The organism is Rhodococcus sp. NPDC060090 (assembly GCF_042729855.1).
In the GTDB taxonomy this organism is placed as follows: domain Bacteria; phylum Actinomycetota; class Actinomycetes; order Mycobacteriales; family Mycobacteriaceae; genus Rhodococcus.
In genome coordinates this window covers 49,794-107,464 of record NZ_JBHWXB010000016.1, presented here as the reverse complement: position 1 = coordinate 107,464, position 57,671 = coordinate 49,794, and the positions used below count along the sequence as shown (strand labels likewise).

General features: G+C 64.9%; 53 protein-coding genes (1 of these 53 only partly in view). 38 read left to right on the top strand and 15 right to left on the bottom strand.

Features of this window, described 5'->3' with window-relative positions; all coding sequences use genetic code 11:
• A protein-coding gene (locus ACFWCF_RS21240; RefSeq protein WP_378565606.1) for a hypothetical protein crosses the window boundary here: on the bottom strand, positions 1-574 show its 5' portion. It extends 347 nt beyond the left edge of the window; only the first 574 of its 921 coding nucleotides appear in the window; the start codon lies at positions 572-574; its stop codon lies off the left edge, out of view.
• Between the two features lie 311 nt (positions 575-885).
• Here ACFWCF_RS21240 and ACFWCF_RS21235 point away from each other — a divergent pair, with 311 nt between their 5' ends.
• Together ACFWCF_RS21235 and ACFWCF_RS21230 are read left to right on the top strand one after the other, a co-directional pair.
• Entirely contained in the window at positions 886-2,100 is a 1,215-nt protein-coding gene (locus ACFWCF_RS21235) for an acetyl-CoA C-acetyltransferase (RefSeq protein ID WP_378491613.1), read from the top strand.
• 34 nt (positions 2,101-2,134) lie between these two features.
• Positions 2,135-4,270: a 3-hydroxyacyl-CoA dehydrogenase NAD-binding domain-containing protein gene (locus ACFWCF_RS21230; protein ID WP_378565676.1), complete on the top strand. Its 2,136-nt coding sequence runs from the start codon at positions 2,135-2,137 to the stop codon at positions 4,268-4,270.
• 82 nt (positions 4,271-4,352) lie between these two features.
• Here ACFWCF_RS21230 and ACFWCF_RS21225 read toward each other — a convergent pair whose 3' ends face one another.
• Positions 4,353-5,660, bottom strand: a complete 1,308-nt coding sequence (locus ACFWCF_RS21225; protein ID WP_378565603.1) for a class I SAM-dependent methyltransferase — start codon at positions 5,658-5,660, stop codon at positions 4,353-4,355.
• Positions 5,657-7,087, bottom strand: a complete 1,431-nt coding sequence (locus ACFWCF_RS21220) for an FAD-binding oxidoreductase (protein WP_378565601.1) — start codon at positions 7,085-7,087, stop codon at positions 5,657-5,659. Before ACFWCF_RS21220 ends, ACFWCF_RS21225 begins: the two co-directional genes overlap by 4 nt.
• Before the next feature lie 151 nt (positions 7,088-7,238).
• Between ACFWCF_RS21220 and ACFWCF_RS21215 the strand changes: the two genes are divergently transcribed.
• The 5 genes from ACFWCF_RS21215 (at position 7,239) to ACFWCF_RS21195 (ending at position 10,875) form a co-directional block, all read left to right on the top strand.
• Positions 7,239-7,673, top strand: a complete 435-nt coding sequence (locus ACFWCF_RS21215) for an SRPBCC family protein (protein WP_378565599.1) — start codon at positions 7,239-7,241, stop codon at positions 7,671-7,673.
• Between the two features lie 110 nt (positions 7,674-7,783).
• Positions 7,784-8,107: a YbaB/EbfC family nucleoid-associated protein gene (locus ACFWCF_RS21210; protein ID WP_378491647.1), complete on the top strand. Its 324-nt coding sequence runs from the start codon at positions 7,784-7,786 to the stop codon at positions 8,105-8,107.
• Between the two features lie 8 nt (positions 8,108-8,115).
• Complete coding sequence (gene recR, locus ACFWCF_RS21205) at positions 8,116-8,724, top strand: recombination mediator RecR (protein ID WP_378565597.1); 609 nt, start codon at positions 8,116-8,118, stop codon at positions 8,722-8,724.
• Entirely contained in the window at positions 8,721-9,317 is a 597-nt protein-coding gene (locus tag ACFWCF_RS21200; RefSeq protein ID WP_054809587.1) for a TetR family transcriptional regulator, read from the top strand. Before recR ends, ACFWCF_RS21200 begins: the two co-directional genes overlap by 4 nt.
• Before the next feature lie 133 nt (positions 9,318-9,450).
• Positions 9,451-10,875 (top strand): MFS transporter, encoded by a 1,425-nt coding sequence (locus ACFWCF_RS21195; protein ID WP_054809594.1) that lies wholly within the window; start codon positions 9,451-9,453, stop codon positions 10,873-10,875.
• 48 nt (positions 10,876-10,923) lie between these two features.
• Here the strand turns inward: ACFWCF_RS21195 and ACFWCF_RS21190 are convergent, their stop codons facing one another.
• Both ACFWCF_RS21190 and ACFWCF_RS21185 read right to left on the bottom strand, forming a co-directional pair.
• Positions 10,924-11,886 carry an oxygenase MpaB family protein gene (locus tag ACFWCF_RS21190; RefSeq protein ID WP_378565595.1) on the bottom strand — a complete coding sequence of 321 codons (963 nt, stop codon included), beginning with the start codon at positions 11,884-11,886 and terminating at the stop codon, positions 10,924-10,926.
• A 3-nt stretch (positions 11,887-11,889) separates the two neighbouring features.
• Positions 11,890-13,407: an aldehyde dehydrogenase family protein gene (locus ACFWCF_RS21185; protein WP_378565593.1), complete on the bottom strand. Its 1,518-nt coding sequence runs from the start codon at positions 13,405-13,407 to the stop codon at positions 11,890-11,892.
• Positions 13,408-13,538: 131 nt separating this feature from the next.
• Between ACFWCF_RS21185 and ACFWCF_RS21180 the strand changes: the two genes are divergently transcribed.
• Both ACFWCF_RS21180 and ACFWCF_RS21175 read left to right on the top strand, forming a co-directional pair.
• Positions 13,539-14,303: a GntR family transcriptional regulator gene (locus ACFWCF_RS21180; protein WP_378565591.1), complete on the top strand. Its 765-nt coding sequence runs from the start codon at positions 13,539-13,541 to the stop codon at positions 14,301-14,303.
• Positions 14,304-14,392: 89 nt separating this feature from the next.
• Positions 14,393-15,280 (top strand): oxygenase MpaB family protein, encoded by an 888-nt coding sequence (locus ACFWCF_RS21175; protein WP_378565589.1) that lies wholly within the window; start codon positions 14,393-14,395, stop codon positions 15,278-15,280.
• Positions 15,281-15,289: 9 nt separating this feature from the next.
• On the opposite strand, the gene ACFWCF_RS21170 is transcribed toward ACFWCF_RS21175, so the two are convergent.
• The 3 genes from ACFWCF_RS21170 to ACFWCF_RS21160 are packed head-to-tail and all read right to left on the bottom strand — an operon-like array spanning position 15,290 to position 18,152.
• Entirely contained in the window at positions 15,290-15,769 is a 480-nt protein-coding gene (locus ACFWCF_RS21170) for a DUF4334 domain-containing protein (RefSeq protein ID WP_378565587.1), read from the bottom strand.
• A gap of 11 nt (positions 15,770-15,780) precedes the next feature.
• On the bottom strand, positions 15,781-16,890 hold the full coding sequence (locus ACFWCF_RS21165; RefSeq protein ID WP_378565584.1) for an NAD(P)-dependent alcohol dehydrogenase: 1,110 nt from the start codon (positions 16,888-16,890) through the stop codon (positions 15,781-15,783).
• Positions 16,887-18,152, bottom strand: a complete 1,266-nt coding sequence (locus ACFWCF_RS21160; RefSeq protein ID WP_378565672.1) for a TetR/AcrR family transcriptional regulator — start codon at positions 18,150-18,152, stop codon at positions 16,887-16,889. Before ACFWCF_RS21160 ends, ACFWCF_RS21165 begins: the two co-directional genes overlap by 4 nt.
• A 243-nt stretch (positions 18,153-18,395) precedes the next feature.
• Here ACFWCF_RS21160 and ACFWCF_RS21155 point away from each other — a divergent pair, with 243 nt between their 5' ends.
• The 15 genes from ACFWCF_RS21155 to ACFWCF_RS21085 all read left to right on the top strand — a co-directional run bounded on the left by ACFWCF_RS21155 (position 18,396) and on the right by ACFWCF_RS21085 (position 34,061).
• The gene (locus ACFWCF_RS21155) at positions 18,396-19,385 is read left to right on the top strand and encodes an NAD(P)H-dependent flavin oxidoreductase (protein ID WP_378565581.1); all 990 of its coding nucleotides are present in this window, start codon (positions 18,396-18,398) and stop codon (positions 19,383-19,385) included.
• Positions 19,382-20,173: an enoyl-CoA hydratase gene (locus ACFWCF_RS21150; RefSeq protein ID WP_378565578.1), complete on the top strand. Its 792-nt coding sequence runs from the start codon at positions 19,382-19,384 to the stop codon at positions 20,171-20,173. Before ACFWCF_RS21155 ends, ACFWCF_RS21150 begins: the two co-directional genes overlap by 4 nt.
• 279 nt (positions 20,174-20,452) lie before the next feature.
• On the top strand, positions 20,453-22,033 hold the full coding sequence (fadD5, locus tag ACFWCF_RS21145) for a fatty-acid--CoA ligase FadD5 (RefSeq protein WP_378565575.1): 1,581 nt from the start codon (positions 20,453-20,455) through the stop codon (positions 22,031-22,033).
• A 113-nt stretch (positions 22,034-22,146) separates the two neighbouring features.
• Positions 22,147-22,956, top strand: coding sequence for an MlaE family ABC transporter permease (locus tag ACFWCF_RS21140; RefSeq protein ID WP_378565572.1), 810 nt, complete (start codon positions 22,147-22,149; stop codon positions 22,954-22,956).
• The gene (locus ACFWCF_RS21135) at positions 22,956-23,819 is read left to right on the top strand and encodes an MlaE family ABC transporter permease (protein WP_378491629.1); all 864 of its coding nucleotides are present in this window, start codon (positions 22,956-22,958) and stop codon (positions 23,817-23,819) included. Before ACFWCF_RS21140 ends, ACFWCF_RS21135 begins: the two co-directional genes overlap by 1 nt.
• Positions 23,816-25,108: an MCE family protein gene (locus ACFWCF_RS21130; RefSeq protein WP_378565569.1), complete on the top strand. Its 1,293-nt coding sequence runs from the start codon at positions 23,816-23,818 to the stop codon at positions 25,106-25,108. The genes ACFWCF_RS21135 and ACFWCF_RS21130 overlap by 4 nt, the downstream gene beginning before the upstream one ends.
• Positions 25,105-26,127, top strand: coding sequence for an MCE family protein (locus tag ACFWCF_RS21125; protein WP_378565566.1), 1,023 nt, complete (start codon positions 25,105-25,107; stop codon positions 26,125-26,127). Before ACFWCF_RS21130 ends, ACFWCF_RS21125 begins: the two co-directional genes overlap by 4 nt.
• A complete protein-coding gene (locus ACFWCF_RS21120) occupies positions 26,124-27,188 on the top strand; it encodes an MCE family protein (protein ID WP_378565563.1) in 1,065 nt (354 codons plus the stop codon). Before ACFWCF_RS21125 ends, ACFWCF_RS21120 begins: the two co-directional genes overlap by 4 nt.
• Entirely contained in the window at positions 27,185-28,300 is a 1,116-nt protein-coding gene (locus ACFWCF_RS21115) for an MCE family protein (protein ID WP_378565560.1), read from the top strand. Before ACFWCF_RS21120 ends, ACFWCF_RS21115 begins: the two co-directional genes overlap by 4 nt.
• Positions 28,297-29,358: an MlaD family protein gene (locus ACFWCF_RS21110; RefSeq protein WP_378565557.1), complete on the top strand. Its 1,062-nt coding sequence runs from the start codon at positions 28,297-28,299 to the stop codon at positions 29,356-29,358. Before ACFWCF_RS21115 ends, ACFWCF_RS21110 begins: the two co-directional genes overlap by 4 nt.
• Positions 29,355-30,566 carry an MlaD family protein gene (locus ACFWCF_RS21105; protein WP_378565554.1) on the top strand — a complete coding sequence of 404 codons (1,212 nt, stop codon included), beginning with the start codon at positions 29,355-29,357 and terminating at the stop codon, positions 30,564-30,566. Before ACFWCF_RS21110 ends, ACFWCF_RS21105 begins: the two co-directional genes overlap by 4 nt.
• Complete coding sequence (locus ACFWCF_RS21100; protein ID WP_378565551.1) at positions 30,566-31,114, top strand: hypothetical protein; 549 nt, start codon at positions 30,566-30,568, stop codon at positions 31,112-31,114. The genes ACFWCF_RS21105 and ACFWCF_RS21100 overlap by 1 nt, the downstream gene beginning before the upstream one ends.
• Before the next feature lie 131 nt (positions 31,115-31,245).
• Positions 31,246-32,151 carry an LLM class F420-dependent oxidoreductase gene (locus tag ACFWCF_RS21095; protein WP_378565548.1) on the top strand — a complete coding sequence of 302 codons (906 nt, stop codon included), beginning with the start codon at positions 31,246-31,248 and terminating at the stop codon, positions 32,149-32,151.
• A gap of 5 nt (positions 32,152-32,156) precedes the next feature.
• Positions 32,157-33,026, top strand: coding sequence for an SDR family NAD(P)-dependent oxidoreductase (locus ACFWCF_RS21090; RefSeq protein WP_378565545.1), 870 nt, complete (start codon positions 32,157-32,159; stop codon positions 33,024-33,026).
• Between the two features lie 195 nt (positions 33,027-33,221).
• Entirely contained in the window at positions 33,222-34,061 is an 840-nt protein-coding gene (locus tag ACFWCF_RS21085) for an alpha/beta fold hydrolase (protein ID WP_378565542.1), read from the top strand.
• A 5-nt stretch (positions 34,062-34,066) separates the two neighbouring features.
• On the opposite strand, the gene ACFWCF_RS21080 is transcribed toward ACFWCF_RS21085, so the two are convergent.
• The 4 genes from ACFWCF_RS21080 to ACFWCF_RS21065 form a co-directional block, all read right to left on the bottom strand.
• The gene (locus ACFWCF_RS21080) at positions 34,067-34,777 is read right to left on the bottom strand and encodes a type 1 glutamine amidotransferase (protein ID WP_378565539.1); all 711 of its coding nucleotides are present in this window, start codon (positions 34,775-34,777) and stop codon (positions 34,067-34,069) included.
• Positions 34,770-36,023 (bottom strand): MurT ligase domain-containing protein, encoded by a 1,254-nt coding sequence (locus tag ACFWCF_RS21075; protein ID WP_378565536.1) that lies wholly within the window; start codon positions 36,021-36,023, stop codon positions 34,770-34,772. The genes ACFWCF_RS21080 and ACFWCF_RS21075 overlap by 8 nt, the downstream gene beginning before the upstream one ends.
• A gap of 165 nt (positions 36,024-36,188) precedes the next feature.
• Positions 36,189-37,796, bottom strand: a complete 1,608-nt coding sequence (locus ACFWCF_RS21070; protein ID WP_378565669.1) for a transposase — start codon at positions 37,794-37,796, stop codon at positions 36,189-36,191.
• A gap of 83 nt (positions 37,797-37,879) precedes the next feature.
• Entirely contained in the window at positions 37,880-38,854 is a 975-nt protein-coding gene (locus ACFWCF_RS21065; RefSeq protein ID WP_378565533.1) for an EamA family transporter, read from the bottom strand.
• Positions 38,855-38,925: 71 nt separating this feature from the next.
• On the opposite strand from ACFWCF_RS21065, the gene ACFWCF_RS21060 reads away from it, so the two are divergent.
• Entirely contained in the window at positions 38,926-39,864 is a 939-nt protein-coding gene (locus ACFWCF_RS21060) for a LysR family transcriptional regulator (protein WP_378565530.1), read from the top strand.
• Here ACFWCF_RS21060 and ACFWCF_RS21055 read toward each other — a convergent pair.
• Positions 39,842-40,216 carry an SHOCT domain-containing protein gene (locus ACFWCF_RS21055; protein WP_378565527.1) on the bottom strand — a complete coding sequence of 125 codons (375 nt, stop codon included), beginning with the start codon at positions 40,214-40,216 and terminating at the stop codon, positions 39,842-39,844. The two genes, ACFWCF_RS21060 and ACFWCF_RS21055, sit on opposite strands and share 23 nt — an antisense overlap.
• 233 nt (positions 40,217-40,449) lie before the next feature.
• The gene (gene leuA, locus ACFWCF_RS21050) at positions 40,450-42,261 is read right to left on the bottom strand and encodes a 2-isopropylmalate synthase (protein WP_378565524.1); all 1,812 of its coding nucleotides are present in this window, start codon (positions 42,259-42,261) and stop codon (positions 40,450-40,452) included.
• Positions 42,262-42,631: 370 nt separating this feature from the next.
• On the opposite strand from leuA, the gene ACFWCF_RS21045 reads away from it, so the two are divergent.
• The 3 genes from ACFWCF_RS21045 (at position 42,632) to ACFWCF_RS21035 (ending at position 46,233) form a co-directional block, all read left to right on the top strand.
• Complete coding sequence (locus ACFWCF_RS21045; protein WP_378565521.1) at positions 42,632-43,846, top strand: DUF4185 domain-containing protein; 1,215 nt, start codon at positions 42,632-42,634, stop codon at positions 43,844-43,846.
• A gap of 81 nt (positions 43,847-43,927) precedes the next feature.
• Positions 43,928-45,193 (top strand): aspartate kinase, encoded by a 1,266-nt coding sequence (locus ACFWCF_RS21040; RefSeq protein WP_378565518.1) that lies wholly within the window; start codon positions 43,928-43,930, stop codon positions 45,191-45,193.
• A 2-nt stretch (positions 45,194-45,195) separates the two neighbouring features.
• A complete protein-coding gene (locus ACFWCF_RS21035) occupies positions 45,196-46,233 on the top strand; it encodes an aspartate-semialdehyde dehydrogenase (protein WP_378565515.1) in 1,038 nt (345 codons plus the stop codon).
• An 89-nt stretch (positions 46,234-46,322) separates the two neighbouring features.
• Here the strand turns inward: ACFWCF_RS21035 and ACFWCF_RS21030 are convergent, their stop codons facing one another.
• Positions 46,323-46,805, bottom strand: a complete 483-nt coding sequence (locus ACFWCF_RS21030; RefSeq protein ID WP_378565512.1) for a MaoC family dehydratase — start codon at positions 46,803-46,805, stop codon at positions 46,323-46,325.
• 184 nt (positions 46,806-46,989) lie between these two features.
• Between ACFWCF_RS21030 and ACFWCF_RS21025 the strand changes: the two genes are divergently transcribed.
• The 10 genes from ACFWCF_RS21025 to ACFWCF_RS20980 all read left to right on the top strand — a co-directional run bounded on the left by ACFWCF_RS21025 (position 46,990) and on the right by ACFWCF_RS20980 (position 57,564).
• Entirely contained in the window at positions 46,990-47,553 is a 564-nt protein-coding gene (locus ACFWCF_RS21025; RefSeq protein ID WP_378565666.1) for a TetR/AcrR family transcriptional regulator, read from the top strand.
• Entirely contained in the window at positions 47,550-49,055 is a 1,506-nt protein-coding gene (locus ACFWCF_RS21020) for a flavin-containing monooxygenase (protein ID WP_378565509.1), read from the top strand. The genes ACFWCF_RS21025 and ACFWCF_RS21020 overlap by 4 nt, the downstream gene beginning before the upstream one ends.
• Positions 49,052-50,767, top strand: a complete 1,716-nt coding sequence (locus ACFWCF_RS21015; RefSeq protein WP_378565506.1) for an FAD-dependent oxidoreductase — start codon at positions 49,052-49,054, stop codon at positions 50,765-50,767. The genes ACFWCF_RS21020 and ACFWCF_RS21015 overlap by 4 nt, the downstream gene beginning before the upstream one ends.
• Positions 50,751-51,386 (top strand): hypothetical protein, encoded by a 636-nt coding sequence (locus tag ACFWCF_RS21010; RefSeq protein ID WP_378565663.1) that lies wholly within the window; start codon positions 50,751-50,753, stop codon positions 51,384-51,386. The genes ACFWCF_RS21015 and ACFWCF_RS21010 overlap by 17 nt, the downstream gene beginning before the upstream one ends.
• Positions 51,387-51,491: 105 nt before the next feature.
• Positions 51,492-52,115, top strand: a complete 624-nt coding sequence (locus ACFWCF_RS21005; protein ID WP_378565503.1) for a pentapeptide repeat-containing protein — start codon at positions 51,492-51,494, stop codon at positions 52,113-52,115.
• 338 nt (positions 52,116-52,453) lie between these two features.
• Positions 52,454-53,911, top strand: coding sequence for a catalase (locus ACFWCF_RS21000; RefSeq protein ID WP_378565500.1), 1,458 nt, complete (start codon positions 52,454-52,456; stop codon positions 53,909-53,911).
• Between the two features lie 159 nt (positions 53,912-54,070).
• On the top strand, positions 54,071-54,643 hold the full coding sequence (locus ACFWCF_RS20995) for an NADPH-dependent FMN reductase (RefSeq protein ID WP_378565497.1): 573 nt from the start codon (positions 54,071-54,073) through the stop codon (positions 54,641-54,643).
• Positions 54,644-54,757: 114 nt separating this feature from the next.
• On the top strand, positions 54,758-55,186 hold the full coding sequence (locus tag ACFWCF_RS20990; RefSeq protein ID WP_378565494.1) for a Fur family transcriptional regulator: 429 nt from the start codon (positions 54,758-54,760) through the stop codon (positions 55,184-55,186).
• A 97-nt stretch (positions 55,187-55,283) separates the two neighbouring features.
• The gene (locus ACFWCF_RS20985) at positions 55,284-56,744 is read left to right on the top strand and encodes a catalase (protein WP_378565491.1); all 1,461 of its coding nucleotides are present in this window, start codon (positions 55,284-55,286) and stop codon (positions 56,742-56,744) included.
• Positions 56,745-57,090: 346 nt separating this feature from the next.
• On the top strand, positions 57,091-57,564 hold the full coding sequence (locus ACFWCF_RS20980; protein WP_378493106.1) for a Dps family protein: 474 nt from the start codon (positions 57,091-57,093) through the stop codon (positions 57,562-57,564).
• Positions 57,565-57,671: the final 107 nt, after the last annotated feature.

The window sequence follows — 57,671 nt, the reverse complement described above, 5'->3', positions numbered from 1 at the left end:
ATTCGACGTACTCGGCGCCATCCGAGCTCGAGTACTCGTCGAGGACCACCGGCTGCGGGCCTGATGCGCCGGTCGAGGTCGAGCCGGCGTTACCGCCCGAGGTCATCGCGCTTGTCGCGCTCGAGTCGGAGGACGCAGCGCGGTCGGCGGAATTCGTGGCCGAGGAGGAAATACCTGCGTTGGCCGAGTCGGCCGACGAGGCGCTGTTGCTCCTGTCCGATGCCGACGAGGACGCGCCGACCGAGGCGGACGAGCCGCTGTCGCTCGCCGATCCGTACGACGAGTCGGAGCTGCTCGCCCCGGAGGAGTCGTAACGCTCGTAGCGCTCGTACGACTCGTAGCTCACGGAGCCCTGGTCGGCGGCCGAGGACGAACCGAACGAGGAGTCGCTGTCGAACGACGAGTTGGAACCGTAGGACGAGTCGGCGCGGTCGCTCGCGGCGGACGCGGAGTCGGTGGAGGACGCGGTCGAGCCGAAGGATGCGTCCGAGCGGGTGCTGTCGGTGGACTCGGAGGTGGAGTCGGCCGAGGTGTTGGAGAAGAATCCGCTGGTCATGGTGTGCTCGCTTTCCATCGGTACGTTCGGATGCAGGGGCGTTCGTGTGTGTCGGTGATATGAGGCGCGGGCGGAGCGAAAAGTTCCCGTCGGGTCCGAAATTTTTGCCGATGCGCCTGTTTTCGCAGGTCGGCACCGGATGAAGCGAGGGAGAATCTGTCGTGGAGTTACCTCCGTGAGGTTCGGTTCGGTCACGGAGCCCGATCGGTTCGGTCCTTATCGCGGCTGGGGATGCGCTCCTACCGTGGAGGCGGAAGGTTGGGCGTGGACGTCCCTCAGGTGGGATGACGCGCCACCACACCGTCAGCACGGGAAGGAACCTGCGCACTGTGACCACCGAGGCATTCATCTATGAAGCCATCCGAACCCCCCGCGGCCGCGGCAAGAAGAACGGCTCGCTACACCCCGTCAAGCCGATCTCCCTGGTTACCGGTCTGATCGACGAGCTGCGTGTCCGTTTTCCGGATCTCGACGAGGACCGCATCTCCGACCTGATCCTCGGCATCGTCGGCCCGGTGGGCGACCAGGGCGCCGACATGCCACGCGCCGCAGCCACCGCGGCAGGCCTGCCGGACACCGTCGGCGGCATCCAGATCAACCGCTTCTGCGCGTCCGGCCTCGAGGCCGTGAACACCGCGGCACAGAAGGTTCGTTCCGGCTGGGACGAACTCGTCATCGCCGGTGGCGTCGAGTCCATGTCGCGCGTGCCGATGGGCTCCGACGGCGGCCCGTGGGGCCTGGACCCGGCCACCAACTACGACACCTACTTCGTGCCCCAGGGCGTCGGTGCCGACCTCATCGCGACCATCGAGGGCTTCTCCCGCGAGGACGTCGACGCGTACGCCCTGCGGTCGCAGCAGCTCGCCGCCGCAGCGTGGTCGGGTGGCTACTTCGCCAAGTCCGTCGTTCCGGTCAAGGACCAGAACGGCCTGACGATCCTCGACCAGGACGAGCACATGCGTCCCGACACGACCCTCGCGGGTCTGGCCGGTCTGAAGCCGTCGTTTGCCACGGTCGGTGAGGTCGGGGGATTCGATGCCGTGGCCCTGCAGAAGTTCCATTTCGTCGAGAAGATCAACCACGTGCACCACGGCGGCAACAGCTCCGGCATCGTCGACGGCGCCGCGCTGGTACTCGTCGGCTCCGAGCAGGTAGGTAAGGACCTCAACCTGACCCCGCGTGCCCGCGTCGTCGCGACCGCCACGTCGGGTGCCGACTCGACCATCATGCTCACCGGCCCGACGCCGGCGACGAAGAAGGTTCTCGCGACCGCGGGTCTGACGGTCGACGACATCGATCTGTTCGAGATCAATGAGGCGTTCGCCTCCGTCGTCCTGAAGTTCCAGAAGGACCTGCACATCCCGGACGAGAAGCTCAACGTCAACGGCGGCGCCATCGCCATGGGCCACCCGCTCGGCGCGACCGGTGCCATGATCCTCGGCACCATGGTCGACGAGCTCGAGCGCCGTGGCCTGCGCCGTGCCCTGCTCACCCTCTGTGTCGGTGGTGGCATGGGCGTGGCCACCATCATCGAGCGCGTCTGATACCGGAAGGATCCGAAATACAGTGACCGACAACATGATTTCCTGGGATCAGGACGCAGACGGCATCGTCGTCCTCACGCTCGACGACCCCAACCAGGGCGCGAACACGATGAACGCGCTCTACAAGACGTCGATGAAGTCGACCGTCGATCGTCTCGTCGCCGAGAAGGATTCCATCACCGGCGTCGTCATCACGTCTGCGAAGAAGACATTCTTCGCCGGCGGCGACCTGCGCAACATCATCGAGATCGGACCTGCCGACGCGCAGGTCGCATTCGACGAGGTCCAGGACATCAAGTCCGACCTGCGTCGCCTCGAAACCCTCGGCAAGCCCGTCGTCAGCGCCATCAACGGTGCGGCACTCGGCGGCGGCCTCGAGATCGCACTCGCGACGCACCACCGTATTGCCGCCGATGTCAAGGGTATTCAGATCGGTCTGCCCGAGGCGAGCCTCGGGCTGCTGCCCGGTAGTGGCGGCATCACCCGCACCGTCCGACTGCTCGGACTCCAGACCGCGCTGCTCTCGCTTCTTCTGCAGGGCAACAAGTACAACGCGGTCAAGGCCAAGGAACTCGGTCTCGTGCACGAGGTCGTCGGCAGCATCGAAGAACTCGTGCCCGCCGCCAAGGCGTGGATCAAGGCCAACCCCGAGGGCGGCGTACAGCCGTGGGACACCAAGGGCTACAAGATCCCCGGTGGCACCCCGTCGTCGCCTGCGTTCGCCGCGAACCTCCCGGCTTTCCCCGCGAACCTGCGCAAGCAGCTCAAGGGTGCTCCGATGCCGGGTCCGCGCGCGATCATGTCGGCGGCCGTCGAAGGCGCCCAGGTCGATTTCGACAATGCGTCGACCATCGAGTCGCGGTACTTCACCGAGCTCGCCACCGGCCAGGTCGCGAAGAACATGATCCAGGCGTTCTTCTTCGACATGCAGTCCATCAACTCGGGTGCGTCGCGCCCGAAGGACGTGCCGAAGCGTGAGATCAAGAAGATCGGTGTGCTCGGTGCGGGCATGATGGGTGCAGGCATCGCGTACGTGTCGGCGAAGGCCGGATTCGAGGTCGTCCTCAAGGACATCAGCGCCGAGGCCGCCGAGCGCGGTAAAAGTTACTCGGTCAAGATCGAGGAGAAGGCACTCTCGCGTGGAAAGACCACAGAGGAGAAGTCGAGGGCGCTCCTCGATCGCATCCACCCGACTGCCGATGCTGCGGACCTGAAGGGCGTCGACTTCGTCATCGAGGCGGTCTTCGAGAGCACCGACCTCAAGCACAAGGTGTTCCAGGAGATCGAGGATGTCGTCGAGCCCGACGCACTGCTCGGTTCCAACACCTCGACGCTGCCGATCACCGGTCTCGCGACCGGCGTCAAGCGTCCCGAGGATTTCATCGGTATCCACTTCTTCTCGCCGGTCGACAAGATGCCGCTGGTCGAGATCATCAAGGGCGAGAAGACGTCCGACGAGGCGCTGGCCCGCGTGTTCGATTACACGCTCGCGATTCGCAAGACCCCGATCGTGGTCAACGACAGCCGTGGATTCTTCACCTCACGCGTGATCGGCACGTTCGTCAACGAGGCCATCGCGATGCTCGGCGAGGGTATCGAGCCCGCGACGATCGAGCAGGCCGGTTCGCAGGCCGGATACCCGGCTCCGCCGCTGCAGCTGACCGACGAGCTGAACATGAAGCTCATGCAGAAGATCGCGAAGGAGACCGCGGAGGCTGCGGCGCAGGGCGACACGAAGCTCGGCACCACCCGTCACCCCGCTATCGACGTCGTCGACTTCATGGTCGAGTCGGGTCGTCCGGGTCGCCTCGAGAAGGCAGGCTTCTACGAGTACGACGAGAACGGCAAGCGTCTCGGCATCTGGCAGGGCGTGCGCGATCACTACAAGACCGTGGCGACGCTCGACGTGCCGCTGCAGGATCTGATCGACCGCATGCTGTTCGCCGAGGCCATCGAGACCCAGAAGTGCTTCGACGAGGGCGTGCTCACCACGACCGCCGACGCCAACATCGGCTCGATCCTCGGTATCGGCTTCCCGGCCTGGACCGGTGGTGTCGCGCAGTACATCACGGGATTCCCGGGCGGGAAGGAAGGTTTCGTCAAGCGCGCCGAGGAGCTTGCCGCCAAGTACGGCGAGCGTTTCACTCCGCCTGCGAGCTTGCGTAGCTGACCCGTTTACAACCGGAACGGGCAGATGCAGCCTTGCGAAAAGGTTGTATCTGCCCGTTCTCCGTGTAGCCGCGACTACGCGCTCATGCGACCCACCAGGGACGCAGAGGGACCTGGGGTGCCTGGTCCTTACCCAGCTTCACGCCGAGAATCTGGTGGAGCTGGACGCCGTTGGTCTCGAAGCCCACCCGCGACCCCGCCATGTACAGACCCCACAGGCGTGCAGTTGCCTCGTCGACCTCGGAAAGTGCGGAATCCCAGTTCTTTTCGAGATTCTCGCACCACGCCTTCAAAGTCAGAGAGTAGTGCTGACGCAGGTTCTCCTCGTGCATCACCTCGAAGCCGATGTTCTGAGCCTCCGAAATGAGCCGACCCGAACCGGTGAGCTCCCCGTCGGGGAACACGTAGCGGTCGATGAAGCCGCCGGCCTTGTGCCGTCCGCGGTTGTGCGGGCGAGTGATGCTGTGGTTGAGCAGCAGGCCGCCGACGCGGAGTTTGTCGTGTAGGAACCGGAAGTACGACGGGTAGTTCGCGGCACCGATGTGCTCGGTCAGGCCGATCGAGGAGATCGCGTCGAACCCGGTTTCCGGCACGTCACGATAGTCGGAGTGACGTACTTCGGCGAGGTCGCCGAGGCCTTCGTCGGCGATGGCCTTCTGCGCCCACTGGGCCTGTTCCTTCGACAGGGTCGCGCCGATGGCCTTCACACCCCGGCGTGCGGCGTATCGCACCATGCCGCCCCACCCGCAGCCGATGTCGAGCAGGCGATCTCCGGGTTTCAATCGAAGCTTCTCGAAGACGAGTCGGTACTTGTTCTCCTGTGCGTCCTCGAGGCTCTGGTTCTCCGACTCGAACACAGCACACGTGTACGTCATCGACGGTCCGAGAACGTACTCGTAGAACGTGTTCGATACGTCGTAGTGGTGATGGATGACCTCGGCGTCGCGTGCTTTCGAATGGCGAAGCCCCTCGGCGACACGGCGCCAACGGGGGAGGTGCTCCTGCGGCGGAGGGGCGATCGGCTTGAGCAGGTCGGGCCCGAGCGACCGTACGATCTGCGCGAGGGTCCGTGCAGGCGGACGCTCGAAGTGGACGCCGCCGAGTGCCTTGAGCAGGGGATACGGATCGCCGGGATGCACACCCTCGGCTTCGAGCGTTCCCGAGACATACGCGCGTGCCATACCCAGATCGCCCGGGGCGGTGACGATGTAGGTGGCGCCTTCGGGCGCCGTCAGGTTGAGCCCGTACGGGGAATCTGCAGGGCCGGTCGTGGAGCCGTCGTATGCGCTGAACCGCAGCGGCATCTCACCGCCGGTTGCGATCTCGACGATCTGCGCGAGATTGAGCTTGTCGGTCTGCTGCCCCGAGCGCTCCGTTTCGAATGTAGTCAATGTCGTTGCACCGCCTTTGCGAACAGGTCCGTCAAGCGAGACCCGGGATCGTATCTATCCTTGAGCGCGGGGTATTCACCCTCGCCGTAGTAGAGCTTTTCGAATTCGCCACGGCTGTAGAAAGAGTCGGAGTACAGCGACTTGTGACCGTCGAGCTCCGCCACCTTGTGCTCGATGCGGCGGTTTGCGGCGCCTTCGACTTCGCCGCGGACAACAGGCACCGACGACCAGAATCCGATGTTGACGTAGGTGCGCTTCGGTTCGAGCGGATAGAGCGGCCACGGGCGCCGAGGGTCGTACGACGCGGACTTGTCGCGCAGTCGCAAGGGGCACAGCCAGATCGGCTCGATGGGAATCTCGTCGAGGAACCATCGCATGAACTCCTCGGTTCGTTCGATGGGGACCTCGACGTCCTGGACGACACGTTCTCTCGGCGGGTTGCCTTTGCGGGCCTCGATGCGATCCGCGATCGAGTACTTGTGGTCGAGTGCGATGAGTTTCCAGTAGAAGCTGCTGCGCAGCAGCTTCTTCGGCCATAATCTCCGCACGCGTGGGTTCTGTGCTCCGAAGGCACGCGAGCACCAGAACCAGTCGGTGTCCCATCGCCACAGGTAGTCGCGGATGGTGAGTCGGTCGGTCTTGGGATGGTTGACGGATTCGTGCCGGATCGACTGGTAGAAGATGTCCATGTCGGTGTAGTCGGACACCGGCCCGGGTTCGGCGGTCTGTATGCCGAGGGTGAGGTAGCCTTCGTCGGCCGAGAACACGACACCGTCGACGTAATCCACTGCGACTCCGGCGTGGACGCGTTCGGTGGTGATCCGGTCGAGCGTCGTCCGAAGGTCGGTGAGCGAGGTGAAACGCAGGTGACGTAATGCCACGAACGGCTTCACCGGTTCGAGTTCTATCCGCAGCCGCGTGGCATATCCGAGAGACCCGTACGAGTTCGGGAAACCGCGGAACAGGTCGGCGTGTTCGCCGTCCGGTGTGGCGGTGATGATTTCGCCGCTTCCGGTGAGGATGTCCATCTCGAGTACGGACTCGTGTGGTAGCCCGTTGCGGAACGACGTGGATTCGATGCCGAGCCCGGTGACCGCGCCGCCGAGAGTGATCGTCTTGAGCTGCGGCACGACAAGCGGCGCGAAGCCGTAGGGCAAGGTTGCGTCGACGAGGTCTTCGTACGTGCACATTCCGGCGACGTCGGCGGTGCGAGTGTGCGGATCGACGGAGATGACACCGCCGAGCCCCGACACGTCGAGGCCCGGCGAATCGACCTTGGCACGTGCGCGGAACAGGTTCGATGTCTTCTTCGCGAGCCGCACCGGGGCGTGGGCGGGGATGGAGCGATACGAGCGCAGCAGACGTCGCACACCCTCACGGTGGATCGAGTCTCCGTAAGATCCGACACTTCGTGACGTTCTCAGCATTCGACTCCCCTGCAGCAGTGCATCAGTGGTGCAACCCACAATAGACCCGCCGACGCGCTACGTCCTGGTACTGACAGGCAGGATGTAGGGAAGTCGGCGAGCCTCACGGGCTCGAATCGAGAACGAATCAACTGCTACAGAGGAGTCCATCGTGGCACAGGTCAGTGCAAGCAGCTCGATCCAGTTGGCAGCGGCGCCCGAGAAGGTGCTCGCAGCGCTTTCGGACTACGAGACCGTGCGTCCGCGCATCCTGTCGGACCACTACCGGGACTACCGTGTGATCTCCGGCGGCCAGGGCGACGGCACGATCGTGCACTGGCTGCTCCAGGCCACCGAGAAGCGGGTGCGCGACGTGCAGGCGAAGGTGACGACCTCCGGCAGCACGATCACCGAGACCGACGCCAATTCGTCGCTCGTCACCACGTGGAGTGTCGTCCCCAACGGCTCCGGTTCGACGGTCGTGACCCTCACCCAGTGGAACGGTGCGGGTGGCATCGGCGGGTTCTTCGAGAAGACGTTCGCGCCGATCGGCCTGCGAAAGATCCAGCAGCAGGTTCTCGAGAATCTGAAGAACACCCTCGACTGACTTTTCGCGTGCGTGCCGGTGGCACCGGCATGCGACTAATCTGGCATGCGAAACCCCAGGTAGACAAACCCAGTCCCCACAGGAAGGACGTGTCCGTGCAACCCGGTGGTATGCCCGACATGCAGCAACTCCTCGCCCAAGCCCAGCAGATGCAGCAGCAGCTCATGGCCGCGCAGAACGAGATGGCGCAAGCCGAGGTCACCGGCCAGGCCGGTGGTGGCCTCGTGACCGCAACGGTGAAGGGCACCGGAGAGGTCGTCGCTGTACAGATCGACCCGAAGGTCGTCGACCCGGAGGATATCGAGACCCTGCAGGATCTCGTCGTCGCTGCGGTGGCCGACGCATCCGCGAAGGCTCAGGAGATCGCGTCCGAGAAGCTCGGTCCGCTCGCGGGCGGACTCGGCGGCGGTATTCCCGGCCTGCCCGGATTCTAGAGGTACACGTGTACGAAGGACCGGTTCAGGACTTGATCGACGAGCTGGGCAAACTGCCCGGCGTCGGTCCGAAGAGCGCTCAGCGGATCGCATTTCATCTGCTGTCCGTCGAGCCTCCGGAGATCGACCGGCTGCAGGCCGCATTGCAGAAGGTCCGCGACGGGGTGCAGTTCTGCGAGGTGTGCGGCACGGTGTCGGATCGGGAACAGTGCCGCATCTGCGCCGATTCCCGTCGCGATCGCACGCAGATCTGTGTGGTCGAGGAACCCAAGGACGTGCAGGCGATCGAGCGGACCCGCGAATTCCGCGGTCGTTACCACGTGCTCGGTGGTGCGCTCGATCCGCTGAACGGTGTCGGGCCGGACCAACTCAACATTCGCGCGCTGCTCACGCGGATCGGCAACCAGGAGGACGGCGTCGACGTCTCCGAGGTGATCATCGCGACCGACCCGAACACGGAAGGGGAGGCAACGGCGACGTATCTGGTTCGGATGTTGCGTGACTTCCCGGGGCTGGCGGTCACGCGGTTGGCGTCGGGGCTGCCGATGGGTGGCGACCTCGAGTTCGCCGACGAGCTCACGCTGGGTCGCGCAATGTCCGGAAGGCGGGCGATGTGACCGGTAGCCGACCGGGAGCGGCCACGAGCGCGCCCGAGAAGAAGCGGCGCACATCGGAGGAGACCCGTCAGCTGATCCTGGACGCGGCGGGTCTCGCATTCGCGACTCGTCCGTATCGTGAGATCACGCTCAAGGACATCGCGGAGGACGCCGGGGTCAGCGCGCCGCTGATCATCAAGTACTTCGGGTCCAAGGAGCAGTTGTACGACGCCCTCGTCGATTTCAAGGCTGCCGCTCAGCTGCTGTACGACGGACCGTTCGACGTTCTGGGCGAGCGGATGGTCGAGATCTTCGCGCGACAGTCCGCGAGGCACAAGCCGCTGTCGATGGCCCTGCTGTTCATGAGTGGATCCAGCGAGGAGAGCAACCGCAAGCTTCGTGAGAACTACTCGTCGCAGATGATCGACGCGTTGGTGGCGTTGATGAGAGGGCCCGACGCGCGGATGCGTGCGGAGCTCGTGTTCTCGATGCTCCTGGGGGTCGCATTCATGCGCCGCCGGATGATGCAGGAGAAGGCGGCAGGGTCGGTCGACGAGGTGGTTGCCCTGTATGCGCCGCTCGTGCAGTCGCTGCTCGACGGCGACGGGCACTGAGACAATCCCCACTCCGGTTGTAGGTAAATGGCTGTTCACCTAAGGTGGTGAACAGCCATTTACCATCGCTGGAGGGAGCCGCGTGACTGTGTCGTTCCCGCTGCGGCTGCACGCCCCCGGATCGCACCGACGCGTGACCGCTCGGGGCCGCATCGCGACCCGTGATCGTAGACCGAATCTGTCGAAGTACATCTTCCCGGTACTCGCGGTCGGTGCGATCTTCCAAGCGATCATGCAGACGGTCATCGTGCCGCTGCTACCCAGCCTTCCCGGTTTCACAGGGGCGGGCCCTACCGCCGTGTCGTGGCTGGTCACGAGCACGCTGCTCGTCGGCGCGGTGATGACCCCCATCTTCGGACGTCTCGCCGACATGATCGGCAAGAAGCAGATGCTGCTCATAGCGTTCGGGCTGATGACCGTCGGGTCGCTGATCTGCGCGCTCACGTCGAACATCGGGTTGCTCATCTTCGCCCGTGGGCTCCAGGGCGCAGGCGCCGCCGTCCTCCCGATCGGCATGGCGATCCTGCGCGAGGTGATGCCGCGCGACCGTGTCGATCGCTCGATCGCCATCCTCAGCTCCACCCTCGGCATCGGTACGGCCGTGGGAATCCCGTTCGCCGCGGCGATCGTCCAGTTCGCGGAATGGCACCTGTTGTTCTGGGTGACCACGGTGATCGGTGCAGGAGTCGCTGTCGCTGCCGCCTTCGTCATTCCCCGATCGAGTACCCGTACCGGCGGTCGCTTCGATGTCGTGGGAGCCGTAGGACTCTCGAGCGCGTTGATCTGTCTCCTCGTGCCGATCACGCAGGGAAGCACATGGGGATGGACCTCCGCCGCAGTCCTGACCATGTTCGCGTCCGCGATCCTGCTGTTCGCGGCGTGGGGATTCCAGCAGTTGCGTAATCGCAATCCGCTTGTCGACCTGCGGGTGTCCGCGCGACGTTCGGTTCTGACCCCGCACTTGTCGGCGCTGCTCGTCGGTTTCGCCTTCTACGGAAACACTCTCATCACGACGCAGCTGCTCCAGGCGTCGCCCGAGCACGGCGCAGGATACGGACTGACGATTCTGCAGGCCGCGGTGTGCCAGTTACCCGCCAGCATCGCGATGATGATCTTCGCGCTCGTGGCGGCACGGGTCTCGGAGCGGTTGGGGCCGAAGATCGCGGTCATGATCGGTGCGGCCTTCCTGATCCTCGGCTATTCCGTCCACGCCGTCCCGGACAAGCCGTTGTGGCTGGTGGTGGTAGCCATCTTCATCGCCGCAATCGGAACGACGTTCGTGTACTGCACCCTGCCGATCCTGTTGCTCGGCGCTGTGCCCCTGGACCAGAACGCGGCGGCAAACGGCGTCAACGTGCTGCTCCGGACCGTCGGAAGCACGATGTGCAGCGCGGTCGTCGCATCGGTGCTCGCCGCGCACATGCTCGCGGGCGGCATCGACTCGAGCGGCTTCATCATCGTGTACCTGGTGTGCGGTGTATGCGCTGTCGTCGTGTTCGCGTCGGCGTTCGCCTTACCGTCTCTCAAATCGAGGAAGCCCCGACCCGCAGGTGTATGAGTCTGCGAGCAGGGACTTCCTGTTCGGTGTGCGGCGCAGAGATCGGTGTCAGACGCCGAGATCCCGTGGACGGTAGCCCAGCGGGTAACCGGGATACGTGCGGTTGGTGGCATTGCCGCCGGACACCGAGACCCTCCGCTTGGGGAACCGGCGCACGAGAGCGGACCTCATCCGCAGTGCACCCTCCGACATGGCCCGCATGCGCGCTGACCCCTTGGGGAAACCGAACGCCCTGGCCATCCGGTCGTCGATCAGGGAATACACGACCTTCTCGACACCGGGACCGAGTGCCTTCGGGTACCACGACTTGAAGAGTTCGAGCGTGTAGGTGCCGATGGCGTGATTGTCGTCGCTGTAGTCGAACATCTTCTGCTCGTATTCGAGCTTGAACCGATGGAACTCCTGGAACGATTCCGGGATGTCCTTGATACCCATCCGGATTCCGACCTGCCGGTAGAAGTAGAACGACGCGAGTCGCTCCTTCGGGTGCAGGCGACGCCAGCCGTAGTTGTCTATCCAGTCGAGCGGGTCGTACACGAACGTCGACAGCACGTACAGCATGTCGTCGTTGTCGATCGAGTACTTGCCGTGCATGCGGTTGATGTTGCGCAGCGATTCACGTCCGCGTTCGGCGTCGTACCCGTGCTCGATGAGTTCGGCCATCAACAACGAGGTGTCGTCGTAGCGCTTCTGCGGCCGATGCTCGAACTCTCCGGTCCGTGCGAGCAACTCGGAGATGGTCGGCACACAGTAGGTGCGGAACAACGCGAACTCGAGCGACCGCTGGTAGTCCCAGGGGAACTCGTACCCCGCGGTGATCCGCAGGATGTCCTGATGGTGGGTGACCGGGTCGAGGCCCTCGATCACCTTCAGCCAGCCGGATCGCCCCGCCTTCGGACGAGGGTCGCGATTCGGACCGGGAAATGTACCGGCCTTCTCGATCCGCGCTTCGGGTGACGCGACGACAGCCGGTTTACGTGTTCTCTTCGCGCGCGGTCCTGTAGTCGTCATGGCCTACCTTCCGTGCATGAACTTCAGCATCTTCACGGACAGGTTCAGATCGCGCTCGGGCCGTTCGAGGCTCATCAGCTTCAGCGGCGAGCTGAACCTCTCGACCGTCACAGACTTGGGCCGGCTGAACTCGCGAAGGCCGTCGGCGCCGTGGATGCGGCCGAAGCCGGACTCGCCGATGCCGCCGAACGGCAACGACGGGATGCCTGCGAAGCCGAGCACCGAGTTGACCGACACCATGCCGTTGCGGAGACGTTCGGCCAGTTCGCGACCCTTGGCCTTGTTGCCGATGAAGATCGACGCACCGAGTCCGTAGGCGGTGCCGTTGGCCCGGTCGACCGCCTCGTCGAGGTCGCGCACCTTGTTGACGACGACGGTGGGCCCGAAGGTCTCCTCGCACACAGCGCTCGAAGTCTCGGGCACGTCGGTGAGGATCACCGGTTCGATGATGCGCTCGCCCACGGACTCGGTACCGCCGACCACCGCGGTGCCGCCACTCGCCAGCGCATCCTCGATGTGGCTGCGCACGATGTCGATCTGGCGGGGCAGTGTCATCGGACCGTACGTCGACTCGTCGCTTCCACCCGGCTTCGCGCGCTTCACGAGGGCGGTCAGCTTGTCGAGGAATTCCTTGTAGACGGACTCGACGACGTAGATGCGCTCGACACCCGCGCAGGTCTGCCCGGCATTGCCGAACGCGCCGAACGCAGCGAAGTCTGCTGCCTTGTCGATGTCGGCATCGGCCGCCACGATCATCGCGTCCTTGCCGCCGCACTCTGCAACGAGCGGGGTGAGAGATTCGGCGCACACGGCCATCACCTTGCGTGCCGTGGGGCCGGACCCGGTGAATGCGATCTTGTCGACGCCCGCGCGGGTGAGCGCAGACCCGGTCTCGCCGAGTCCGGTCACGACCTGGAATACGGGCTGGGTCGGTGCGATGGAGTTCCACTTCTCCTCGAGCCACTTGCCGACGCCCGGTGTCAGCTCGCTCGGCTTGAAGACGACGGCGTTGCCTGCGGCGAGAGCGTACGAGATCGAGCCCATCGGGGTGTAGACCGGGTAGTTCCACGGGCCGATGACGCCGATGACGCCGAGTGCCTTGTACTCGAGGGTTGCGGCCTGGTTGAAGCTCGCGATTCCCGAGGGCACCTTCCGCGCTCGGAGAACCTTCTTGGCGTTCTTCGCTGCCCAGTCGAGGTGTTCGATCGCGAGCATCACCTCGAGGAATGCGTCGCCGTACGGCTTTCCGGTCTCGCGTGAGATCAGCCTCGCGAGGGAGGTGGCGTCCTGGGCGACGGCCTTCTTGAATTCGAGGAGCCACTCGCGACGCCCGCGGGATCCCTGCGCATCCCACCAGCGTGCCGCGATACGGGCCCGGTCGACGGCCTCGGCCACCGCTGCGGCATCGGCGATCGGATACTCGGCGATCACGTCTCCCGAGCGGGGGTCGAGGCTCGCGAAGGTGTCGGTGGACGGCTCGCTGCCGGTCTTCGGGTCCGTCGTACTGCTCTTCTGTGTCATTTTTCGACGCTTCCTGACGGATCACATCACATATATTTGATGTGATTAGCTGTAATGGAGCTCACACTATGCGTCTCGTACCGAACGGACAAGCCCGATCCGCTCGCCTTGTGGACCGTCAGGAGAAACACATGGCCTCAACGACCCGCGTGACCGATGCCGTCGCTGCCGATCGTGATGCACCGCGTACCGATCCGTCGCGTATGCGTAGACGCCCCCAGCTCTCCGACGAGGTGGCTTCCCACCTGCGCAGTGCGATCATGTCGGGTTCTTTCCGGTCGGGCGAATTCATTCGATTGGACGAGACCGCAGCCGAACTCGGTGTCAGCGTCACGCCGGTGAGGGAGGCGTTGCTCACGCTTCGGGGTGAAGGCATGGTCGAGTCCGCACCGAATCGCGGCTACCGGGTGTCGCCGATGAGCAGCTCCGATATCGATGACATCTTCTGGCTCCAGGGGCAACTCGCGGTCGAAATCGCATTGCGGGCTGTAGACCGGGCTCATGCCGCCGACCTCGAGCGCCTGACGGAGCTCAACGAACGCCTGCGCGCCTGCGTGGCGACGTCGAATGGTTCGCCGGCCTCGAGTGGGGTGCCGGACGTCGAGCGTATTGCCGACGCCGAGTGGTGTTTTCACCGTGAGGTGAACCGTATTGCGAGCAGCCCGAAGCTCGCATGGTTCCTCGATACCGCAGCCCGCACGCTGCCGTATCGCCTCTTCGCACGGGATCGGCAGTGGGGAGTCGTCGCCGTGCGATCTCACGAGCAACTCATCGCCGCGATGCGCGCGGGTGATCACAACGGGGTGATCACGCAGACCCTCCTGCAGTTCGAGGACGCGGCCGCCAGACTGCTTGCGCACCGGAAGCGGTTCGCCGACGCCGACGGTGGCACGTAGGGCACAAGGACCTCTTGCCTATCTGAGTACGGGCGTGCACAATTTGGATGGCAGTGCAGCATCCGTACTTTCGCCGAGGAGGCGACCCTATGGCACCACCAGTGAAAGTCAACGAGCCCAGTGTTGTCGACAAGCCCAGTGTTGTCGAGGGCGGCGTCCCTGATGCGGTCGTCGCCGATCCTGCTCCGATCGAGCCGGGCTCGATCGACCTGGCCGACTTCGTCGGCGAATCGATGCTGCTCCTGGGCGCCGGATCGACCGTATTGCTACAACTCGCGGAGCGGGGAGTCGGCCACGGCGTGGCAGACCACAGCACCACCCTCCAGCGTCCGCTCGACCGGCTGCGCACCACCATGACCTACGTCTACGCGGTCACCCTCGGCACGCCGGAGGAGCGCAAACAGATCGTCCGGCTGGTGAACAAGGTTCATGTTCCCGTTCGCTCCGAAACCTACAATGCTTTCGATCCTGAACTCCAGTTATGGGTTGCGGCAACGCTCTACCGCAACGGCGTCGAGATGTACCAGCGCATGTTCCACAAGCTCTCCGATGTCGACATCGAGTGGATCTACCGCCAGTCCGCGGTGTACGGCACTGCGCTGCAGGTCAAGGAAGACATGTGGCCGGCCACTCGCGCAGAGTTCGACGCGTACTGGGACGAGATGATCGCGACGGTGGAGGTGGACGAGAAGATTCGTGCCTTCACCCGCGGTCTGCTCAGCGGCGGCGACTCGCCGCTTCCCGTGCGAATGCTCATGCCGCTGCAGCGCTTCATGACCATCGGCCTTCTGCCGCAGCGCATACGTGCCGAGTTCTCCCTGCCGTGGAGCCCTCGCGACCAGCGCAGGTTCGATCTGTTCTGGAAGGTCGTTCCCCCGGTGTACCGGAAGGTGCCGCGGCGGATCCGGCAGCTGTCCTCCACGTTCTACCTGCGCGACATGCGGCGTCGCATGGCAGGGAACAAACATCTCATCTGACGGGAGTGGTCAGAGCGCGACGTCGCGCTCGAGGCCGAACCAATAGTGTTCGCCCCCGTCGAAGACGAGCCCTCCTTTGCCGTTCATCACACCGATCACGGTGTCGTCGTCGATCTTCTTGAAGTGGTCGAACACCGGCATTCCGTCGTAGACCATCGTCGCGGTCACTTCGCCGCGGAACACGACGTCCCACAGGCTCGCCTCACCGCGACCGGTCTGCTTGTCGGAGAACAGCTCGCCGTCCTCGTCCCGGCACACGAGCGGCTGGACCTCGGACACCGAGATGAACGACTTCCCGTACCAGCGGGCGCCACCCAGCATCTGATGGGTGCGATGGCCGGTGTCGAAACTGAATCCCTTCCAACGGTATCCGAGAAGATCGTCGATTCGTGCGGGCGTGAGCCGCTCCCAGAGGGCGTCGAGCTCGCGAGGATCGATCGAATCGGTGCGTGCGCGCAGTGCGGCGAGTTCCTGGACGACGTCGTCCATGTCGGTTCCTGTCAGTCGAAGGTGAGTACGGCCTTGACGACCTCACCTGCCGTCACGGCGGCGAAGGCGTCGTCGAGCTTGTCGAACGGGAATGTGCTGGTGATCTTCTCTACAGGGAAGCGGCCATCGCGCCAGAGTGCGGCGAGTTCGGGGAGGAAGACGTGTGGATCGGCGTCGCCTTCGATGACTCCGGTGAGGGTGCGGCCGTTCAACAGATGAGTCTGATCGATCGTGATGGGGTTCCGTCCGCCACGTAGGCCGAGGGTCGCGCACACTCCGGGGCTCGCGAGAGACGACATCGCCTGGCGGATGACGGCTTCGGACCCCACCGACTCGACCGCGAAGTCGACCCCGCCGCCGGTGGCCCGACGCACATGACGGCCGATATCGTCGACGTCGTCGGGAGACATCACCGTCGTCGCGCCCAACTCGAGCGCCGACGTGTGGCGGCGAAGGTTCGGGTCGATGCCGATGATGGTGCCGCACCCGGCGATCTTCGCTGCCATGACAGCGGCCATTCCCACCGCTCCGAGTCCGAATACGGCTATCGCCGAGTCGGATTCGGGTCGGAGAACCCGAAGTACGGTACCTGCTCCGGTGGCGAGTCCGCAGGCGAGAGGGCCGGCGAGTTCGACGGGCACTCCCTGGGGAAGGCGGACGACGTTCCGGTCGGTGGCGACCACGAGCGAAGAGAACGACGACTGGCCGAACCAGTTGCCGTGGACCGGCTTGCCGGACCCGTCGTGAAACACCGAGGTGCCGTCGGGGCGCATACCCGAATAGTTCAGTGGAGCAAATCGGCTGCAGTAGGCGGGACGACCACGACGACAGTTACGGCAGGTTCGGCACGAATCGAACCCGAGGACCACCGGGTCGCCGACGCGCAAGCCGACGATGCCCGATCCGACCTCCGCGACCACTCCGGACCCCTCATGGCCCAGTACTGCGGGAAGCGGAATCGGGACTCCGCCCGCCGCCGCGGTGAGGTCGGTGTGGCAGATCCCCACCCCGCGGATCCGCACGAGGATCTCGTCGGGTCGAAGCTCGGGCACGACAATGGATTCGATCCGCAGTGGAGTGTTGTGTTCGCGCAACACGGCGGCGCGTGCGGTGCGGGTCATGAGGCCAGTTCGCCGGTAGCCCGGCCGTCGGTCGTGAGTACCGCCAGCATCAGTTGCTGTACTCGCCGTTGGTCGGATTCGGTACCCCGGAAGTGCATCACCTGCCCCACGTCGAGGGAGAGGATGAGCGCAGCGTGGACGAGGAAACGGCATTCGACCGCGGAGAGATCGGTGCGCAACTCGGCGACGATGCGAGCCCATTCCTCGATGTTCAGACGCTGGATGTTGCGAAGATCGCTGCGATGAGCCTTCGGAAGGTTGCCGATCTCGGCGAAGTAGACCGACATCAGCTCACTGTGCTCGAACGCCAACCGAACGAACACGTCCACCAGATGTTCCAGTGCCTGTGCGGGGGTGGTGGATTCGGCCAGTGCGGATTCCACGGACATCGCCACGCGGTCGCCGGCGCGATGGAAGGCTGCGGCGAGCAGGTCTGCCTTGCTCGGGAAGTGCCGATACACGCCGGAAGCGTTGATGCCTGCGGCGGCGCCGATCTCCTCGATGCTCACATCGTGATAGCCGCGTGCGTCGAACAGCAGGATCGCTTCGTGCAGCAGAACTTCGCGCTTGTTGGACGTCGCGAGACCGGTTTTGGCCTGTGGTTCTGCGGCGTCGGGATCCGAGGGGACGAGCGGTGTCTCGACGATCGCGTGGCATGCCTCGAGCAGGAGTTGCTGGAGTCGGCGGTTCGACAGGGGAGCGCGATGCGTGGTGATCGAGCCGATGGTGCTCAACAGCGCGGTACTGACGACGACGCAGTCGGACTCGGTGAGGTCGGGGCGGAGCTGCGCGGTGATGTGGGCGAGTCGCCGGTTGATCGCCACCATTTTGCCGCGCACCTGCAGGCCGTCGTCCTTCGACAGGTAACGGCGTTCCCAGCGGTACAGGCCACCGGTGCGGCGGTTGGCGATGGTGGTGCGGATCGTGGCCGACAACAGGCGGTCGAGGGTGTCGCTCGGGTCGGTGTTGTCGCCGGCGTCGAACTCGTCGACGGCCGCGCCGAGTGAGTCGGCCAGTTCGTTGACCGCATGCAGGAACAGTGCGTACTTGTTCGGGAAATGGCGGTACAGGGCGGGCCCGGAGATTCCGACCGTCTTGGCGATCTCGTCGATGCTCACACCGTGGTAGCCGCGCTCGCTGAATGCCTCGGCCGCGACCGCCGCGATCTGCGCCTTGCGGTTCTTGGGGCGTCGGCGCACCGCCGGGGTCGTGCTACTGGAGCTCGCTCGTGCGCGCGCCCCGACCTGCGCGTGTTCGGCCACCTGGAACTCCTCGTCGATTGTGTCGGACCCCGCGACCGGTCGCGGAGAGCTGTTCAAACATTAAAGGTAACAGTAGAAACTCCTGAATCGGAATGCGGCTCCGGCACCGATTTCGGGTCGAAACCGCAGAACACAGTGTATTGACAAACCCCGCGTCGGACACCAAAGTTAACCATGATTCTTCCGATTCTCCATGGAAGAGGGGGCGTAGTGCAGCGTCCCGCGCCGATTCGAGGAGGACACTTGAGGACCCGATTCACCGAGGCGTTCGGGGTCGAGCACCCCATCGTCCAGGGCGGCATGATGTGGGTCGGTCGTGCCGAGTTGGTTGCAGCGGTGGCCGACGCCGGCGCGCTGGGCTTCATCACCGCACTGACCCAGCCCACACCGGAAGACCTGGTCCGCGAGATCGCGCGGTGCCGGGAAATGACCGACAAGCCGTTCGGTGTCAACCTCACCATCCTGCCGTCGATCACACCGCCACCGTACGACGAGTATCGCGCCGCGATCATCGAGTCGGGCATCAAGATCGTCGAGACTGCGGGGTCCAATCCGGTCGACCACCTGCCGTTCTTCAAGGACGCGGGAATCAAGGTCATCCACAAGTGCACGAGCGTCAGGCACGCCCTGAAGGCGGAACGAGTGGGTGTCGATGCCGTGAGCATCGATGGCTTCGAGTGCGCCGGGCATCCCGGCGAGGACGACGTCCCCGGTCTGGTTCTCATTCCCGCTGCGACCCGCAAGCTCCGGATTCCCGTGATCGCGTCGGGTGGTATCGCCGACTCACGTGGTCTCGTGGCCGCGCTTGCTCTCGGCGCAGACGGCGTGAACATGGGCACCCGCTTCATGTGCACCGTCGAGTCACCTGTGGCACAGCGGGTCAAGGAACAGATCGTGGCGAACAGCGAGCTCGACACCGAGCTGATCTTCCGCACCCTCCGCAACACGGCACGTGTCGCGGCGAACGCGGTCAGCAAGGAGGTCGTCGAGATCGATTCCCGCGGTGCGGAGTTCGCCGACATCGCACACCTCGTCGCCGGTGCACGTGGGCGTACCGTGTTCGAGGAGGGCGATATCGATGCCGGCATCTGGACGTCCGGCCAGAGCCAGGGCCTGATCGACGACATTCCGACGGTGGCCGTGCTCGTCGACCGGATGGTCTCGGAGGCCGAGGCGATCATCACCGGACGTCTGAACGGCATGGTCGCTGCCGAGGAGAGGGTGCGAGTATGACCGAGATGACGGAAGGAACTGCCGTGGAGGGGCTGCGTTCAGAACTGGCCGATGGCATTCTCCGGCTCACGATCAACCGCCCGAGGCGGATGAACGCGCTCGATCTCGTGACGATGGACGCGTTGGGTGAGGCGGTGACCGCGGCCGGGGTGGATGAGCGCGTGCGCACCATCGTTCTCACGGGGGAAGGCGCCGCGTTCTGCACGGGCGCCGATCTTGCGGCTGCGGGGGCGAACCCGGCTGATCCGAATGTTGTGATGGATACCGCGAACTCGTTGATTCGTGCGATCGTCGACTCACCCGTGCCGGTCATCGCGGCAGTCAACGGGCCTGCCGCAGGCGTCGGTGTGTCGATTGCGGTGGCGGCCGATCTCACGTACGCGGCCGAGAGTGCGTACTTCCTCCTGGCATTCGTCAACATCGGACTCATGCCCGACGGTGGATCGAGCATGTTGATCCCGGCTGCCATCGGCCGTGCCCGCGCAGCCGAGATGGCGTTGCTCGGCGAGCGTCTGTCCGCGGCCGACGCAGACCGCTTCGGTCTCGTGGCCCGAACGCTCCCCGACGGCGAACTCGCCGCGCACGTCGATGCAGCGGCGGCCCGTACCGCGAGTGGTCCGCGACGGGCCCTTGCGCTCACCAAGAAGGCACTCAACAACACGACCCTGTCGGCTCTCGATGACGCGCTGGCGTTCGAGAAGGCAGGTCAGGTCGAGCTACTCGCCTCAGCGGATTTCGCGGAAGGTGCGATGGCCATGCTGCAGAAGCGTCGCCCCGACTTCACGTAGAGCCTGCATGCACATGTAATGGACGGGAATGGGTGCGGGCACGGTTCCGGCACCCGCTCCCGTTCGTTGCCTATGCACTGTTCAAAGTCTATTTATCTCGCTTCCTCCTCACGGGTTCGCTGCTTGCTTTTCGTTGGGAACACCGTTCGATCAAGGTGAGAATCTTCGTTAACAAATATCTGGCCACAATCAGAATTTGCCTGTAAGGTGCATCACACCGGAACCCGGCAATTGCCGCGCCCTTCGTCCCGAATCTGTCCCGTCTCGAGAGGACCGTCGATGGCTTCCCACTCTGTCTCGGATGCGCACCGCTACCGCAGCAACAACTGGAACAACCAGGTCGCGCGCCACGCCCTGATGACTCCTGACCGCACTGCATTCCGCTTTCTCGGCGAGTCGATCACCTGGTCGCAGCTGCACGAGCGCGTAGAGAAGCTTGCGGATGCGTTGTCGCGTCGCGGCATCGGATTCGGCGATCGCATCATCGTCCTGATGCTCAACCGCCCCGAGTACATCGAGATCGTCCTCGCGGCCAACGCGCTCGGCGCGATCGCGGTGCCGGTCAATTTCCGTCTCACCGCGTCCGAGGTTGCGTTCCTCGTAGCGGATTCGGGCGCGAAGGCGATTGTTGCGGAGGGTCCTCTCGTACCGCTCGCTGCCGCGGCCCGCGCTCAGTCCGAAGGCATCGACCTCGCGATCACCATCGGTGCAGAGGCCGAAGGCGACGCAGTCTCGTACGACGCGCTCGTGGCCGAAGAAGGCGACCCGCACCCCCAGGTCGAGATCCCGAACGACACTCCGGCGCTGATCATGTACACCTCGGGCACCACGGGCCGCCCCAAAGGCGCGGTACTCACCCACTCGAACATGGACGCCCAGGCGCTCACCTGTATCCGGGCCTTCCAGCAGTTCGACGAATCCGGCATCGGCTTCTGTGCCTCGCCGATGTTCCACATCGCTGCGCTCGGCTCGATCGCCCCGAGCCTGATGCTCGGCAGCGCCACCGTGATCCACCCCGTCGGAGCATTCGACCCGGGCGCGCTGCTCGACGTGCTCGAAGCCGAGCAGGTCACCAGCCTGTTCCTTGTGCCGGTGCAGTGGCAGGCCGTGTGTGCTGCGCAGCAGGCGAACCCGCGAAAGCTCGCACTACGCAACATCTCGTGGGGTGCCGCACCGAGCTCCGACACCATCCTGCGCGCCATGGCCGACACCTTCCCGGATGCATTCAACGTCGCAGTGTTCGGCCAGACGGAAATGTCGCCGATCACGTGCGTGCTCGACGGTGTGGACGCGATCCGCAAGCTCGGTTCCGTCGGGCGCGTCATCCCGACCATCCAGGCGCGAGTGGTCGACGACGAGATGAACGACGTCGCTCCCGGCGAGGTCGGCGAGATCGTCTACCGCGGCCCCACCATGATGCGCGACTACTGGAACAACCCGGCGGCCACGTCGGAGGCGTTCCACGGCGGATGGTTCCACTCCGGCGACCTCGTGCGTGTCGACGACGAGGGCTTCGTCTACGTCGTGGACCGCAAGAAGGACATGATCATCTCGGGCGGCGAGAACATCTACTGCGCCGAGGTCGAGAACGTCCTCTTCGGGCACCCCGCGATCCTCGAGGCGGCGGTCATCGGCCGCCCCGACTCGAAGTGGGGCGAGGTCCCCGTCGCGGTCGTCGCACCGAGGCCGGGCAACGACGATCTGTCCCTCGAAGTGCTGCAGCCCTACTTCGACGAACACCTCGCGCGCTACAAGCACCCGAAGGAGATCGTGGTCGTGGATGCACTGCCGCGCAACGCCAGCGGCAAGGTCGTCAAGGGCGACCTGCGGGGCGGCCTGTCCGCCGTCGCGCAGGGCTGACCTCCGAAATCCCGTTCCGGCTGTACTGCGGGGCGGGCGGTCGGGGGCGACGAATACGGCGCCGGCTACCGAGGCCCGGCATGTGAACAGTAGACACCGAGGGGGTGGGGAACGTGGCATTCGAGCTGCCGAAGGCGAAAGGGCCGGCGCATGATCTGGCTATCCAGATCGGAGCATTGGTCGGCTTTTCGCTCGAGACGCTCGTCGCGGCGTTCCGTGTTGTCGTCCGGCGGAAATTGTCTCTGGGGGAGACGATCACGCAGGCACTGTTCATCGCGAGGGTGTGCAGCGGGCCTTCGCTGCTGCTCATGCTGCCGATCGGCGTGCTCATCGCCGTGTCGGTGGGGTCCCTCGCCGGGCAGCTCGGCGCCGGCGCCTATTCCGGCGCGATCGTGTCGTTCGTCGTCGTCGGCCAGGCCGCTGCTCTGGTGGTCGCGCTGATGCTCGCCGGGGTCGGTGGTTCGGCGATCTGCGCCGACCTCGGTTCGCGCACCATCCGCGAAGAGATCGACGCGATGGAGGTCTTGGGCCTCAACGTGATCGAGCGCCTCGTCGTACCGCGCCTCATCGCGGCGGTGCTCGTGTCGATGATCCTCTGTGCGCTCGTCACGGTCGTCGGTATCGGCGCCTGCTATCTGTACGAGATCTATCTCAACGACGGGTCCGGTGGAGCATTCCTCCGCACGCTCTCGGAGTACGGACGGCTGTCGGACTTCGCCATGGCGATGGTCAAATCGGCGTGCTTCGGGGTCACGTCGGCGCTCATCGCGTCGTTCAAGGGGCTTCATGCCAAGGGCGGTCCGAGTGGTGTCGCCGATGCGGTCAACGAAGGCGTTGTCCTCGCCTTCATCATGGTGTTCGTCGTGAATACCGTTCTGTCCCAGATGTACACGGTGATGGTTCCGGCGGTGGGTACGTACTGATGATCTCGTACTCCACTGCCACCCGGGTGCGCTCTGCAGCAGGACGGCCCGTCACCGCCGTCGTAGACGGCTTCGCCGAAGTCGGCCGCCATGTCGTCTTCGCTTTCCGTGCAATAGCCGGAATCCCCACCGCGCTGCACCGGTATTTCTCGCACGTCCTACGCCACATCGGGGAAGTCAGCTTCGGCTACGCGTCGCTGCTGGCCGGGGGCGGAACGATCGGCATCGTCCTCGCGATGTCGGCTGTCGCCGCCATGATGGTGGGGGTCGAAACCCAGCGAGGTCTCGAACTCATCGGCATGACGTCGCTCTCGGGGATGCTCTCCGCGATCGCCAACACCCGCGAACTCGCTCCGGTCGTCGCATCGATCGCATTGGCCGCCAAGGTCGGCACCGGCTTCACCGCGCAGCTCGGCGCGATGCGGATCTCCGACGAGATCGACGCACTCGATGCAATGGCCGTGAAGTCGGTCCCGTTCCTTGCAAGTACCCGCCTCATTGCGGCCGCGGTGTGTGTCATCCCGATCTACATGGTGGGTCTGCTGGGTTCCTATGTCGCGACCCGGCTCGTCGTCGTGAACTTCCAAGGAAATTCTGCGGGTACCTACGACTACTACTTCCATCTCGCATTGTCGCCGTCCGACCTGTGGTATTCACTCACCAAAGCCGTGGTGTTCGCGATCATTGTCGCGATCGTCCACTGCTCGTACGGGTTCTATGCTTCCGGCGGGCCCGAGGGTGTCGGACGCGCCGCCGGGCGTGCATTGCGCACAAGCATCCTTGCGATCGGGATCACCGATGTGGTCCTGACATTCGCGTTGTGGGGGCTGGTTCCGACGATCCCGGGGGTCGGGTTGTCGTGACGACCACTGCCACCGTCGAACGAGTGAGAACCGAGAGCAGGGCCGGGATGCGACGCAAGAACCGGGCCGAGGGGCCGAGCAAGGGTCTCCTCGCCGTCATCGGTGCGGTTGCGTCCGTCGTCCTGCTCGTGGCCGGAGGGCTGCTCGTGGCTTCGGGTTCGGGCTCGCTCTCGCGTGATCCACAGGTCACGGCGACGGTGCCGGCCGAAGCGGGCCTGATCCAGGGTGCCGCGGGTGTGCAGTACCAAGGGGTGCACGTCGGTTCCGTCGTCGGTATCGATGCGGGGGTCACCAGCTCTCGCCTGACGATGCAGCTGGGCAAGGACAAGATCGTCGAGATCCCCGCGTCGGTCATGGTGCGGATCGTGCCGCGCACGCTGTTCGGCGACGTGTTCATCGAACTCGTCCCGCCGGAGAATCCGGAGATCGGCCCGCGGCTTTCGGGAGGGGCCGAGGTCGCCGTCGATACGTCGGATGAGGCCGTGCAGCTCGCCAACCTCTACTATCGCGCCGCCGACCTGCTCGAACAGCTGCGTCCCGAACAGCTGGCCACCGCGCTCGACGCCGTGAGTCAGGCGCTGGAGGGGCGCGGAGAATCCTTGGGCGCGACGATCGACCGGATGGCGGCGCTCACCGCAGACTTGGGCCCGCTCGTCGACGCCGGCATCGCAGCGGCACCGCAGATGGCTGCCGTGGCCGAATCGATGTCCGCCGCCACCGACGATGTCATCACGGTCATGCAGAACGCCTCGGAACTGTCGCGGATTGCCCTCGCCAACGAGGACGGAATCGCCCGTCTGCTCTCCGGCGGCGCCGTACTAGGAGCACAGGGAGCCGACGTGCTCTCCGCGAACACCGACAACATGATCGCGGTCGTCCGCAACGGAGCACCGGTCGTCGGGGCCTTCGCAGGCAACACGGAGGGTCTCGACGAGACATTCGAGTACCTGGGAATTTTCGGTGAAGCGGGTGCGCGGGTGTTCTCGACCGGACGGTTCAACATCACCGCTATCGCGGATTTCGCCGACCCCATGCCCTATACCAGCGCGGATTGCCCGCGATACCCCGGCATGGAGGGATCGAACTGCGGTGATCCGGTCCAGACCTCGGCGACCGGTCGCGGGCAGGTCGTCTCGGCCGCAGAGGAGAGCGAACCGCTCGGATTCCTCGAGCAGATCTCGGCCGGCGTCGACCCCGCTGATCCTGCAGCACTACTGCGTGATCCGTCCACGGCAGCCTCGGTCCTGCTCGGACCGCTCGTCAGAGGAACGGCGGTGAGTGTTCCGTGAAATCGAATATCGGACCGGGGATCCAGCTCGCCGGGTTCTGCATGGTCGGGGTCCTCGCGGCGGTCATCGTCGGAAACACCCTGGAACGTCCCATCGCTGGGTCCACCAGCGACTACGCCGCGGAGTTCGCCAATGTCGAAGGCCTCACACCGGGCAGCGACGTCACACTCGCCGGCGTGCGTATCGGCCGGGTATCGGATGTGAGATTCGAACCACAGGACGACGGAACATCCCGTGCTGCCGTCGGATTCGAGATCGAGTCCGGTCACGAGCTCACCACCGACGTACTCGCCGACATCAACTACGGCGACATGATCGGTGTCCGGTACGTCGCCCTGAGCCTGCCCGACGGCACGTCCGGGCAGATCCTCGAGCCCGGCTCGACGATCCCGATCGAACAGACCACTCCTCCCGTCGACCTCACCGCACTGCTCAACGGGTTCAAGCCGCTCTTCGAAGCGATCGATCCGGCACAGATGAACTCGCTCGCGGCTTCGGTCGTCGACGCATTCCAAGGGCAGGGCGCGACCCTCGAGTCCTTGCTCTTGCGCGTGGCTTCCGTCAGCACCGACATCGCGGAGCAGGAGCAGGTATTCAACGACGTCATTGTCAACCTCGAACAACTGGTGACGGTGATCGACCGTCGCAGTAATGAAGTCTCGCAACTCATCTCCGGGATGAATGTGGTGGGCCAGGCGCTTGCGGGCGACACCGACCAGCTCGCTGCCCTCATCGACCGCGGTTCCTCGGCGGTGCGGTCCACCGCGGTGCTGATGTCCGGTGCGATGGCACCCCTCGACACCACCGTCACCGACCTGCGGGCAATGACCGATGCCTGGATACCGCAGACCGACGAGTTCAACCGATCGATGGCGCTACTACCGGAACTCGGCCACAAGATCAACCGAATCGGCGACTACGGCGGCTGGCTCAACCTCTATATGTGCAACTTCACGATCGAATCGAACGACTTCGAGACGAACATCTTCGGATCCGAGTACTCGGAGGTGTGCCGATGAGCCGGTCTCGGCGTTGGACGTCTCGGGGTATCGCACGCACACTGCGCGACACGTTCGCCGCGATCTTCTCTGGCAGGCACGACCGCAATGCGAATCCGATCGTGCTGGGAGTCGCCGGTATGGTCCTGGTGGCGGTCCTCATGCTGGTGGCGTTGGCAGCTCCGACCGTGACGTACTGGCTCCGCACGAACTCCTACACCGCCGAACTCGTCAATGCGGCCGGTCTGAAGCTGAACGACCCCGTCTACGTGGCCGGAGTCCCCGCCGGGCGCGTCGAGTCGATGGAACTGTCCGGCGATCGCGTGATCGTCGACTTCCGAGTCGACCGGTCACAGCCCCTCGGCGACCGCACCACAGCCGAGGTGAAGCTCGAGAGTGTCCTCGGTAAGTTGTACCTCTCGGTGAGCCCCGCCGGCGCCGGTGAACTCGACGATGGCCTGATTCCACTGGCGCGCACCGGTGTTCCGTACAGCCTCGACGAACTCGCCACCGATGCCGAGCACGTGGCCGACGGACTCGATGTCGAAGGGCTCGAAGCGATGATGCAGACCCTCGCCGACACGATGCCCGCAGATTCGGCGCAGATCTCCTCCGCGCTCGCCGGGGTGGAGGCGACCTCGCAGATGCTGGTTCGCAACGACGCACGAATCACGTCCCTGCTCCAGGCCTCGAAATCACTCACATCGATCGTCGCCGAGCAGAGCGAAGACGTTGCCGCGCTGGTGGAGAACTCGACAGCGGTGGTGAGTATCCTTTCGGTCAGAAAAGAAGCGCTCTTCGGTTTGGTCGAGGACCTTCGCGCACTCACTGAGTCGGCCGCGACGTTCCTGACCGACAACTCCGACGACGTGAACACGCTGCTCGTGAACATGCGTTCGGTGACCGACACGCTTGCGGCGAACGCCCACAACATCGACCGTATCCTTCTCGAATTCCCGTCGGCCCTACGCGCAGCCACCAATGCCGCGGGTAACGGGACGTGGGTCGACGTCCATGCCCCTGCCGGGCCGATTCCGGACAATTTCCTGTGCTCCATCGGAGTGATGGAGGGTTGCAAGTGAATCCGGTGCTGAAGACATGGTCCATTCGCATGGTTGCGATCCTCGCGGTGCTGGCGTTGTGCGCTGTCGGAGTGTGGTACGTCGTGGGGCCCGACCGAACCCGCACCGTCACCGCACAGTTCGCCACCGTGAGCGGGATCTACCCGGGTAGTCATGTCGCGGTGCTGGGCCTTCCCGTCGGTACGGTCGAGGAGGTGCGTCCCGCAGGCACGCACGTCGAGGTGACGATGACCGTGCCGTCCGACATCGCGCTGCCCGAGGATGTCTCGGCGTTCGTGATGAATCCGTCCGTCATCAGCGACCGGTTCGTCGAGCTCGCGCCCGCCTACCGCGACGGAGCGCAATTCGGCGACGGCGACGTGATTCCCATCGAACGCAGCCATTCTCCGATCAACTGGGACGAGATGCTCGAGAGCATCGATACTCTCGCCGCCGCGATGGGCCCGGAGGGCGGCGACCTCGGTCGCACGCTGGAAGTGTCCGCGGATGCCACAGAAGGTCTTGGTGAGCAGATGAACCAGGCGATCGTCGCGCTCAGCCAGGCGACATCGGTGGTCGGCGCAAAGTCGGAAGACATCGGCGAACTCATCGACGATCTCGGGACCGCGGTGCACGCGGTGAACTCTCGTGAGGGATCCCTCGAGTCACTCGTAGACGGCGTCGCCGAACTCGGTGAGGAACTTCAGCGGCAGAACATCGATGTCTCGGCACCGATCACACAGCTGACCACGATCCTGGATCAGCTCGACACACTCCTCGCCGAGCGAGGTGGCGACGCCCGGGAGATCATGGCGAATGCCCGCGCCCTCACCGATACCTTCGCCGCGAACGAGGTGGGATTCGCGGAACTGTTCGATGTCCTGCCGCTCGCCATGCAGAACATCGACCAGGCGATCGGTGAGAACGGGCGCGGCAGGATCCGGTTGAACATCTCGACGCAGATCAGCCAGTTCCCGCGCGCGCAGGAATTGTGTGCCCGCGAACCGCTGCCGCTGTGTACCGGTGCAGGTTTCACGAATCCGATCACCGTGCCGTTCGACCTGTCCGATCCCTACGAGGACCTCGTGCCCGAATCGTTGGATCGCGCGCTGGGCGAGGGAGGTCCGCGATGATGCGGAGTAGGACAGTGGTTGTCGGGCTCGTTGCGGCGGTCGGGATGCTGACGTCCGGCTGCGGCCTGAGCTTCCAGAGTCTGCCCATGGGCCGGACCGGCCCCGGCTCCACCTACACCGTGACCGCGATCTTCGGGAGCGCCGACCGCGTCGACCTCGGTGCCGAGGTTCGAGCCGGGCAGGCCATCGTGGGTCGCGTGTACTCGATGTCGACCGACGGTCGGCAGGCCTTCGTCGAACTCAGCCTGACCGATTCCGTGGATCTGCCGGTGAACGTCGGTGCGTCCGTACGACTACCGTCTGCTCTTGGCAGCCCCTACATTCAGATGGACATGCCGGAAGAGGCGTCGAAGGAACTTCTCGCCGACGGAGACACCATCACCCGGACCGAGCTCGGCCCCGACATCGAGAGCACCTTCGCGATGCTCGGCAACGTCGTGAACGGCAGTGGACTGGACCAGCTCCGCACCATCACCACCGAACTCGATGCTGCCTTCGGCGACCGAGGGGAGTCGATTCGCACGATGCTCACCGCGCTCGACTCCACGATGGCTCTGGCCGACGAGAACACGGAGTACTTCGAGCGGACACTCGCGGCGGTCGATTCGGTGACCGCGCGGCTTGCGCAGCAGCAGGAACTGATCGACAACGGGATCACCGACAGCGCTGACCTGATCGGACTCCTCGCCGCGCAACAACAGGATCTCCGGACATTGGTGTCGAGTACGGCGACAGCGGTGTCGTCGATGGACACGGTGATGGCCGACCACGCCACGATCGGTGTGGCGGTCGACGACCTCGCAGAGATCACCGCGGGAATCCGCGACTTCAACACGACGGTGGGGTCGATGCTCGTCAACGTCAACGACTTCATCACCGGCTTCAACTCGGCTGTACGCGGCGACTACCTGCTGTTCGACGGCGCCTTCGACATTCCTGCCGCGATCGACCTGCTCATCACCGGCGGTATGCCGCCCGGCGCCGAGACCGACACATCATCGCCGCCGCCCGACATCGCGTCGACCCTGACCGATCTGCTGCAGGGGGCAACCCGATGACCCGCCCCGTTCTCATTCAGCTTGTCGCGTTCGTGCTGGTCGGCGTCTTCGCGACCGTGTTCGGTGTCCGGTACGTGCTCGGCCCGCAGAGCTTCGGCGGTGCCGTCGAACTGACGGCGGAACTGGCCGACGCACGCAGCATCGGACCGGGTACCTCGGTCACCTACCGCGGTGTCGCGGTGGGGACGGTCGAGTCGGTCACGATCAACCCGGGCGGTGTCGGGTCCACAGCGGCACTCTCGCTCGACCCCGGAACGCAGATCCCGGTCGGTAGCGTCGGCAGGGTCTCCACCACGACAGCCATCGGCATCCTCGCGCTCGACATCGAGCCCGAGACCGCGGACGGACCGTATCTCCAGAGCGGCGACACCCTCGAGGTTCCGGAGGAGATGCAGGGCATGCGCCTCGACGAGTTGCTCGTGCACATGACCGAGCTCATCGAGAGTGTCGACGCCGATTCGATCGTGTCGTTGGGCGACACCTGGGGTACCGCGCTCCGCGACAGCGGACCCGAACTGCAGGCACTGCTCGAGAACGCCGACGCTCTGTCGACGATGGTCGCGGAACGCGCACCGACTATCGCGACGCTGCTCGACGAAGGCCTGGGGCTGATCGATTCTCTCGCGCGGAATTCGGAAGGATTCCCGGGCTCGATGCGTGCGTTCCGCGACGTGTCGGACCAGCTCGTCGGGAGCAGGGATTCACTGGTCTATCTGCTCGACCGATCACCGGATGCACTTGCGCGCGCCGAAGAGCTGTTCGCCGGTACGAAGGACAACTTCGGCGTGCTCATGACGAACCTCGTCACGGTGGGGGAAGTGGCCGCCCCGCGCACGCCGGCAGTGACGGCGCTCCTCGATGCGATGCCCGCGACGCTCGCCGATCTCTCTGGAATCGTCAAGGGCGACCGGGCCGACTTCTCGCTGGTCGGGACGCAGGGGCCGGTCTGTGTCTACGACACCCAGCGGATGGTGATCGGTGACGAAAGCCCGCGTGAGCCCAACCGGTCTCTGTACTGCCCTCCCGGCGAAGACCTGTCCCAGCGCGGCGCCCGTGTCGCGCCGAGGCCCGATGATCTGGGCCTGCAGGGGCAAACCACTCCGGGTGCTGTGTCGGGCCCCGACATGGCGGACGATCCTCTTTTGATCCCGACGGGTGTCGAGGTGCTGAACTACTGGCAGAAACTCCTGGAAGGACTGGGGAATTGATGGTTGACGAGAACCCGACCGATACATCGGACCGGATCGATACTGCGGCAGATCCGGCTGAGAATCCTGCACGTCGCGGCGGAGTCGGACGAGCGGTGTCCAGTGCGGTGATCGTGCTGCTGGCCGTCGCCGCCGGCTTCTTCGGTTTCCAGTGGTGGCAGGCAGGGCAGACCGAGTCGTTGCGCACCGAGGCGGTCGACGCCGCCCGCGAGTATGCGACCACCTTGGGCACCTACGACTACCAATCGTTCGACGACTCTCTCAGCGCCGTGACCGCGGCCTCCACCGAGGAGTTCGCGGCGAAGTACTCGGGTGTCGCGGGCGACCTGCGCGAACTTGTGGAAAACGGGCAGGGTTCGTCGGTCGCGACGGTCTCCCACGCCGGACTCGAAACGCTCGACGGCGACACCGCGACCGTGCTCGTGTTCCTCGATCAGGATGTCAAGAATGTCGTCGTCCCCGAGGGCCGCACCGACGCGACGAGATTCCTCATCACTCTGAAGCGCATCGACGACACGTGGATGCTCGACGGCGCCGACGCGAAGTAGCGACACCGAGGACCCAGAACAGCCCCGGGAGGCTCTGTTGCATCATGTGAGAATCCGACTATCTTGAATCGAAAGGATGGTTTTCTCGATTCAGAATCCCGGTTGGGTTCTCAGGTGCGACGAGGTAGGCAATGCGCTTCATCTTTCATTACCCCGAGATCAACGGTTCTGACGGCGATGTCCTCGATCCAGGTCCGTTGCGCGACGTCGCCGTCGCCGCCGAGCAGGCCGGGTTCGATGCACTCTCGTTCAGTGAGCACCCGGCGCCTGGCGCGAAGTGGCTCGACCGCGGCGGGCATCAAACCCTCGATTCGCTCGTGGCACTCGGTTACGTGGCCGCCGCGACCGAGCGACTGAGGCTGCTCACCTATCTCGCTGTGGTTCCCTACCGCAATCCATTCCTGCTCGCGAAGGCCTCAGCCACCCTCGACAAGCTATCCGGCGGCAGATTCACCCTCGGCATCGGAACCGGATATCAGAAGCGTGAATTCCACGCTCTCGGCGTCGACTTCGACGAGCGCAACGCCCTCTTCGACGAGGCTCTCGACGTGCTCCCGCTGCACTGGAGCGGCCAGCCCTTCTCGTATCAGGGGCGTCACTTCAGCGCGCAGGACATCATCGCCCGACCCCGCCCCGTCCAGGATCCGATCCCGATCTGGATCGGAGGCAACTCCGCACTGACCAGACGACGCGTCGCGCAGCGAGCACAGGGCTGGATGCCGATGTCCGGCGGCGCGACGCTGAGCACCACAGCGCGCACCGCAGAGCTCGGCCCGGTCGAGCAGCTCGGCGGCGAGATCGCCGAGCTCCGCGCACAGGCGGTCACGGCCGGCCGCACCGACCACATCGACGTCGTCTACTCGTACAGCCAGGAAATCATGTTGTCGTCCGTCGAGGCCGACCGTCATCGCGACGTGCTCGACCAGCTCGAGAAGGCAGGCGTCGATTGGGTGCTTGTGTCGTGTCCCGTCGAAGGGCTCTCGGCCACCACAGATTTCCTTGAGTCCTTCGGCGCCACCTACATCGGAAGAGGATGAGTGTGATGGGCTGGTTCGAAGAACGTGCGGGGCTCGACGGGACGGTTGCGGTGGTCACCGGCGGGGCCGGAGGCCTCGGTGCCGCCATCGTGGCGGACCTCGCCGCGAACGGGGTACGTCCCGCCGTCATCGACCTCGACGACACCGCGGTGAAAGAACTACGCGATGTGCTCGACACGCAGGGCGTCGACCACCTCGTCACGCAGGGCGACGCCCGCGATCCCGACGCGCTGACAGAGCTGTTCGAGCAGGTCGACGAGCGTTGGGGGCGCGTCGACACCCTCGTCAACATCGTCGGCGGCACGTTCCGAGCACCCTTCGTCGACACCAACGCGAAAGGATGGGATGCCATCCTGCGCACCAACCTCTCGCACGTGCTCCACGCATGCTCACTCGCGGTGCCGCGAATGCAGGCCGGTGGACGTGGCGGAAGCATCATCAATCTCACGACGATCGAAGCGCACCGCGCCGCCCCGGGTTTCGCGGTCTATTCGGCTGCAAAGGCGGCTGTCGAGCAGTTCGCCCGCACTCTCTCGATCGAGGTTGCGCCCGATGGGATCCGGGTGAACAATGTTGCGCCCGACTATGTTCCGACACCCAACCTTGCCAAACTCGCCTCGCTCGGCGGTGGTGACTCGTCCATGTCCACCCCGAAAGGGGTTCGCATCGCGATCCCCATGGGCCGGGCGGGGGACGTCACCGATGTGTCGAACAGCGTGGTGTTCCTGGCGTCGAAGTTGTCGTCGTTCATCACCGGCACGACACTGCACCCGGACGGAGGGACGTTCGCATCGTCGGGATGGTTCAACTGGCCGGATTCCGGGTGGGCGAACCATGTTCCCTCGCGGATTCTGGTGAAGGCCACCGAAGCGTAGCCGCACCGGCGCCAGAGTTCGTACATCGAGAAAGCGGCCCTTGACGAACGGGTGTGATGTAGATAACATTGAAGGTGCGAATCGAGCAGACGTCCGAGGACGACAGAGGCTCGTGAAGCAGAGATCCGGCCCGTAGATCGCGTAAAGCGAATCAACGGGCCGAACCCCTGTTCAGGGGAGGTCGGAAGGGACGCGGTGGGGGAACGTATCGGTACGGTCGTGCGCGACGGTCTGACATTCGACGTGCGAGACGACGGCCCGATCGACGGTGAGCGGATCGTGCTTCTGCACGGGTTTCCCCAGGATTCGCGATCCTGGAGCGAGGTGGTACCACGGCTCCACGACGCCGGATACCGCACCATCGTCCCCGATCAGCGTGGGTACTCACCGGGTGCACGTCCGCACTGCCGCCGCGACTACCGGCTTCAGCTCCTCGCCGACGACACGATCACGCTCATCGACGCGACGGGCGACGGGCCGGTGCACCTGGTCGGACATGACTGGGGTGCCGCTGTCGCGTGGGCGGTAGCCGCGTGGCATCCGCACGCGGTGCACACACTGACCGCGGTATCCGTGCCGCACCCCGCTGCATTCCTGCGGTCGATGGTCACCAGCACTCAACTGTTCAAATCCTGGTACATGTTGGCGTTCCAATTGCCCTGGCTCCCGGAGAAACTGCTGACCATTCCGGCGGTGAGCAGAGCGGTCCTGCGACGGACGGGACAGCTGCCCGCGGCCGCCGCGCGCGATATGGAACGAATGACCGATCCGCTGGCAGTGCGGGGTGGGGTGAACTGGTACCGCGCGATTCCGTTGACCGACCCGCGGTCGGCTCTCGGTCGTGTCGACGTGCCCACGCTCATGGTGTGGAGCGACTCCGACGTCGCGATCGGACGCGCCGCCGTCGACGCCACACCGCGGTACGTGTCGGCGCCCTACCGGCTCGAAACGCTCACCGGGATCAGTCACTGGATCCCCGACGAGGCGCCGAACGAGCTCGCCGACCTGATCCTCGCCCACGTTGCGCAGGGATGAACCCGCTACGCGCGCAGTCGTTCCCGGCGGAGTTGTTCGACCTCGGGAAGGTCGAGTGGCGGCAGTGATTCGACGCCCAGGGCGCGGGCGAGCAGGTGGTCGGCGAACTCGGGGTTGCGTGCCAGTACCGGGCCGTGCAGGTACGTTCCGTAGACCGAACCCTGCACCGCGCCTTCGTTTCCGTCGCCGACACCGTTACCTACGCCGCGGGTAACCTTCCCCAGAGGGTGCGCATCGCCTCCGAGTGTTGTACCGCCCCGGTGGTTTTCGAAACCGGACACCGGTTGGGTAAGACCGGCGACGCCCGGGGTGATGACGACCTCGCCGATTGCCCGAGTCTTCTGCGGCGATGTCGTCGCGTCGAGTAGACCCACACCGTCGACCCGTTCGCCGGACGAGGTCTCGTACCAGTGTCCGAGTACCTGGATGGCCGCGCAGATCGCCAGGACGGGTACACCGCGTTCCGCCGCCTGCTGCAGACCGGGATAGCGCTGGAGGTGACGTGTCGCGAGGCGTTGCGCGGCGTCTTCGGCACCGCCGAGCGTGTAGAGGTCGAGTGAGTCGGGGACCGAATCGTTCAGTCCGAGCTCGATGATCTCCGCGTCGTGGCCGCGCATCCGGAGGCGCTGACGCAACACCAGTGCGTTGCCTCCGTCGCCGTAGGTGCCCATGACATCGGGCAGGACGAGGCCGATCCGCACTGTCGACTCAGACATTCGTAGCCCCCTTGGCAATCGCGGTGTTCAGATCCCGGAACGCCGTGTAGTTGGCGAGAACCTCGACGCGTCCGGGAGGGCACGAGGCGATGGCGCGCAGCGGATCCGCGACGAGTGTGTGCTCGACTCCTGCGTATGTCAGCCGCACGGCGAGGTCGGTGCCGCGCTCACCTGCGGCGACCACCTGCACATTCTCGAAGTGTTCGAAACGTACATCCCACAGCCACGACAGGTCCTCGCCGTCCGGCACCTGACCATTGACCGCGATCACCAGGCCGTCGACGGTCGGATCGATCATCGACAGTGCTTCCTGCCAGCCGGCAGGGTTCTTCGCCAGGAGCATGTGGACCGAATGTGGCCCGACCTGCACGGTCTTGTATCGTCCCGCGACTTCTTCGACCACGGATGTCGCTGCCGCAGCCTTCGCGGGATCTGCACCGAGTGCGACGGCGGCGGCGACGGCCTGCGCCGCGTTGCCGCGGTTCGCACGCCCGGGCAGGGTCAGTTTCAAAGGCAGGACGAGCCCGTCGGGCCCGTGGAGATTGTCTTCGTCGACCCACCAGTCGGGCGTCGGACGGGCGAAGTCCGATCCCGTGCTGTACCAGTGGTCGCCGTCGCGCACGATGGGTTCGCCGGTGCGGGGGCAACTGACGGAGTCGCCGGCCCATCCCGCTCCGGCCGCAACCCACACGACGTTCGGGTTGTCGAACGCGGCGGAGGTCACGAGCACGTCGTCGCAGTTGGCGATGATCGTCGCGCCGGTGTGGCTCTGCAGCCCGGCGCGAAGTCTGCGCTCGATCATGTTGATCTCGCCGACGCGATCGAGTTGATCTCGGGTGAGGTTGAGCAGCACGATCGCTTCGGGCGCGAGCGCGTCGGCGACGTGCGGGGTGTGCAGTTCGTCGACCTCGATCGCGGCGAGCCGAGCGGTGCGGTTGGCGGCGAGCGTCGAGACGATGCCCGCGTCCATGTTCGCACCGTCGGGCTGAGTCACGACAGCGTCGAGGGTCTCGAGCGCCGCCGCGGTCATGCGCGTAGTGGTGGATTTACCGTTGGTGCCGGTGACGAGCACGGTGCGGCGCCCGCGACCGAGTTGCGTCATCAGGCCGGGATCGATTTTGAGGGCGATGAGCCCGCCAATCATCGATCCGTTACCGCGTCCGGCCTTGCGTGATGCCCACCCAGCCGCTTCGGCTGCGCGTAGCGCGATGCGTCCGCGCACCGAGATCCCCGTCGTTGTAGCCACGCGCCGAGTTTTCCACAGGTGTGTTACGTCCTCGTACCCTGCCCGACCCGAGCGAATGAATCATTCGTCTCGTTCATCGGGCTGTTGCGAATTTCCGACAGCTCGCGACCACACAATGAATCGACGGTTCCCGGGACGGGCACTCCCCGCCCCGGGACCACCACCTCACACCGTGGCCGGCAACCCGCCCCCACCCACCAGCGTGAGGATCTTGCCGATGTTGTGCACCGCAGCATGGAAACTCCACTCACCACGAGCACGAACCAACCCCCGCCCGGTGAACCGCCGAAAATTCAGATTGTGCTTGGCATGCCCGAACGGAGTCTCCGCAATATGAGAACGCTTGCGGTAAGTCGTGATTCCCTCCTCGGTCCGCAACCGATGTGCCATCGCCTCCACCGGTGACGCCCCGGCCGGCGGTGGTCCCGACGTCGGTGTGTCCCTTACCGCGTGTTCGAGATACCGGCCCTTCCCGCGGGCGATCAACCGGTCCGGTCCCGGCGCAGTGACGTTGGCCTCGGAGAAATACCCCGCGTCGGCGAGCAACACCCCGATCCCCTCGCCGTCGGTACCGGTCCCGGCGGTGCGGGCGGCGGTGATCGTCTCGGCAGCAGCGACCGCGGCCTGCATCATCGGCACGAACGTCGGCGCATCGGTCGGATTGACCGCCACCGATACCGCCATGATCACCCCGTCACCACTGGTCACAGCCTGACAGTTGAATCCCTGCAACCAGTTACCGCCCCGCAACGGTTGCAACCCGGACTCCGGATCGGTGGTGTTGACCACCCGCTCCGACCGGTCCTCGATGTCAGGATCGGCGTGTGCCGCGACCGCAGCCTTCGCTGCTTCGGTGACGCGAGCCAGCCTCGTCCGGGCCTTGATCACTTTCGGGTCCTGCTCGGCCGGTCGGATCACCCAGCCACCGTACTTGTGGCCTTTCGCGGCCGCCTCGGCCTTCCGCTGCTCATAGCGTGCCACCTTCGCAGCATGCGCCGCCAATGCCTTCTCCAGCGCCAACTGTGCTGCCGCGACCGCCACCGAGGCCGGCGGTAATCCCTTCGGCATCGCTGCGCTCTGGGCCTGCTCGAGATACGCCCGTGCCGAGGTGTCCTTGTCGGCCCGGGCCTGCTGTTCGGCGGCGCGAGCGGAGTCGAGGACCGCGATCGCCTCGCTGATCCGCGCTGCCCGCGACCGCGGATCGGCCAACGGCGGGGGGACCGAACCGGGTCCGGGCCGGTCGGGGCCGTGCTCGTCGTCTTCGCTGGTGTCGGTGGCCTCGTGCGCGGCCACCGCCGCTGCCGCCAGTGCCCGAGCCGCTTCGGCTGCTTCGGCTGCTTCGGCTCGCACGGACGATTCGGTGCGGTTGGCGCTGGTCCCGGCGTTGGAGGCGATCTTGACCGAGTCCAACGCGATGGTTTCGAGTCGGCCCAACCCCAGGCCGGCGGCGAGCATCAGGACCTGGGTGAACAGGTCTTCGCAGGCGGTGGCGTGGGTTGTGCGGAATCGGGCGATCGTGACGTGGTCGGGGATGTCCTGGGCGCAGATGACCCGGTAGGCGACGTCTTCGGTGCACAGTCGTTCGATGCGGCGGGAGGAGCGTTCTCCGCGGGACCATGCCCACACCAGCAGGGTCAGCAGCATGTCGGGGTGGTAGCCGGCGCGTCCGGCACCACCGGTCTTGGCGTTCTTGTGGAAGGCGGTGGTGTCGATCCGGTCGATGATGTCGATGACCGTCCAGACGGGGTGGTCGGCGGTGAGCCAGTCGCGCATGTCCGGGGGGATCAGGAACTGTTGGTCGCGGTCGACGGGTCGATATCCTTTGGCCACCAACAGATTCTACATGAAATCGCAGGTCAGGCCCCGTTGTGACACGGCGGGGACCGACCCGCGATTTTGCAACAGCCCGTCATCGGATGCAATGTGCCATTCGCTCGGCCGGGGATGGCGCCTGCAGTGCGGCGTCCGGCCGACTGTGCGACCAGCGCTCCGGCGATGACCACGAGCCCGCCGACGATGGTCAGCGGTGTCGGTACCTCGCCGAGTGCCAGCCACGCGACCGTGAACCCGACGATCGGCACCATCAGCGACAGCGGGGCCACGGTGCTTGCCGGGTAACGGCCGAGAAGGGCGACGTAGATGCCGGTGCCGACGACGGTGCCGGCGACGGCGGTGTAGGCGAGGCCGACGAGTGCGATGCGTCCCTCGCCGGTCGAGAAGGAGGATCCGAGCGCGGCCCAGCCGGCGGTGGGGCCTTCGACGATCCACGACACCGCGAACAGTGGGATGGTGGCGATCACACACATCCAGGACATCAGTTTCATCGGTTCGGTGGACTTCGCCTTGCGGGTCGCGATGTTGGCGATTGCCCACGACAGGCCGGCGAGCAGGCCCAACAGAAGGGGTACGAGTCCGACGCTGTTGCCGCCCTGTGCTCCTGCGACGAGGAGCATTCCCGCGACGGCGACGACGAGCCCGATCACCTGGATGCGCCCGAGTCGTTCGCCGAGGAGCAGTGCACCGAGAGCGACGGTCATCGGGGCGGCGGACTGCAGGACCAACGACGCAAGACCGGTAGCGAGTCCCGCGTTCATCGCCCAGAACAGGAAGCCGAACTGCGCGAATCCGAACGCCAGGCCGTAGAGCAGAAGCCAGCGCAGATGCACCGTGGGGCGCGGTACGAACAGCACGACGGGGATGGCGATGACGAGGAACCGCAGGCCCGCGAAGAAAATCGGCGGGAAGTGATCGATCCCGACCCTGATGGCGAGGAAGTTGCATCCCCACAGGAGGACGACGGTCAGAGCGAGGATGCGGGCGCGGGTGGTCACCCAGATATTGTTCGCTATAGAAACAATATCGACAATCTAAACTTTCTTAAGTAAATGTGTAGATTTACTTCATGGATGCGACACGGTTGCGGATTCTGCGCGAACTCGCTGACCGCGGCACGGTGGCCGCGACCGCGGTGGCGCTGTCGATGACCCCGTCGGCGGTGTCCCAGCAGCTCAAGATCCTGGCTCGTGAAGCAGGCGTCCCGCTTCTCGAACCGTCCGGTCGCAGGCTGCGCTTCACCGATGCGGGTCAGGCCCTCGTCGTGCGTGCCGACGACGTGATCACCGCGCTCGACCGAGCTGATGCGGAGATGGCGGCCTTCCGGACCTCACCGCGCGGTCGCGTGCGCATTGCACTGTTCCCGTCGGGTGCAGCATTGCTACTGCCCGCCGTGCTGGACCTCGTGACGGACAGCGGCGTGGACATCGACGCGCAGGACGAGGACGTGCCTGCCTCCGCAGTGCCGCCCCTGCTGGCTGATTACGACGTGGTCCTCACCCACAGGGACGAACGCGCTCCGGCGCTGAGCGGGCCGCGTGTCGCGACAACCGGGTTGCTGCGTGAACCGATCGATCTCGTGCTCCCACCCGCCCACCGTCTCGCAGGCCGCGACGAAGTCCGGCTCGGCGATCTCGCGGACGAGAACTGGATCAGTGTGCGAGGAGGGTTCCCGGTGGACGACGTCTTGTTGTCCGTCACCGCCGTGACCGGAGTGGAACCCCGAGTGGTGCACCGCATCAACGATTTCCATGTCATCGAGGAACTGGTTGCCGCCGGCCGCGGCGTTGCGCTGATGCCGAGGTACTCGGTGCAGCATCCGCGCGTGGTACGGGTACGGATTGCCGGTGTGCGTGCGGCGAGGATCTACGAACTCGTGACGCGCCACGGGTCAATGGAGCGCCCCGCGGTCGCCGCGGTGCTGGATGCGTTCCGCACCGCGGCGTCGCGGATCGATCGTGCAGATCAGGCCGGTGTTGTGCAGATCAGGCGAGCGCCTTTGCCTTGAGCGACTGGAACTCGTCCTCGGTGATCGTGCCTGCATCGAGCAGTGCCTTTGCATCTGCGATGTGCTCGGCGGGGGACTTCCCTGCGACATCCCGGATGTAATTGTCCTGTGCCGACTTGAATTCGGCAGCTTCGCGGGCCGACCGCTTCGCCATTCCGTCACCGTGCACGATCAGGTACACCAGCGCCGTGAGCCATGGCACGATGAACAGGAAGACGATCCAGATGGCCTTCACCCAGCCCGACTGCTCCCGATTCCGGAACAGGTCGCTGATGATCATCCACAGCATGATCAGGTAGGCGATGAATGCGAAGCAGACGATGATGTACCAGATGATGTCCCAGAATTCCATGCGACTCTCCGTCTTTTGATGGACCATCCTGTGCACGAACCGAATTCGGATATCGACGGAGTATCGTACTTTCCCTGCCTGTGAAAGTGCGACGGCTGTCGAGATGCCATCCGCAGATTACCGCCCTGATTGTCCGTGTGCAGGGGTATTGAGCAGTCGAGATTCTGTGGCGCAGACGGCGAACGCGGCGGGCCCGACCGGGCCCGCCGCGTTCGTGCGGTCGAATTATCGGATCAGAGGTGGGCGCGGTTCACTGCCGAGACGATCGCGCGCAGCGACGCGACGGTGATCGATGGCGCGATGCCTGCACCCCACACCAGCGCGGTGGTGCCGTCGGGCCGTGTCACGTCGGCTTCGACGAATGCAGCGGCATTGGCGTCGTCGCCGGCGGACATCGCGTGCTCGGCGTAGCCGCGCACGGCCACCTGGTATCCGAGGGATTCCAGCCCGTCGACGAACGCTGCCAGCGGTCCGTTGCCGGAGCCGGTGATCTCTTTCTCGACGCCGTCCACCTTCAGGACTGCGACCACGGTGTCTTCGCCGTCGTCGGTCTCGGCAGCGGTCACCTTCTGCTTGATGCGCTCGAGCGGGGTGATGGGGGCCAGGTACTCCTCGTTGAAGATGTCCCACATCTCCTTGGGGCTGACCTCACCGCCTTCGCCGTCGGTGACCTTCTGTACGGCCTGTGAGAACTCGACCTGCAGTCGACGCGGCAGGTTCAGTCCGTGGTCGTGCTTCATGATGTACGCGACGCCGCCCTTGCCGGACTGCGAGTTCACGCGGATCACGGCCTCGTAGCTGCGGCCGACATCCTTCGGGTCGATCGGCAGGTACGGAACCGCCCAGGTGATGTCGTCGACGTCGGCGCCCGCAGCGTCCGCGTCGGCCTTCATGACGTCCATACCCTTGTTGATTGCGTCCTGGTGGCTGCCGGAGAATGCGGTGTAGACCAGGTCGCCGCCGTAGGGGTGACGCTCCGGGACGGGCAGCTGGTTGCAGTATTCGACGGTCCGTCGGATCTCGTCGATGTCCGAGAAGTCGATCTGGGGATCGACGCCCCGGCTGAACATGTTCAGGCCCAGCGTCACCAGGCACACGTTGCCGGTGCGCTCACCGTTACCGAATAGGCAGCCTTCGATGCGATCGGCGCCGGCCTGGTATCCCAGCTCGGCTGCGGCAACTCCGGTGCCCCGGTCGTTGTGCGGGTGCAGCGACAGGATGATCGAGTCGCGTGCGGCCAGGTTGCGGTGCATCCACTCGATCGAGTCGGCGTAGACGTTCGGCGTCGCCATCTCGACGGTGGCGGGCAGATTGATGATGACCGGGTTCTCGGGGGTGCCGCCGAGCGTCTCGACGACCGCATCGCAGACCTCTTTGGCATACGACAGCTCGGTGCCGGTGTACGACTCGGGCGAGTACTCCCACCGCCAGTTCGTGTCGGGGTAGTTCTTCGCCGTCTCGATCACCAATTCAGCGGCGTCGGTAGCGATCTTCTTGACGGTGGCCTGGTCTGCCCTGAACACGACGCGGCGCTGCAGGATCGACGTCGAGTTGTAGAAGTGCACGATCACGTTCTGCGCACCGGCGCAGGCCTCGAAGGTGCGGGTGATCAGCTCGGGCCGCGACTGCGTCAGGACCTGGATGGTCACGTCATCGGGAATGGCGTTGTCCTCGATGATTTCCCGGACGAAATCGAAATCCGTCTGGCTCGCCGACGGGAAACCGACCTCGATCTCCTTGTAGCCCATCCGGACGAGCAGATCGAACATGCGGCGCTTGCGTGCCGGACTCATCGGATCGATGAGCGCCTGGTTGCCGTCGCGCAGGTCGACGGCGCACCAACCCGGGGCGCGGTCGATGATCTTGTCGGGCCAGGTCCGGTCGGGGAGCGAGACGGGCTCCACCTCTTCGGCGAAAGGCCGGTAACGGTAGGTGGGCATGGACGAGTTCTTCTGCTTGTTCCATGCTGCCTGGTCGGCGGGAGCGGGCTTGGTCGGCGGCGTGATGTTGCGCGAACCGGAGGTGAAAGCGTCGGCGGGTGACATGACGTACTCCAAGAAAAAGGGGACTTGTGAGTCCAGATCAGGATATCGACCGGCGCGACGAAACCCCGCGACGGGAGGCCGGTCTGGTCAAATCCCGCCGCGGCGGCCGAGAAGAAGCGCACGCTGCATGCCAAGCAGTGTAACGCGCATTACCGGGCGTCGCCCACGGGGATGTCCGTGCTGTGTGCGTTGCCCGGGATGGAAGGCGGGGACGTGCTGGACGGACACGATGACGGCGTGTTCGTGACCTGATCGAAACCAGTTGTTCCCCGCACTCGCGTCACACCCGCTTATCGTGCTCAGTGGAAACTTTGGCATCACCAGTAACACGAGTAACAGGCGAGCTGTGAGGGGCGTGTCGATGAGGCCGATGAGACCGGCAGTCGTCGGGGGTTGCGCCCTCGTCCTCGCACTCGGTGGGACGGTGCCGCTCGCAGCGCAGGCGGGCGCCGAGCCGTGCAGCCACGAGCGTCCCAGCGGTAGCGGGTTCGGTAGCGGCGGCAGCGCCGATCTTCTGCCCGGTGAGCCGAAGGATCGGCTCCCCGACCTGGGATCCGGACCTACGCGGGCCGTCGCGTGGCTCACCGGACCACACAGCGACAACCGGACCGATGCGCGGTTCTCCGTCTCGGGCACGGACCTGGCCATCATGTGGGACAACGGCGCAGCGGAACCGGATCGCAGAATCCTCATGGCCTTCGGCGACACCTTCGGAGATTGTTCCGCCCCGGGTGAGGAATGGCGCCACAACGTCCTCATGCGCAGTGGCGACACGAACCTGACCGACGGCATCGATGTACCCGATCCGGTTCCCGGCGACATCCACGCCGGCTCGCCGGTGCATGCGCACGCTCCCGATTTCTCCCGCGAGCTCGTGGGGGCGCTCGGGATCGAGGGGATCGAGAAGACCGTGATCCCTACGGCGGGAATCTCCGTCGACGGGGTTCAGTACATCAACTTCATGTCGGTGCGCGCCTGGGGTGACCACGGCGAATGGTGGACCAACGCCTCGATGATCGGCACGTCGGCCGACAACGGCGAGACCTGGCATGTCGACCCGGCCACCGCGAGGCTGAACGTTCCCCTCGATATACCGGGCGTCCAGCAGCTGTCGTCGGGCAACGCCAATTTTCAGCAGCACGCATACGTGCGACACGGCGGTTACCTCTACGACTACGGAACTCCGCAGGGGAGGTTCGGCGCCGCGTTCCTCTCCCGCGTGCCCGAACAGCAGATCCTCGACCTCGCCGCGTACGAGTACTGGACCGCCGACGGCTGGATTCCGGGTGACGTCGACCGTGCGGTACCGATCGTTCCTGGCGCGGTGGGGGAGCTGTCGGTGCACTTCACCGGCGACCGATTCGTCATGCTCTATGGCAACGACGCGACCGGCGCGATCGAACTGCGCACCAGCCCGTCGCCCGAAGGCCCGTGGAGTGGGCCGAGGCCGCTCGTGACCCGCGACGAGGCCGGGGGTCTCTATGCGCCGTTCATCCACCCGTGGTCGACGGGACACGACCTCTATTTCACGGCCTCACGCTGGAGCGATTACAACGTCATGCTTCTGCGCACGACCGTACCCTGATAGGGCGGGGCCCGCGAGGTGCGCCGACATCGGTAAGCTTGCTTCCTGGACTTGTACCCAAGACCCCGGAGGTTCGCCAGCGTGGCACTCGTCGTCCAGAAGTACGGAGGATCATCGGTCGCGACGGCCGAACGGATCCGGCGCGTCGCTGAAAGGATCGTCGAGACCAAGAAGGCCGGCAACGACGTCGTCGTGGTCGTCTCGGCGATGGGCGACACGACCGATGAACTCCTCGACCTCGCCCAACAGGTCTGCCCGGCCCCCCCGGCGCGCGAGATGGACATGCTCCTCACCTCGGGTGAACGCATCTCCAACGCGCTTGTCGCGATGGCGATCCACTCGTTCGGAGCCGAAGCCCGGTCGTTCACCGGCTCGCAGGCAGGTGTCATCACCACCGGCAGCCACGGCAAGGCGAAGATCATCGACGTGACTCCCGGCCGGGTGCGCACCGCACTCGACGAGGGCAGCATCGTGCTCGTCGCCGGGTTCCAGGGCGTCAGCCAGGACAACAAGGACATCACGACGCTCGGTCGCGGCGGGTCGGACACGACCGCTGTGGCGCTTGCCGCCGCACTGAATGCGGATGTCTGCGAGATCTACACCGACGTCGACGGCGTGTTCACCGCTGATCCGCGCATCGTCAAGGATGCGCAGCGGCTCGACAAGGTCTCCTTCGAGGAGATGCTCGAACTCGCTGCATGCGGCGCAAAGGTGCTGATGCTGCGCTGCGTCGAGTACGCCCGCCGCTACAACGTGCCTGTGCACGTTCGTTCGTCGTACACCACCAAGCCCGGCACCCTCGTGACCGGATCGATGGAGGACATCCCCGTGGAAGAAGCCCTGATCACCGGCGTTGCACACGATCGCAGCGAATCGAAGATCACCGTCGTCGGACTGCCCGACACACCCGGCTACGCCGCGAAGGTGTTCCGCGCTGTCGCCGACGCCGAAATCAACATCGACATGGTGCTGCAGAACATCTCGAAGGTGGAGACGGGCAAGACCGACATCACCTTCACTCTGCCGACCGACGATGGCCCGCGCGCCGTCGAACTGCTCACCAAGCGGCAGGAAGACATCGGTTTCACCCAGGTGCTGTTCGACGACCACATCGGCAAGGTGTCGCTCGTCGGCGCGGGTATGAAGAGCCACCCCGGCGTCACCGCCAAGTTCTGCGAGACGCTGGCCGAGGCCGGTATCAACATCGACCTCATTTCCACCTCGGAGATCCGCATCTCGGTGCTGGTCGACGACAACGAGCTCGACGACGCCGTGCGTGTACTCCACGCGGCGTTCGACCTCGGCGGCACAGAAGAAGCCGTCGTGCATGCAGGGACGGGACGGTAATCATGGGAAAGACAATCGCTGTTGTCGGCGCGACCGGTCAGGTCGGCATCGTCATGCGCACGCTCCTCGAGGAGCGCAACTTCCCGGCCGACAAGGTGCGGTTCTTCGCATCCGCCCGCTCGGCCGGTAAGAAGCTGCCGTTCCGCGGCGAGGAGATCGTCGTCGAGGATGCGGCCGCGACCTCCGACGAGGATCTGAAGGGCATCGACATCGCCCTGTTCTCCGCCGGTGCGACCCTGTCGCGCGAGCAGGCTCCGCGGTTCGCCGCTGCGGGAGCGACCGTCGTCGACAACTCGTCGGCGTGGCGCAAGGACCCCGAGGTTCCGCTCGTGGTGAGCGAGGTCAACCCGGAGGAGGCGAAGAACCCGCCGAAGGGCATCATCGCCAACCCGAACTGCACGACCATGGCCGCGATGCCGGTCCTCAAGGCCCTCCACGACGAGGCCGGTCTGCAGCGTCTGATCATCTCGAGCTACCAGGCCGTGTCGGGTAGCGGTATCGCCGGTGTCGAGGAACTCCTCGGCCAGGCGCGTGCTGTCATCGGCGACGCCGAGAAGCTCGTGCACGACGGCAGTGCCGTCGACTTCCCGGCCCCGGACAAGTACGTCGCGCCGATCGCGTTCAACGTTCTCCCGATGGCCGGCGCAATCGTCGACGACGGTACCGGTGAGACCGACGAAGACCAGAAGCTGCGCAACGAGTCGCGCAAGATCCTCGGTCTTCCCGACCTGCTCGTGTCGGGCACGTGCGTGCGCGTCCCGGTTGTCACTGGCCACTCGCTGTCGATCAATGCTGAGTTCGAGCGTCCGCTCTCCGCGGCGCGTGCGCAGGAAGTTCTCGCGTCGGCTCCGGGCGTCAAGCTGGTCGATGTGCCGACGCCGCTCGCAGCGGCAGGCGACGATGTGTCGCTGGTGGGTCGTATCCGTCAGGATCCCGGCGCTCCGGAAGGCCGTGGCATCGCACTGTTCGTGTCGGGCGACAACCTCCGAAAGGGCGCTGCGCTCAATACCATTCAGATCGCCGAGCTCCTGGCTCAGTAGATTGCCCCCTGCTTTTCCGAGCGAACGGCACCTTTGGTCGATCAGATCGACCGAAGGTGCCGTTCGCTCACTCTGGGGGGGTGTACTTCCTACTCGAACATGCGGTAGATCGCTTCGACGACCACCGCGGGGCGTTCACTGTTCTCGAGTTCGATCACGCCCTCGATGACGATCTGCACGCCGCCCGTCGGTAGGTCCTCGAGCGATTTCAGGGTGGCGTCGAGTCGTACCCGACCACCTGCCGGCACCGGATTGGTGAAGCGGACCTTGTCGAGGCCGTAGTTGAGGGCCAGTGTCACGCTGTCGACCTTCAGCACCTCGTACCACATCGGAATGATCAGTGACAGTGTCAGATACCCGTGTGCGATCGGTCCGCCGAATGGACTTTCCTTCGCTGCGCGTTCGGGGTCGATGTGGATCCACTGATGATCGTCGGTGGCGTCGGCGAAGGTGTCGATCCGATCCTGTCCGACCGTGATCCATGAACTGAGCCCCAGCGGCTTGCCGACATATTCGGCGAGCTCGGCGAGGGTGGAGACGTGGGTGCCGGTGGTGGTGTCGGTGAATGTCATGCGGACTCCCTTACTGCTCGGTATTGCAGTGCGCGTAAGTGAGTCTGCTCTGAGTGCCACCGTTTGGCCCCGGCTTGGGTATCGAATCGGTCTCGGCACCCTGCGGCACCGTAGGTACCAGTTAAAAACAGTCTGGACTGTTTGTTCTTTTGCAGTTACGCTCGGTAGCGTGATCCACGACACCATGGCGACGGGTTCGCGAACCCAGGCGCAACGCACCGCCGCGACACGCGCGAAGTTGCTCGATGCGGCGATCGAATCCCTCGACGAGCTGGGGTACTCGGGCACCAGTACCCACGGCATCGCCAAGAGGGCCGGAGTATCGCGCGGCGCGCAGCTCCATCACTTTCCGACCAAGGAATCGCTGGTCGTCGCGGCCGTCGGGCATCTCGTAGACAAGCGGCTCGTCGAAATCCTCGACGCGGAACCCGATCCCGAACTCGGGTTCGAGACGCTGATCGATGCGTTCTCAGGACCGCTGTTCCATGCCGCACTCGAACTGTGGGTGGCGGCACGCACCGATCCGGCGTTGCACGCCGCGATGATCCCGCTCGAACGCAAGGTGTCCGATGCGCTGCGCGTGGGGTTGATGGAAATCATGGGCGACCGGCTCGCTCCCGATGTCATCGACCTCAGCATCGAACTGGCTCGGGGGCTGGCCGTGTCGGCCCTGATGCGCACTCCTGAATCCGATCGTGAGTTCCGGGAGAGGCTGCTCCCGGTGTGGAAGGCCCTGGTGATGAAATGAGTCCGGCAACGCTTCCCGAACATGTGCGCACCCTCATCGTCGGCGCGGGATTCGGTGGCATCGGTATGGCCGCCACACTCCTGCGCGACGACCCGGCCGCCGATGTCCTCGTCGTCGAACGCGGCGACGATGTCGGTGGAACCTGGCGGGTGAACACGTACCCCGGTGCCGCATGCGATGTTCCGAGTGCGTTGTACTCCTATTCCTTCGCCCCGGAACCAGGTTGGGAGAGGGCGCACGGCACCCAGGCCGAGATCTACGCGTACCTGCGTCGGGTGGCCCGCGAGCAGGGCGTCATGCAGCGGACGATGTTCGGGTGCGAGCTGCGCAATGCGCAATGGGACGGCGAACGCGCACAGTGGGCGGTGTCGACCTCGCGCGGCGACCTCACCGCCGATGTCCTCGTCGCGGCGACCGGTGCACTCTCCACTCCGACCCTGCCCAAAGTTCCCGGCTTGGAGATGTTCCGCGGCAACATGTTCCACTCGGCAGAATGGGATCACGACCACGATCTGACGGGCGAGCGGGTCGCGGTGATCGGCACGGGCGCGTCGGCGATCCAGTTCGTGCCCGCGATCGTCGACAAGGTCGAACACCTCACGCTGTTCCAGCGCACTGCCTCCTGGGTGATGCCCAAGCGCGATCACGGAATCGCTTCGTCCGTTCGATCCCTGTACCGCAGATTTCCGTGGGTCCAGAAGGCTATTCGCGGCGCTGTGTACGGTCAGAAGGAAATGTACGTCGTCGGTATGACGAAACCGTTCGCGCGGAAGTACGCGTTGCCACTGTTCGAGAAGCGCGCGCGTTCCGTCCTGCGCAAGCAAGTATCCAACCCGGAACTGCGGGCAAGGCTCACACCGGATTTCGCCATCACCTGCAAACGAATCCTGTTGTCCAACGACTGGTTCCCGGCAATCACTCGTCGTGAAGTCGATGTCGTATCGTCGGCATTGACTTCGGTGACCGAGAACGGGGTCGTCGATGCTGCCGGAAACGAATACCGCGTCGACACGATCATCTTCGGTACCGGATTCATGCCGTCCGAACCACCTGTAGCGCAACATATCCGAGGGGAAGATGGCCGTAGTCTCGCTGAGGTGTGGAACGGGAGCCCGTCCGCGCACCTGGGCATCAGCGTAAACGGATTCCCGAACATGTTCCTCATGTACGGGCCGAACACCAACCTCGGACACAGCTCCATCGTGTACATGCTCGAGTCCCAGGCCGCGTACATTGCCGCAGCCCTGCGGGCCATGCGTACCCGTCGTCTCGACGCAGTCGAAGTCAGAGCCGACGCGCAGCGTCGCTTCGCCGAAGAGCTCGATCCGCTGCTGGCAGGCACTGTCTGGAACGCCGGGGGCTGCAGCAGTTGGTACCTCGACTCGACAGGACGCAATTCCGTGATGTGGCCGACCTTCACCTGGCACTACCGTAACCGGACCAAGGAGTTCGACGCAGAGAACTACGAACTGTGGGCCGCGAACACGGGAGCACGGGCATGACCCACTACGACGTTCTCGTCATCGGCTCGGGATTCGGCGGCAGCGTCTCCGCACTGCGCCTGACCGAGAAGGGATACCGGGTCGGAGTTCTGGAAGCCGGTCGGCGTTTCGCCGACGACGAGCTCCCGAAGACCAGTTGGCGGCTACGCAAGTACCTGTGGGCGCCGGCTATCGGATGCTATGGCGTACAGCGTATTCACCTGCTTCCCGACGTGCTTGTCATGGCCGGCGCAGGGGTCGGGGGTGGTTCGCTCAACTACGCGAACACTCTCTACCGCCCGCCGTCTCGATTCTTCCAGGACTCCCAGTGGGGCCACATCACCGACTGGGAGGTAGAGCTCGCGCCCTACTACGAGCAGGCATCGCGGATGCTCGGGGTGCGCGAGAACCCCAGTGTCACTCCGGCCGATGAGGTGATGCGCAAGGTCGCCGACGACATGGGCGTCGGTCACACCTTCGGCCCCACGCCGGTCGGTGTCTTCTTCGACGAACCGGGCAGGACCGTACCCGACCCGTTCTTCGGAGGCGCGGGCCCGGACCGCACCGGATGCACGGAGTGCGGTAGTTGCATGACCGGTTGCCGTGTGGGCGCCAAGAACACCCTCGTCAAGAACTATCTCCACCTTGCCGAGCGTGCGGGTGCGCGCATCCACCCACTGACCACCGCGACGCGGGTCACGCCCCGCGCGGGTGGCGGCTACGAGATCGAGACTCGCAGCACGAACGGGATCCGTAAGCGTCGGAAGGTGTTCACCGCAGATCAGGTGGTCGTGGCGGCGGGAACCTATGGCACCGCGCGCTTGCTGCTCGCGATGCGCGAGAGCGGCGACCTGCCCCGGTTGTCGCCGAAGCTCGGTCGCGTCGTCCGCACGAACTCCGAGGCGGTGCTCGCAGCGACCGCGCAGAACCGCGACGTCGACTACACCCAGGGAATTGCGATCACGTCGTCGTTCCACCCCGACGATCACACTCACATCGAACCGGTCCGATACGGCAAGGGCAGCAACGCGATCGGGTTGCTGCAGGCGATGCTCGTGGATGGCGGCGGCAGGATTCCTCGATTGGCGAAGTTCATGGGTGTTGCGGCTCGTGATCCGCGCGCCTTCCTGCGCAGTCTGTCGGTGCGGCACTGGTCCGAACGCACGGTCATCGCGCTCGTGATGCAGACCGACGACAACTCGCTCGAGCTCGCCAGCAGGCGAAGTCCGCTGGGGCGCGGCGTCACGAGCAAGCAGGGGCCGGGAAGTCCGCCACCGGAATGGATTCCCGTCGGGCACGAGGCGGTCCGGAAGGTGAGTGACGAGATCGGCGGCGATCCCGGAGGGTCGCTCCTCGATCTCGTGAACATCCCCATGACCGCACATTTCCTCGGTGGATGCGTGATCGGCGACTCGCCCGAGACCGGTGTCGTCGACCCCTATCTGCGCGCGTACGGCCACGAGGGCATTCATGTCGTGGACGGCTCGGTGGTCACTGCGAACCTCGGTGTCAATCCTTCTCTCACCATCACGGCGCAGGCGGAGCGGGCAATGGCATTGTGGCCCAACAAGAATGAGAAAGATTCCAGGCCGGCGGTCGGTTCGCCCTACTCCGCTGTGAAACCCGTTCCGCCGTTGCGGCCGGTGGTGCCCGCAGATGCCCCCGGCGCACTGCGCCTACCCCTGTTCCCGATCCGACACGAGGAGACCGCCAGTGCTGTGGAGCGTTCCTGAAAGTGCCGACGACCGTACCGACTGGCCGGTGTCGCCGCCGCCACCGTGGCCGGCGAGCGTGCGCGCCACCCTGTGGTGGCACCGCAGTACTCCTGAGGCCCGCGAGCACGGTCCCGGCGGGCCGATCGTGCCGATGACGCTCGCGATGATGGTCGACTACCTGGATTCTCCGGTCGGCCCGTATCGCGAGATCCTGGCGAGTCCGGTGCTTCGGCGTGGGCTGATCCCCGCGATGGCGGTTCCGTTCATCGCCGTCGACTCGAAGCCCTCGGTGCACGGTGGTCGTGAGCACTGGAAGCTCCCGAAGGTACTCGCCGATTTCTCCGGAAGCGTCCTGGGCAACTTCACCGCAGCCGGGGACGGTTGGAAGGTCGAGACCTCCGCATTGCCGCGGGGGCCTCGGCTGCCGATAGTCGGCGGTCTCACGTTCGCGCAGCCGGGCGAGAACGGCGATCTGCACCGGGCGTCCGCACGTCTGCGTGGCCGCTTCCGGTATGCGCGGGTGACGGTGGATGCGGAGGGCCCGACGTTGAGCCGCTGGCTGCGGTCGGGGGCCCATCACGGGATCGTCATCACGTCGGGTTCGATGGTGACCGGACCCGCCCGCACTGCGCGGTAGCGAGGTTCCGATCAGGAAGATCGGCGATGGAAGTCACTGAGGCCTGGGTGATGATTACGGAGGCCTGACGGTGAACACGGGGACCTGATGGGGAACACTGAGGGTATGAGTGATCCCGCCTTCGACCCCGCAGCCGACACGATCGTGGGGGAGGACTACTCGGACGCTCGTCTACCGGGTCAGGAGTGGCGTCGCCAGGAGTATGTGGGCTGCACCTTCCATGATGCGGATCTCTCGGGACTTTCGACGGAAGCGGTCACCTTCACCGACTGCGACTTCACCGGCGCGGATCTCACCGGATCGACGCACTCGGGGGCGGCCTTCCGGAACTGCACGTTCGAGTACACGCAGTTGCGCGGCAGCACGTTTCGGAACTCGACGTTTCTCGGTTCGAACTTCCGCGACTGCCGGATGCGACCGATGACCTTCGATGAGGTCGACTTCAGCCTGACGTCTCTCGGTGGCATCGATCTGCGGAAGACAGACCTGAGCGGGTGCCGATTGCGTGAGGCGAATCTCGTCGAGGCGGATCTGCGTGAGGCGTTGCTCGTCGGTGCCGACCTCAGCGGTGTGCGCGCAGGCGGATTGCGACTCGACGGCGCGGACCTGACCGGAGCGCGCGTCGACGCGATGCTGTGGGTCTCCGCGAGCCTGCGCGGCGCAAAGATCGATTTCGGGCAGGCGTTGGCGTACGCGGGTGCGCAGGGGCTCGAGGTCGCGGAGGGCTGACCGCTTCTACGACTTGCCCCGTTCCGCGAGCCAGTGGTTCTCCTGTGACGCATGCGGCTGGTGAATCGGATGGTATTTCGCTGACGACCGATGTTGTTCCGGGTACGTTGAATCGTGGTGTTCCGGTTCTGCCCGCCGGCACATCGGGACTTTGTGCCTCGTTTTCTTGACCTATTCAAGAAAAGGTGGTGAAGTGTGACTGGCGACATAGCAGGGGTCGAGGTGGTGGAACGCCAGGCACCTTCTGCTGCTCCGCAGCCCGGAGCGGTAGAGCGACAACTGGATACGAACTTCGACTGAACGCACGCACGGCTACGCATGCATACGGAGGGACAACAATGACCCAGGACAAGTTGACGACCGGCGCAGGTGCCCCCGTCCCCGACAACCAGAACGTCATCACCGCAGGCCCTCGCGGACCACAGCTACTCCAGGACGTCTGGTTCCTCGAGAAGCTCGCACACTTCGACCGCGAGGTCATCCCGGAACGTCGTATGCACGCGAAGGGCTCGGGCGCATACGGAACGTTCACGGTCACCAACGACATCTCGCAGTACACCACCGCGAAGATCTTCTCCGAGGTCGGTAAGAAGACCGAGCTGTTCGCGCGGTTCTCCACCGTCGCAGGCGAGCGCGGTGCCGCCGATGCAGAACGCGACATCCGCGGCTTCGCGGTCAAGTTCTACACCGAGGACGGCAACTGGGATCTCGTCGGCAACAACACGCCGGTCTTCTTCTTCCGCGACCCGCTGAAGTTCCCCGACCTCAACCACGCCGTCAAGCGCGATCCACGCACCAATCTGCGTAGCCCCAACAACAACTGGGACTTCTGGACGAATCTTCCGGAGTCGTTGCACCAGGTCACCATCGTGATGAGTGACCGCGGCATCCCCGCGTCGTACCGGCATATGCACGGTTTCGGATCGCACACCTTCAGCTTCATCAACGCCGAGGGCGAGCGGTTCTGGGTCAAGTTCCATCATCGTGTCCAGCAGGGCATCCAGAATCTGACCGACGCCGAGGCTGCAGCCCTCGTCGGCACCGACCGCGAGAGCGCTCAGCGCGACCTGTTCGATGCGATCGAGGCCGGCGACTTCCCCAAGTGGAAGTTGTGCGTGCAGATCATGCCGGAGGCCGACGCCGCGAAGGTTCCCTACCATCCGTTCGATCTGACGAAGGTGTGGCCGAAGGGCGACTACCCGCTCATCGAGGTCGGCGAGTGGGAGCTCAACCGAAACCCGGACAACTACTTCGCCGAGGTCGAGCAGGCTGCGTTCAACCCCGCGCACGTGGTCCCGGGTATCAGCTTCTCTCCCGACAAGATGCTGCAGGGGCGCCTGTTCTCCTACGGCGATGCGCAGCGGTACCGGCTGGGGGTCAACCACTTCCAGATTCCGGTCAATGCGCCGAGAAACGGGGTGAACAGCTTCCACCGCGACGGCGGGATGCGGGTGGACGGCAACCACGGCGGCAAGCTGCACTACGAGCCGAACAGCTACGGCCAGTGGCAGGAGCAGGCGGAGTACCGCAATCCGCCGCAGTCGGTGGGCGCCGTGGCGGATGCATGGAACTTCCGCGAGGACGACGACAACTACTTCTCGCAGCCCCGCGTGTTGTTCAACAACATGAGCGACGAGCAGAAGCAGGCGTTGTTCGACAACACCGCCCGCGCGATCGATGGCGCCGAGGAGATCGTGGTGCAGAGACACATCGACAATTGCACCCAGTGCGATCCTGCCTACGGCGAAGGCGTCGCGAAGGCAATTGCCGCGCTGAAGGGTGATCGACCGATCTAGACCGTCCCGTCCTACCCTGTGGGGTCGTCCGCGCATACGCGGGCGGCCCCACAGGTGTCTCGGCGAGATGGCACGGGAAGAATCACGGAATCCTCGACGAAACGTCCGGTGGGGTGCGCATGATGGAGTTCACGTGATCCGCCTCCGAAGGGACGCCCAGTGAGCGCATATACGGTCGGCTACATCGTCGGAAGTCTGTCTTCCACCTCGATCAACCGGATTCTGGCGAAAGCGCTGATCAAGTTGGCACCGGACGATCTGTCTTTCGTCGAGATATCGATACGGGATCTCCCGCTGTACAGCCAGGACTACGACGCCGATTACCCGCCGCAGGGACGCGCCCTCAAGGAAGCGATCGCGGCGGTCGATGCCATCCTCTTCGTCACGCCCGAGTTCAACCGGTCGATACCCGGCGGGTTGAAGAACGCGATCGACTGGGCGTCGCGGCCGTGGGGACAGAACTCCTTCGACCACATGCCCGTCGCGGTCATCGGTGCGTCGCCGGGTGCGATCGGCACCGCATTGGCGCAGCAGAGTCTGCGCGCCGTGCTGAGCTTCACCAACACCCGCCAGATGACGGCGCCCGAGGGCTACATCACCTTCGACCCGGAGATCTACAGCGACGACGGCTCTATCTCCGATGACTCGACTGCCGAGTTCCTCAGGAAGTACATGCAGGAGTTCCGCGAGCACATCGAGCGTGTTCTCACCGTCCTTCCGCGCAACCGCTGAGCAGGTTTCGGCCCTCATCGATGAGGTCCGCGTACGTGTGGCGCGACCTCGGGTGATCACCACCACACCGTTCCTTTTCTTGACTAATTCCAGAAAAGGGGCATACTTGAGACCATGCAACGAACGGATGACTCACACTTCGGCCCCAAGGAACAGCTTCGTTCCGTGGGGCTCCGAGTGACGGCTCCGCGTGTTGCAGTACTCGATATGGTTGCCAGAAACCCACATTCGGATGCCGACGAAATCTCCGCCGCCGTGCGAAACGAACTCGGCAAGGTCTCGACCCAGGCCGTGTACGACGTACTCAGGGCCTGCGTGGGTGCCGGCCTCCTCCGTCGCATCGAGCCGGCAGGATCCCCCGCCCGGTTCGAGACCCGCACCGGAGACAACCACCATCATCTGGTCTGCCGTAATTGCGGCATCGTCGTCGACGTCGACTGCGCCGTCGGCGCTGCACCCTGCCTTACTCCGTCGGACGCCGGAGGCTTCGTCATCGACGAAGCCGAGGTGACCTTCTGGGGTCTGTGCGAATCCTGCCGCTGAACCCTTTCGCTACCCACTGCACGCACGGAGTCGCTTCGGCGGCCCGTGTCGACGCGTCGTCCCCGCTTACGGGACCGCCCATTCGGAGGTCACACACATGACGAACATCCGTTTCACCACCAACAACGCCGGTAACCCGGTCGCCAGTGACGACACCTCTTTGACCGCGGGCGCGCAGGGCCCGATCCTGCTGCACGACCATTACCTGATCGAGAAGCTCGCACACTTCAACCGTGAGCGCGTTCCCGAGCGTGTCGTCCACGCGAAGGGCGGCGGTGCCTTCGGTGAACTCGTCGTCACCGAGGACGTGAGTGCCTACACGAAGGCGAAGCTGTTCCAGCCCGGTGTGAAAACCGAGTCGCTGGTGCGTTTTTCGACTGTCGCAGGTGAGCAGGGAAGCCCGGACACGTGGCGAGACCCGCGCGGTTTCGCGATGAGGTTCTACACGGAGGACGGCAACTACGACCTCGTCGGCAACAACACGCCGGTCTTCTTCATCAAGGATCCGATCAAGTTCCCCGACTTCATCCACTCGCAGAAGCGACTGCCGGGCTCCGGCCTGCGCGACCACACCATGCAGTGGGATTTCTGGACGTTGCGTCCGGAGACCGCGCACCAGGTGACCTGGCTGATGGGTGACCGTGGCATTCCGCGTACCTGGCGGCACATGGACGGCTTCGGCTCGCACACCTACCAGTGGATCAACGCCGAGGGCGAACGATTCTGGGTCAAATACCATTTCAAGACCGACCAGGGCATCGAAACCCTCACGGCCGCGGAGGCCGACGTGCTCGCGGGCACCGACCCCGACTACCATCGGGCCGACCTGTACCAGGCGATCGAACGTGGCGAATTCCCCAGTTGGACGCTGCACGTGCAGGTCATGCCGGTTGCGGAGGCCGAGGGCTATCGGTTCAACCCGTTCGACCTCACCAAGGTCTGGTCGCAGAAGGACTACCCGCTGATCAAGGTGGGGACCTGGACCCTGAATCGCAACCCGCGCAACTTCTTCGCCGAGATCGAGCAGGCCGCGCTCTCGCCGTCGCATGTCGTGCCTGGCATCGGATTCTCGCCCGACAAGATGCTGCTGGGTCGGGTGTTCTCCTACGCGGACGCACACCGCTACCGCGTGGGGGCGAACCATGCGCAGCTTCCGGTCAATGCGCCGAAGAACAAGGTGGAGTCGTACTCGCAGGACGGGAACATGACGTACTCGTTCAACGATCCCGCGACGCCGGTCTACGCACCGAACAGTTTCGGGGGTCCGCACGCGGACCCTGAGCGTGCGGGTGACGACGGACTGTGGGACTTCGGCACCGAGGCGGTGCGAGCCGCATATGTCCAGCACGCGGAAGACGACGACTTCGGCCAGGCCGGCTCGTTGGTCCGTGAAGTCATGGACGATGCCACGCGGGAACTCCTGGTCGGCAACATCGTCGGCCACGTGCTCGGAGGCACCTCCGAGGCCCTGTACGAGCGCATCTTCGAATACTGGCGCAACGTCGATGCCGATCTCGGGAAGAAGGTCGAGGAAGGTGTGCGGACCGGGTGTGCCTGACTACTCAGGTCCGCGGCCCGCGACTCCTCAGGCCAGGCCCCACAGGTAGATTGCAACGGCCAGTGCCAACACGATCAGTGACTGTGCGTCCATGATGCGAACCCCTTCGTCGGTCGAGGATGAACCGTACAACCATCATCTCTCGTCCCGACGCTCGGGGCACGGTCGTCGGCCTCGTCGACACGATCCCGTGACACAGCCACATCGTCGGTGCAGGTTACGCCGGCGCCCGGCGTCGAGTATCTCGCACGCACGTGGGTTCGGCCACACATGATTCGATTCGGAAGCATTCCGCCGCGAAAACTGTTGAATTCGGCGGTATACGAAAATGAGAGGAGTGCGAAAGATGAACAGCCCCATCACGAGCACACTGTCGGAGAAGAACCAGAAGGTCGCAGGAGACGCGCTGCAGAGCGTGCTCGTCGATCTGATCGACCTGAGCCTGATCGGCAAGCAGGCGCACTGGAACGTCGTCGGATCCCAGTTCCGTAGTGTCCACCTCGCCCTCGATGAACTCGTCACGGCGACACGGGATTTCACCGACCAGGTCGCCGAGCGGATGACCGCGATCGGCGTCAGCCCGGATGGGCGTGCCGATACGGTTGCCCGCGACAACGGCACCAAGGGCTTCGGTGAAGGCTGGAGCAAGGACGAAGAGGTCGTCGCGTCGATCGTCGGTAACCTCGCAGCGGTGATCACCCGGCTGCGTGAGCGTATCGAACTCACCGGCGACGTGGACCCGGTCACGGAGGACCTCCTGATCGGTCAGGTCGCTCGACTCGAGCAGCTTCACTGGATGTGGCAGGCCCAGCTCGTCTGACACTCGACCGCCCGGAAGGGGGCCCCCCCCCCCCGGGGGGGGGGGGCGGGGGGGTGGGGGGGGGCCCGGGCGATACCGGTGTGAGTTGTGGGGGGGGGGGGTGGGAT

What these genes read in the sequence shown, in the direction of transcription:
- ACFWCF_RS21230 (WP_378565676.1), top strand. Translation starts at nt 2,135, where the DNA reads ATGATTTCCTGGGATCAGGACGCAGACGGCATCGTCGTCCTCACGCTC.
- ACFWCF_RS21220 (WP_378565601.1), bottom strand. Translation starts at nt 7,087, where the DNA reads ATGCTGAGAACGTCACGAAGTGTCGGATCTTACGGAGACTCGATCCAC.
- ACFWCF_RS21210 (WP_378491647.1), top strand. Translation starts at nt 7,784, where the DNA reads ATGCCCGACATGCAGCAACTCCTCGCCCAAGCCCAGCAGATGCAGCAG.
- ACFWCF_RS21190 (WP_378565595.1), bottom strand. Translation starts at nt 11,886, where the DNA reads ATGACGACTACAGGACCGCGCGCGAAGAGAACACGTAAACCGGCTGTC.
- ACFWCF_RS21185 (WP_378565593.1), bottom strand. Translation starts at nt 13,407, where the DNA reads ATGACACAGAAGAGCAGTACGACGGACCCGAAGACCGGCAGCGAGCCG.
- ACFWCF_RS21180 (WP_378565591.1), top strand. Translation starts at nt 13,539, where the DNA reads ATGGCCTCAACGACCCGCGTGACCGATGCCGTCGCTGCCGATCGTGAT.
- ACFWCF_RS21175 (WP_378565589.1), top strand. Translation starts at nt 14,393, where the DNA reads ATGGCACCACCAGTGAAAGTCAACGAGCCCAGTGTTGTCGACAAGCCC.
- ACFWCF_RS21170 (WP_378565587.1), bottom strand. Translation starts at nt 15,769, where the DNA reads ATGGACGACGTCGTCCAGGAACTCGCCGCACTGCGCGCACGCACCGAT.
- ACFWCF_RS21165 (WP_378565584.1), bottom strand. Translation starts at nt 16,890, where the DNA reads ATGACCCGCACCGCACGCGCCGCCGTGTTGCGCGAACACAACACTCCA.
- ACFWCF_RS21150 (WP_378565578.1), top strand. Translation starts at nt 19,382, where the DNA reads ATGACCGAGATGACGGAAGGAACTGCCGTGGAGGGGCTGCGTTCAGAA.
- fadD5 (WP_378565575.1), top strand. Translation starts at nt 20,453, where the DNA reads ATGGCTTCCCACTCTGTCTCGGATGCGCACCGCTACCGCAGCAACAAC.
- ACFWCF_RS21135 (WP_378491629.1), top strand. Translation starts at nt 22,956, where the DNA reads ATGATCTCGTACTCCACTGCCACCCGGGTGCGCTCTGCAGCAGGACGG.
- ACFWCF_RS21120 (WP_378565563.1), top strand. Translation starts at nt 26,124, where the DNA reads ATGAGCCGGTCTCGGCGTTGGACGTCTCGGGGTATCGCACGCACACTG.
- ACFWCF_RS21110 (WP_378565557.1), top strand. Translation starts at nt 28,297, where the DNA reads ATGATGCGGAGTAGGACAGTGGTTGTCGGGCTCGTTGCGGCGGTCGGG.
- ACFWCF_RS21105 (WP_378565554.1), top strand. Translation starts at nt 29,355, where the DNA reads ATGACCCGCCCCGTTCTCATTCAGCTTGTCGCGTTCGTGCTGGTCGGC.
- ACFWCF_RS21100 (WP_378565551.1), top strand. Translation starts at nt 30,566, where the DNA reads ATGGTTGACGAGAACCCGACCGATACATCGGACCGGATCGATACTGCG.
- ACFWCF_RS21095 (WP_378565548.1), top strand. Translation starts at nt 31,246, where the DNA reads ATGCGCTTCATCTTTCATTACCCCGAGATCAACGGTTCTGACGGCGAT.
- ACFWCF_RS21090 (WP_378565545.1), top strand. Translation starts at nt 32,157, where the DNA reads ATGGGCTGGTTCGAAGAACGTGCGGGGCTCGACGGGACGGTTGCGGTG.
- ACFWCF_RS21080 (WP_378565539.1), bottom strand. Translation starts at nt 34,777, where the DNA reads ATGTCTGAGTCGACAGTGCGGATCGGCCTCGTCCTGCCCGATGTCATG.
- ACFWCF_RS21070 (WP_378565669.1), bottom strand. Translation starts at nt 37,796, where the DNA reads ATGCGCGACTGGCTCACCGCCGACCACCCCGTCTGGACGGTCATCGAC.
- ACFWCF_RS21060 (WP_378565530.1), top strand. Translation starts at nt 38,926, where the DNA reads ATGGATGCGACACGGTTGCGGATTCTGCGCGAACTCGCTGACCGCGGC.
- ACFWCF_RS21055 (WP_378565527.1), bottom strand. Translation starts at nt 40,216, where the DNA reads ATGGAATTCTGGGACATCATCTGGTACATCATCGTCTGCTTCGCATTC.
- leuA (WP_378565524.1), bottom strand. Translation starts at nt 42,261, where the DNA reads ATGTCACCCGCCGACGCTTTCACCTCCGGTTCGCGCAACATCACGCCG.
- ACFWCF_RS21045 (WP_378565521.1), top strand. Translation starts at nt 42,632, where the DNA reads ATGAGACCGGCAGTCGTCGGGGGTTGCGCCCTCGTCCTCGCACTCGGT.
- ACFWCF_RS21035 (WP_378565515.1), top strand. Translation starts at nt 45,196, where the DNA reads ATGGGAAAGACAATCGCTGTTGTCGGCGCGACCGGTCAGGTCGGCATC.
- ACFWCF_RS21030 (WP_378565512.1), bottom strand. Translation starts at nt 46,805, where the DNA reads ATGACATTCACCGACACCACCACCGGCACCCACGTCTCCACCCTCGCC.
- ACFWCF_RS21025 (WP_378565666.1), top strand. Translation starts at nt 46,990, where the DNA reads ATGGCGACGGGTTCGCGAACCCAGGCGCAACGCACCGCCGCGACACGC.
- ACFWCF_RS21020 (WP_378565509.1), top strand. Translation starts at nt 47,550, where the DNA reads ATGAGTCCGGCAACGCTTCCCGAACATGTGCGCACCCTCATCGTCGGC.
- ACFWCF_RS21015 (WP_378565506.1), top strand. Translation starts at nt 49,052, where the DNA reads ATGACCCACTACGACGTTCTCGTCATCGGCTCGGGATTCGGCGGCAGC.
- ACFWCF_RS21005 (WP_378565503.1), top strand. Translation starts at nt 51,492, where the DNA reads ATGAGTGATCCCGCCTTCGACCCCGCAGCCGACACGATCGTGGGGGAG.
- ACFWCF_RS21000 (WP_378565500.1), top strand. Translation starts at nt 52,454, where the DNA reads ATGACCCAGGACAAGTTGACGACCGGCGCAGGTGCCCCCGTCCCCGAC.
- ACFWCF_RS20990 (WP_378565494.1), top strand. Translation starts at nt 54,758, where the DNA reads ATGCAACGAACGGATGACTCACACTTCGGCCCCAAGGAACAGCTTCGT.
- ACFWCF_RS20985 (WP_378565491.1), top strand. Translation starts at nt 55,284, where the DNA reads ATGACGAACATCCGTTTCACCACCAACAACGCCGGTAACCCGGTCGCC.
- ACFWCF_RS20980 (WP_378493106.1), top strand. Translation starts at nt 57,091, where the DNA reads ATGAACAGCCCCATCACGAGCACACTGTCGGAGAAGAACCAGAAGGTC.